Here is a 57671-nt window from a genome sequence, read left to right as displayed (position 1 = left end):
ACTGGATTTCCGGCCACAGCCTCAAGCACGTCTTTGCCGCGCTGGCGGCTTGGCCCATCATCGCCATGCTGTATAAGACAGTGCCTGCGCAACCCGCCCGCCACTGAATTCTGCGACCCCGCCCTTTCACCGCCATGTCCGCGCCACTGCAACCATCCCACCCGTCTGGGTCGCAACAGCCTGATGCCGAGACGCTTCAGACGCAGCAATGCTCCCCGCAGGAAGCCAACCAGTTTCAATTGCTGCGTCAGCGCCGCTTCGCGCCGTTCTTCTGGACCCAGTTTGCCGGCGCCGCCAACGACAACCTGTTCAAGTTCGCCCTCACGGTGATGGTGACCTACCAGTTGCAGGTGAGCTGGCTGCCGGCCGGTCTGGCTGGCCTGGTGATCGGTGCGGTCTTCATCCTGCCCTTTCTGCTGTTCTCCGCCACTGCGGGACAAATGGCCGACAAGTACGAGCACAGCCTGCTGTTCCAGCGCCTGAAGCTGCTGGAGATCGGCATCATGGCGGTGGCCGCCATCGCCTTCTGGCAATCCTGGGTAGCGCTGCTGCTGGCATGCGTCTTCCTGATGGGCGTGCAGTCGACCTTCTTCGGCCCGGCCAAATACGCCTACCTGCCCCAGCAACTGAGGCCAGCCGAGCTGACGGGCGGCAACGGCATGGTGGAGATGGGCACTTTCGTTGCCATCGTGCTGGGCAGCCTGGCCGGTGCCGCGCTGGTCGAGTCCGCCGCCTTCGGCCGCCTGCCGGTGGCGCTGGCCTGCCTGGCGGTCGCGGCGCTCGGCTACGCCAGCAGCATGCGCATTCCCACCTCACCCGCCACCGATGCGGATCTGCGCATCGACTGGAACCCACTGCGCGTGACCTGGGCCAATCTGCGCCTGGCCCATGGCAACACGGTGGTGTTCCGCTCGCTGCTGGGCATCAGCTGGATGTGGTTCATCGGCTCGGTGCTGATGAGTCAGTTCCCGGCCATCGCCAAGGAGGTGCTGCACGGCAGTCCGCCGGTCGCCTCGCTGCTGCTGACGGTGTTCGCGCTGGGCATTGGCATTGGCTCGCTGCTGTGTGAGGTGCTCTCGCGCCGGCAGGTCGAAATCGGCCTGGTGCCGGTGGGTGCATTGGGCATGAGCCTCTTCCTGGCCGACCTGTATTTCGCCACGCGCGGCCTGCCTCGGCCCGATGGCCTGCTGTCAGTCGCGCAGTTCCTCGGCCAGGGCGCCCACTGGCGCGTCATGACCGACCTGCTGCTGCTCTGCCTGTGCACCGGCCTCTACAGCGTGCCGATGTACGCGCTGGTGCAGATGCGTGCGGCACCCACGCACCGTGCGCGCATCATCGCCGCCAACAACATCATGAACGCGCTCTTCATGGTAGCCAGCGCGCTCATCGCCGGTGCGCTGCTGCAGGCCGGGCTGAGCATCCCGCAGCTCTTCCTGGCACTGGCCGTGGCCAACACCATCGTGGCCGGCTACATCTTCCTGCTGGTGCCGGAATACCTGCTGCGCTTCATCGCCTGGGTGCTCACGCACCTGGCATACCGCTTCCGCGTCGATGGGCGCGAGCACATTCCCGCCAGCGGCCCGGCGGTGCTCGCCTGCAACCACGTAAGCTTCGTCGACGCCATCTTGCTGATGGCCGCGAGCCCGCGGCCGATCCGCTTCATCATGGACGCGGGGATCTTCCGCAAGCCAGTGCTCGGCTGGGTGTTCCGCATGGCACGCGCCATCCCGATCGCGCCCCAACGCGACGACCCGGCAGCCTTCGAGGCAGCGTTCGAAAAAGCCGCCCAGGTGCTGCGAAACGGTGACCTGCTGGGCATCTTCCCGGAAGGCTCGATCACCCGCGACGGCCAGCTGCAGCGCTTTCGCAAGGGGCTCAACCGCATCCTGCACACCGCCGCCGAAGAGGGCCTACAGGTGCCCGTGGTGCCAATGGCTCTGAGCAATCTGTGGGGCTCGTTCTTCTCGCGCATCGAGATGCGCGGCGGCCGCAACGTGGCGATGGTGCGGCCGTTTCGCCGCGGCATCTTCAGCCATGTCGGCCTGCACATCGGCGCAGCCGTGCCTGGCAGCGCCGCCACACCCGCATTCTTGCAGCAACGGGTGCAGGCGTTGCTGGAGAAATCATCCGCCACATCAGACTCAAGCGGATCATTGCCGTGATCCAACCTGGAACAGGACGCCTGCACTGGCGTCAGGCCTACCCACAGGGCCGGGAATGTCAAACAAGGCAAACATGTGGTCAATCAGAGACTTCCTGTGCTGCATTGCAGCAATTTGGCAACCTGAACTCTGGACATCACACCTAAAATGCATCGATTTGGCACTTCCACAAAGCCAATCGATACCCATGTTCACCTTCCAATCAGATGGCAAAGGCGTAGCCCGGCATGCGGACTGGGGATACTACCTCGCCATTTCGCGGATGCTGGATGGGCTGATTGCCATTCTGCCCGTGATCCTTTACATGGGCTGGCACGGCCAATTGCTGGACATGCTGGCCAACCATCTGGTGCTGCTGGTATTCATCGGGACGCTGACGGTTCTGGTGTTCCAGGCTTTCATCCTCTACGACGAAGCGTACTTCAGTCACAAGCTGCAGTTCCGGCGGACCCTGCTGGCCTGGTGTGCGGCCTTTGCCGCCTTGCTGCTGCTGCACAATGAACTGGGCCTGTTCGGACAGCTTCCAGGGCAGCAGATGCTGCTGTGGTTTGCCTCGGCGCTGGCCTTCTTCGGAATCAAGCGCCTGGCGTTCCTGGCACTGGCCCAGTGGCGCATGCGGCATGGCGCCTACCTTCAGAAAGCCGTGATTCTTGGCGCCACACCCAGTGGGGAGGCCATTGCCGACTACCTGCGCCACAACGGCGATGTCCGCCTGGGAGTGATCGGATTCATCGACGATCGCGTCAGCCGCACCCCCGCCATGGTGGCAGGCCTGCCCTATCTGGGCGATTCAACACGGCTGATCGACATGATCCGCGATGAACAGGTCCAGGTCGTGCTGGTCGCCTTGCCCTGGCAGGCCGAGGCCCGCATCAATGCGCTGGTGACACGCCTGCGACAACTGCCGGTGCGCGTGCTGTTGACGCCAGACATGCAGGGTCTGTGGCTGGCACAGAGCCGCATCATCCAGTTTGCCGGCGTGCCACTGTTCAACATGTCGCAACCGCCACTGCAAGGCTGGTCCAGCCTTGCCAAGCGCATCGAGGACCTGCTCATCGCGGGCATACTGACACTGTTGCTGGCGCCATTGATGCTGCTGATCGCCATCTGGATCAAACTGGATTCGCGTGGTCCGGTGCTGTTCCGCCAGAAACGCTATGGCTACAACAACCATTTGATCGAAGTGTTCAAGTTCCGTACCATGTTCGTCGATCAGACGGATGCCGATGCCGACCAGCAAACCACCCGCGACGACCCCCGCGTGACCCGTGCCGGTCATTTCCTGCGCAAATCCAGCCTCGACGAGTTGCCGCAACTCTTCAATGTACTGCAGGGGACGATGTCGATGGTCGGGCCACGGCCGCACGCCAAGGCGACCAAGGCGGCAGGGGTGTTGTTCGAGGAAGCTGTACAGGAGTACAGTGCCCGGCACCGCGTCAAGCCGGGCATCACCGGCTGGGCGCAGATCCACGGTTTTCGCGGCGAGACCGACACCATCGAGAAAATCCAGCACCGCGTCACCTATGACCTCGAATACATCGAGACCTGGTCGATCTGGCTGGACCTGTCCATCCTGTGCCGCACCATTCCCGCGGTGCTGTTCCAAAAGGAGGCCTACTAGTGCCGATTCTGATTCCCTGCATCATTGCCGGAGGCTCGGGCACGCGCCTTTGGCCGGTCTCACGCCAGGCCCGCCCCAAGCCCTTCATGACCCTGCCCGATGGCCAAAGCCTGTTGCAGAAGACACTGCTGCGCGCGGCCGCCCTCACCGGCGTCGAACAGGTTCTGGTCGTCACCGGCAAGGACCTGTACTTCAGCACGCAGGACGAGTTCCGCCAACTCCCCGTCGCCGCGCGGCTGCAGTTCGATTACCTGCTCGAACCCCAGGGCCGAAACACTGCGCCGGCCATTGCGGCGGCCGCCCTGCGCGTGCAACAACTGCATGGTGACGAGGCGCTGCTGCTGGTGCTGCCGGCCGACCACCTGATCGACGATCAGCCGGCCTTTGCCGCCGCTGTGCAGCAAGCCTGTGAGGCGGCGCAGCAAGACTGGCTGGTCACCTTCGGCATCCAGCCGCAATACGCCGAGATAGGCTATGGCTACATCGAAACCGGCGATGCGCTCGATGGCGAAGCCGCCGCGCGGCATGTGGTGCGGTTCACGGAAAAACCCGATGAAGCCACCGCACAGCAATACCTGCTGGACGGCCGGCACCTCTGGAACGCGGGCATGTTCTGCTTTCGCGCTGCCGCCGTGCTCGCCGAACTGGCCGAACATGCCCCGGATGTCCTGGAGGCAGCCGGACAAAGCCTCGCGCAGGCACCTTGCATGCAGGGTGCCGGCAGCAGCCATGTCGAACTGGCACCAGCGGCATTTGCCCAGGCCCCCGACATCTCGATCGATTACGCGCTCATGGAACGCTCACAGCGGGTGGTCGTGGTGCCCTGCGACCCGGGCTGGAACGACATTGGCTCATGGACCAGCATGCGCGAGCTCTATCCCCGCGACGCGGATGGCAACCAGAGCGTGGGCGAGACGGTGCTCATCGATGTCGAGGACTGCTTCATCGACGCGCCCGAACGGCTCGTCGGCGCAGTGGGCATCACCGACCTGATCGTCGTCGACACGCCCGATGCGCTGCTGATCGCCGATGCGCGCCGAAGCCAGGATGTCAAGCGCATCACCGAGACGCTCAAGCAACGCCAGCACGACGCCTACCGGCTGCACCGCACCGTCAACCGGCCATGGGGCACCTACAGCGTCATCGAGGAAGGCCCGCGCTTCAAGATCAAGCGCATCGTGGTCAAGCCCGGAGCCTCGCTGTCGCTGCAAATGCACCATCACCGCAGCGAACACTGGATCGTCGTCAGCGGCATGGCACGGGTGGTCAATGGCGAGCGCGAGTTCCTGCTCGACACCAACGAGTCGACCTTCATCAAGGCCGGCCAGCATCACCGCCTCAGCAATCCGGGCGTGATCGACCTGGTGATGATCGAGGTGCAAAGCGGGGAATACCTGGGCGAGGACGACATCGTCCGCTTCGATGACGTCTACGGCCGCGTGGCGCCCGCCACATCATCCGACGCGCCTTCGCCATAATTGCGCAGGACATCGCCACATGCGCACGACCCTGATCATCCCGACCCGCAACGCCGAGCCCTATCTCGACGCGCTGTTGGCCGCGCTTGAGCTGCAGACCCGGCAACCCGATCATGTGCTGGTGGTCGACAGCAGCTCAAGCGATGCCACCGTGCCCAGGCTGCGCGCCTGGGGAGCGGACGTGCGCGTGATCGACGCCAGTCGGTTCAATCATGGCGGCACGAGGCGCTGGGCCAGCGAGCAGACCGATGCCGATGCGCTGATCTACATGACGCAGGATGCCGTACCGGCCGATCCGCACAGCTTTGCCCATCTGCTGGCCGAACTCGATGGCGCACCAGACATTGGTGCTGCCTATGGCAGGCAACTGCCGCATGCCGGTGCCGATCTGCTGGCCGTCCATGCGCGCGCCTTCAACTACCCGGCGCAATCGCAGACCAAGCGGCTCTCCGATGCGCCCCGGCTGGGCATCAAGACCTGCTTCAGCTCCGATGCCTTCTGTGCATACCGGCACGCGGCCATGGACGCCGTCGGCGGTTTTCCCGCGGACGTCATCGGCAGCGAGGATGCCTACCTGGCCGCGCGCCTGCTGATGGCCGGCTATGCCGTACGCTATGCCGCCTCGGCCTGTGTGTACCATTCCCACGACTACACGCTGCTGCAGGAATTCAAGCGCTACTTCGACATCGGCGTCTTCTATGGACGGGAAGGTTGGATCCGCGACGCCTTCGGCGCCGCCGGTGGTGAAGGCCGGCGGTATGTGATATCCGAACTGGAGATGCTCAAAAATTCCCACCAGCTCCACCGCCTTCCCGAAGCGTTGCTGCGCAGCGGGTTGAAACTGGTGGGCTACCGGCTGGGACATATGGAGAAATGGCTGCCAGCTTCGCTCAAGCCGCACATCAGCATGTTTGGCAACTACTGGCGCCGTCCTGCAGTTGCCGGGTCCGATCAACGAACTGGCTGAACCGCATGCCCGCACATTCCAATCATCGCGCCCCGGCACGTTCCCACTGCCAAACGCGGAATCCGTCCTCGACGGAATCACTGCGACGGTTCCTGCTGTCCATGCCTTCGTGCCTGCGCACGCTCAAGCTGACACTGGCAATGGCACTGCCCGGCATGGCTGCACTGATGGCGGGCTGCAGCACGCCAGCGACCATAGCCCTGCCGGATGCGCAGTTGCTGGAGCAACGCCATGCGCAAGTGCACACCCTGGCCGAGCTGACGGCACCCGTCGTGCGCATCCATCCCGGTGACACGCTGCGCATCGTGCGAGATGCCCAGGAGCCCGCCGAGAGTGATGACATGACCCTGTTCGTGGTGCAGCCCGATGGCGCCTTTTCCATGCCCTTCGTCGGCAAGGTACAGGCGGCCGGGAAGACGCCCGAGGCGCTCGCTGGCGACATCACCGAACGCTATGCCCGCATCTACCGCCAGCCACAGGTCACCGTGAACATCGCCATTGCCCCGGGCAACAAGGTCTTCGTCGGCGGAGCGGTCCCCAATCCGGCCTTCTTCGACCTGGCCGGTGCCGGTTCCGTGGAGCAGGCCATCCTGGCCTCGGGTGGCGTGCTGCCCACGGCCGACACACGCAACGTTGCGCTGCTTCGCGAGGGCGATGATGGCAAGTACCAGCTGTACTTCTTCAGCCTGGCCAACCTGCTCACCGAACCCGACCGGCCCGTCATCGCCCTGCAGCGCGGTGATGTGCTCTACGTGCCCAAGTCCGGCATCGGCAACGCCGTCGAAGCCGTCGACATGTACTTCACCCGGCTGATTCCGATCTCCAAGGCCATTGGCCTGGGCTTCAACTACGAGTTGAACCGAAGCTCGTCGAACAGCACCATCAACTGGCCGCAACAATGATCACCATCCGATCCCTGCGCGACCTCGTCCGGCTGTTCTTCATCTACCGGCGCGAATTCCTGTGGGCCTGCGCACTGACCATGCTGATGGCCGTGCTCGCCGCCTTTCTTCTGCCCTCGCGCTACGAGTCGCAGGCGCGCCTGCTGATCAAGCCGGGCCGCGAGAACACCACGCTGCCGATCGAGGCAGCGGACCGCCAGACCATCTTTTCGCCCGTCACCCAGCGCGACCCCATCCTGGATGAGGAGAAGATGTTCACCGGCGGTCCGATCTCGCGGACGGTGGCGCAGTACTACCTGGAACGCATGCAGGATGCGCCGCCCCGGGGATTCTGGCGCACCATCAAACACCACATCGGTGCCGCTTCGGGCTGGTTGCTCGAACGGTTGCGCGATCTGCTGATACTGTTGGGCCTGGTCGAGGACCAGCCCGTGGTCGACCGCCTGGCCAAGCGGCTCCTGAAGAACATGTCGGTCAGCCATGAGCCGGGCTCCGCGGTGATGGAGATCCGCTTCCGCTGGGACGATCCCGTCATCGCCCAGGAAGTCGTCAGGGCCTGGGTCGATGCCTACCTGCAAGACCGGACCGAGGCCCTCAGCCGCAACAGCCTCCACGGTTTCTATGAGCAGGAAGCCGACAAGGCCGCCGAACGCATCGCCACGCTCAAGAGCGAGCGGCTGGAGCGGCTGCGCCAGCTCAAGGCCGTGAGCACTGCCGAGCGGCTCGAGAGCCTGACCGTGCAGATCAACCGCCTCAATGAGGACCTGCTCAGCAAGACCAATGACCGTGCCGGCATCCAGCGCTTGCTGGTCGATGCGCGCGCGGAGTTGCGCAAGCAGCCGCGCGAGGTCATCACCGAGCGCGAGATCAGCCTGAACCCGACACAGCAGGACCTCAAGCTCAAACTCAACGAGTTGGAGCAGAGCCGAGCCCGGCTGCTGCGCACCTACACCGAAGAGGCGCCACCGGTGCAGGACATCGACGCGCAGATCACCGCCATGCGGCAGCTCATCGAGCAGCACAACGAGCGGCTGGAACGCTCGCGCAATGTCGCGCCCAACAGCATCGTTTCCAAACTGGCGCAGGACATCGTCGATGCCGAACTGCAGGACAGCCGGCTGGTCGGCCAGATCGCCGATTACCAGGAACAGATCGAGTCCTTGCGGCAGCAGCGTCTCGACGTGCAAGCCCAGGAGCCGGAAATCCTGCGCCTGTCCATGGAACTGGACAACGCGGAGAAAAGCTACGCGCTCTATGCCGCCAATGTCGAGAAGGCCCGCATCGACCGCGAACTCGACCTCAACCAGATCAGCAATGTCGCCATCATCGAGGCCGCCACCATCAACCGCAGCCGGGTGTTTCCCAAGAGCCTGCTGATCCTGCTGATGGCGCTGCCCGCCGGCATCGCCGTCGGCTGCCTGGCCATTTACCTCTGCTATCTGCTCGACCAACGCATCCACGATGCCGATGGCCTGGAGCAGCGTCTGGGCGTGCCTGTCTGGGCCACGCTGGAAGATCTGGGCGAGTCGCCCTGGCATCCGGACAATGTCTTCATTGCCAGCCTCTCGCGGCTTTACAACCTGCTGCCGCTGCGCAACGTCGCCACGCAAGGCGTCACGGTCGCCTTCACCTCCGCCGCCAGGGGAGAAGGAACGCAGTTCGTCGCGCACTTTCTCAAACGCGCCCTCGAGGCACGCGGGCTGCAGGTCCTGCTCAACGAGCAGCAGGCGCCAGCGGCAGGTCAGGTGCGGCTGTTGACCGTGCCCCACCTGCTCAGCGATGACCAGGCCTTCCCGCGGCTACAACGCGCCGACGTCATCGTGCTGGTTGTGCAAGCCAGCGCAACCACGCTGCCAGTGGTCACGCAAGTGCTATCCCTGCTGCGCACGGCATTCGGCCGGGTGGATGGCATCATCCTCAATCGGCATTCCTTCTCGCTGCCCCGACGGGTGCAGCGCATCCTCGGCCGCTGGAGTGCAGCCTGATGCGCATTGCCCTGCTTGCCCCGCTGCCGCCGGAGAAAAACGGCATTGCCGACTACGCATCGCAACTGGTGGCCGCCCTGCGGGCCGGCGGCACCGAGGTCGCGCTGCCGCTGCAGGGCACGCCGGCCGCCGAGGCGCCGGCGCGGCTGCGCGATTTCGCCTGGCACACGGTCACGCATGTACACGCCGAGATCGGCGGCGGGCGCAACAGTGAATTCGATGCGCTGCGCTGGCTTGCCAGGCAGCAGCCGCAGCTCTCGCTCAGTGCCACGGTGCATGATCCGGAACGGCTGATCTGGCGCCCCGCGCATCTGCCGTTTCCGCTGTCATTGGCGCAGCGCTGGCCGGCCCCGTGGCCACAGGCGGCCACATTGCTGGCCGATCCATGGACGCTGCGGGCCGAACGCCGACTGGCCCGGCAGCTCGATGCCTGCATCACGCTGACGCACATGGGAGGCCATGCCCTGGCCACCCGCATGCGCATCCCGCCCGAACGGGTGCGGGTCATCGCGCACGGCAACGCATCGATCACCCCGCAGGCCCTGCCGGGGTTCGGCCCGGACGAGCCGCTGAAACTGCTTTATTTCGGCTTCATCTACCGCGGCAAGGGCATCGAAGACCTGCTCGACGCCATGGCGTTGGTGCGGCAACGGCAGGATGTCCATGCCGGCAATCTGCGGCTGACGCTGGCGGGCGGCACCGCGCCGGAGACCGCATTCGCACAGCACGGCACCTACCTGGACGAACTGCGTGCACGCATTCTCCGACTGGGCCTGACCGACTGCATCGACTGGCAACTGGATCTGCCGGCCCGCGACATTGCCGCCGCCATCCAGACACACCACGTCATGGCCTTGCCATACCGGGAGTCGAGAAAGCTGGCCCTGCTCGGACGCATGCTGGGCACCAGTGGTGCGCTGTCCTGGGCCAATGCATGCGGGCGTGGCGTGATCAGTTCCGATGCGCGCGCCTTCGCCGAGGAAGTGAGCAGCGGCAACGGCCTGACCTATCCGCAGGGCGACGTCGCCGCACTGGCAGAGCGACTGACGCAGTGGCTGGCGAATCCCTCGCTGGCAGCGGGCTGGGCTGGCCACGCCGCCCGGATTGGCGCGCAGCGCACATGGCCGGTAATTGCCGCGCAGTTCCGGCAGCTGTTCGAAACCCTTCAGGCACGCCACGCCCAAGCGGCACGCCATGACATGCGTCGAGACGATTGAAGGAGTCCGGTGATGAAGTTTCCCTTTCTGCATTCCTGGCCGCGGCGTCTCCATGGTCCGGGGACGATGCCGCGCCGCCATGCCATGGCCTGTCTGAGCCTGGGCTTGCTCGGTCTGGCGCTCGCACTGCTGGCCCCGGCTCCGACGGCGCGCGCCACGCCCGTGACGCTCAAGGCCACGCGTGACCTTGTCTGGAAGGATTTTCTCGGCGTCAACGCGCATTTCCTCTGGTTCGAGCCGCAGCAGTATCTGCAGCAGATGCAGCGCCTGAAGGCACTCGGGCTCGAATGGGTGCGGGTCGACCTGCACTGGGACATCCACGAGCCCAGACAGGGCCAGTTGCGGCTTGGAGAGCTCGACGCACTGACCGACAGCCTCGCCCGCGAACAGCTCAAGTCGGTGTTCTATCTGGTTGGCAGCGCGCCGTTTGCCAGCAGCGCCCCGCTTGGCACGACCAGCCACCTCGACCAGTACCCGCCGAAGGATCCCGGAGAGTTCGCGGCGCGCATGGCGATGCTGGCGCAGCGCTACCCGATGGTGAATGCCTGGCAGGTCTGGAACGAACCCAACATCACACCATTCTGGCGACCGCTGCCAGACCCGGCCGGCTATGGCCAGTTGCTGGCCGCCAGTGTCTCCTCCCTGCGCGCGGCGGCGCCCGGCAAGCCGATCCTGATGGCCGGCATGGCCTATTACAGCCAGATGTCCGGGCGCGAAGGCCTGATGCTGGAAGAACTTTTCAAGCTGGGGGCTGGCCAGCTGGGTGCCATCCCGGCCTACCACCCCTACTCGCAGGAGCCTGAAGGCGACGTGCGCACCGATAACGACTTCATCGTGCGCAGCCAGATCATCAACGAACAATTGCGGGCGCAGGCCGTGCCGGCCATCATGGCCACCGAATGGGGCTGGTCCAGCTATGACGGTCCCAAGGAGGCGCAGTCCATCATCGGACAGGATGGCCAGGCCGACTATGTGCTGCGCCGGCTGGCACTGATGGCCGCGCTCGACTACGACCGCATTTTCCTCTTTGCGCTCTCGGACCTCGATGGCCGTGCCACGGCGCGCGACCAGCACTATGGGCTGCTGGACCTGCAGGGGCAACCCAAGCCGGTGTACGAGGCGCTGCAGCGGCTGCTGCAGCTGACGGGGCCGACGCTGCAGCCCGCGCCCCCTCCCGCACTGGCCCAGGCCCCCGCCGACCTCTACAGTGTGTCATGGCAACGCCCGGATGACGGGCGCAAGGTCTGGATGTTCTGGAGCCGTTCGGGCGGCACGGTTCGCTTGAACGGAGTGAGCAAGGGGACGCTGCACGACCCGCTCACCGGCAGCCAGACCACGCTCGGCACTGACAGCGCCAGCGCACCGCTGGCGGTGCCCGCGGCGGCGCACCTGCAAGTGCTGGTCTGGTAAGGCACGCACCATGCGCATGCTGTGGGTTCTGCCCTACCTGCCCTGGCCCGCCACCAGCGGCGGCAAGACGCGCCAGTGGCAGTTGCTGCGCGCACTCGCCGGGCGCGGCCACCGCATCACCTTGTTGGCCCAGAGCAAGGAGATGCCCAGTGCGGCCGATCGCGCCGCCCTCGCACCGTATCTGGAGGAACTGATCGTGCTGCCGCGCCGGCCGCTGCGCCATCCGCTGACGCTGGCGCTGGCGCTGGCGGGACCCTGGCCGGTGCTGACCGCACTCAATGGTGCGGCGCCGGCACTCACGCGCCGCTTCAAGGAGTTGCTGGCGCAGCCCTGGGATGTCATCCAGATCGAGCACAGCTATACCTTCGAGCCTTGCGAAAGTGCCTTGCGCGGGCATGAATTCATCCTCACCGAACACAACCTCGAATCGGGCCTGGGTGGAGCAACCTATGACCGCTTTCCCGGCTGGGCCTGGCCCTTCGTGCGCTTCGACCAATGGCGGGCACGCCGCTGGGAACGCCGGGTCTTCGCCGCCGCCGCCCAGATCGTCGCCGTCACCGAGGCGGATGCGCAGGCGATGCGCACAATCACCCGGACCCCCGTGAACGTCGTCGTCAATGGCGTGGACTGCGCCGCATTCAGCGCCGCCCGTCCGGCACCGGACAGCCTGCGCATCCTGTTTCTTGGCAATTACGAGTACCCACCCAATGTCGATGCGGTCACTTGGACCATCGAGCACATCATGCCCGGCATCTGGGCCGCCCAGCCCCAGGCGCGCCTGGCGGTGGCCGGTCACGCCATGCCGGCCGACTGGCCGGCGCGCTGGAGGGACCCTCGCATCGAATGGCTCGGATTCGTCGCCGACCTTCCTGCCCTGCAGCGCCGCTCGGCCGTGTTTCTGGCACCGCTGCGCCAGGGCGGTGGCTCCAAGCTGAAGGTGCTCGAAGCCATGGCTGCGGGCCTGCCGCTGGCGAGTACCGCACAGGGCGTCTCGGGGCTTGCCGTCGTGCCGGGCCGGGAATACCTGGGCGGCGACAGCGCGGCCGAACTCGCCCAGGCCGTCATCGCGCTGCTGCAGGCGCCGGCACGCGCCCTTGCCATCGGCGAGGCCGCGCGCACCTATGTGCGAACCCACCATGACTGGTCTATCGCCGCGGACCAGCTCGAAGAGGTCTATGCCCGGCTACCCCACGCCGCGCCTCCTGGTCATGACCGGGCCCCGGCGCCGCTGCCACAACACCAAGGAGCCAAGCATGCGCGTGGGCATTGATTACCGGGCAGCCACGGTGGCGCCCTACTCCGGCATTGGCCGACAGGTCCGGGCGCTCGAACAGGCGCTCACCGAATTGGTCGGTCCTTCGCAGTTGTTGCGCCTGAGCGAATTGCCACTGGACGATCCGCGCCGTGCCGGCATGCTCTGCCCTCCCTGGGCCAGTCCGATGGCCGGGCTGCAGCGGCCACAGGTGCGCTGGCGCTTCGAGCGCCGGTTTCTCCCTGCCGCCCTGGCAGCGCAGCATGTCGGGCTCTATATCGCCACCGTCAACATGGGACTGCCCATTGGCCCCAGGGCGGCCGGGCTGCGCTATGCGCTGGTGCTGCATGACCTGTTCCAGCTGACCGAACGCAACCACCATCGCTCATTACTCAAGGCCCTGGCCTACCGTGCCATCGACCGCGCCAGCATCCAGTGGTCCGTGCACCAAGCCGACCGCATCTGGTGTCCGTCGCGCTTCACCATGGAGGAGGCTGTGCGGCTGTTCCCACAGGCCGAAGGCAAGCTGCGCCTGCTGCCCAATCTGGTCGATCCCATGCAAGCACAGAAGGGCACAGCGGTCGTCATGCCTGCGCTGCCTGCGCGCTACTGGCTGCTGATCGGGACGCAGGAGCCGCGCAAGAACATTCCATTCTTCATCCGTGCCTGGCAAGCGCTGCGCCAACAGGGCCAGGAGCTGCCCGATCTGGTGCTGGTGGGTGCGCCAGGCCCGTTGCCCACAGCGATGCAGCAGGGCGAAGGCCTGCACTGGATGCAGGGCCTCGATGACGCCCAGCTGCACCAGCTTTATGCCCGCGCCGAATGCCTCTGGCAGCCCTCCTACGCGGAAGGTTTTGGCCTGCCGGTGGTCGAGGCACTGGGCATTGGCACGCCGGTGGCCGTGGCACACGGCTCGGCGCTGGACGAGGTGGCCCCTCCCGCTGCCCCCCGTTTCAGCCCATACGACACGGAACAGTTGCGCCAGTGCATGCGGGCGCTCGCCAGGCAGCCATTGAAGCGCGAGGCCGAACTGCAGGACTGGGCGGCGCGCTATGCCTGGCCGGCGTATCGCGCCCGCCTGGCCGCGCTGCTGCAGGAGCTGGAGCCGGCATGATCGGCGGCATGACGATCGCCGTCCTGCTGGGACTGGTGTTCGGCGCCTTGACGGCAGTGCTCGCGCCGGGTCAGCTGGCGGTGCTGCTGGTCGGTGCGGCCGCCGCCATCACGGTGCTGCGCCGGCCTCTGTGGGGCCTGCTGCTGTTCGCCGTCGTGGCGACATTCGCACCCTACACCTCCATCAGCCTGGGCGTGCGCACCACCGTGGCCGAGGCGCTGCTGGCATTGACCTGGGGCGGCGTCTGGTGGCAGGGCCTGATCGGCAACATGAACGGGCGGCTGCGCTGGCAGCCCACCGAACGCTCACTGATCTGGCTGATGGCCTACAGCGCGCTGCCGTTTCTGGTCGGCATGGTGATGATCCACGCCGAGGGCAATGGCCCCGTCAACTGGGTGCGCTGGCTGCTCAATCTCTCGACCTTCTTCCTCATCCCGCTGCTGGTACGCAGCGAGCATGACCGCGACCAGCTGGTGCAAGCCCTGCTGCTGGGCTGCCTGTTGCTGCTGTTGCTGTCGGTGGCAGTGTTCCTCAAGGACCGCAACCCGATGGGCATGATGCCCATCCTGCTGAAGATGAAGTACGCCCATCCGGAGGCCTTGCAGGACATCTTCTCGGGCACCGCGCCGCGCATGGGCTCGCCCTGGGTGCACCCCAATCTCACCGGTGGGGCGCTGGCGCTCTTCATTCCGCTGGCGCTGTTCTATGGCTGGGCCACGCGCGGCTGGCGGCGCCTGCTGGGCCTGTCGGTGGCGGTGCTCGGCTGCGCCGGCCTGCTCTTCAGCATCTCCCGCGGTGCCATCGTCTCGCTCGCGCTGGTGCTGCTGTGGCTGGTCTACAAGCGCGTGCCCTACAGCACCCGCATCCTGGGACTGGGCGTGGCCTTCGCGCTGGCGCTGGTGCTCTTCTATCCACCACTGCAGGAGCGCCTGGTCAGCATGTTTTCGTCGAGCAATGCCAGCACCGAGGTCCGCATGGAGGAGTATGCGATGTTCCCCGATGCGATGCGCCGCTATCCGCTGGGTATTGGCTTCAAGGTCGATCCGCCGGTGCCGGGCAGCGGCCTGGTGGGCATCTCCAACCTGTGGCTCAACTACATCTACAAGATCGGCATTCCAGGCATGCTGCTGTTCATCGTCGTCACGCTGCTCTGGTGGCGCGAGGTGCGCCCGCACGGCCCGATCACGCGTGTCGATGCCGGCAACGCCGTGCAGTTGGGGGCCACCTGCGGTGTCATGGCAGCCTTGCTGACGGGTATCTTCGACCATTACTACAGCTTCACCTTCGTGCTTGTCGGCCTGTTCTGGCTCATGGCTTCCATGAGCCTGCAACTGGCCCGGCAGGCGTCCTCCGGCATGGCACCAGCCACTTTCCGTCCACGCCCATGAAACACCGCATCAAACTGCCTTTTGCCTTCGAGGAGCGGCTGCCAGAATTCGCCGCCACCCTGCAGGTGGAGCCGGCCCAGTTGCACTCGTGTGTGGACTGGATGCTGGCACAGCAGCTTCTCTTCAATGAAGGCGGCCGCTACTGGCTCTGCAGCGTCGAGGCAGGCCATCGCATCAGCGACCCGCTGACCAGCCGCTTCTATGCGCTGCTCAAGCAGCAGCTGCCGACCCACCTGGTGCCCCGCTACGGCCGCAACTGGGCCACCCTGAAGGACCGCTGGCTGCGCGCCTGGGAGCAGGCCTACAACATCCTGATCAACAAGATCCCCAGCCACCACGTGCGCATCGCCTGGCTTCGCCTGGGCGGCGCGCGCATCGGCAAGGGCTCTTCGGTGTGGCGCAACACCGAGGTGCTGGGCATCGAAAACCTGGTGATCGGCGAGGACAGCGTGGTGAGCTGGCACGGCCTGCTTGACGCCCGCGCCGGCCTGGTCATCGGCGACCATGTGGCGATTGCCTCGCACGTGCTTATCATCGCCGGCAGTCACGACGTGATGGAGCCGGAATTCTGGTCGATTTCCGGGCCTATCTACATCGACGACTATGCCTGGATCGCCACCCGCGCGACCATCGGCTTCGGACTGCGCGTCGGTCGCGGCTCGGTAGTGACCGCCTGCACGCTGGTATCCAAGGACATCGCGCCCTATGCCATCGTGGGCGGATCCGGCGCGAAAGTGATGGGTCACCGGCCAGAAGACCTCCGCTACCGGGTCGGCGGCAAGGGTCTGTTCACGCTGTTCCACTGACATGCCCGGCCACCACCTGAGCCAGTCCTTGCCGCACAGAAAGAATCGCCACACATGTTCGGCAGCACCCTGGGCCTGACGATCTCCACCCTGGCGGGGCTGGCCGCGGGCCTGGCGCGCGAATGGCTGCTGGTGGCCGCCTGGGGCGCCGGCGAGCGCAGCGATGCCTTCCTCGTGGCCATGTTCCTGCCGGAGGCGCTGCGCATGATGCTGGCGGCGGGCATCCTGTCCGCCGCTGCGCTGCCGCTCTATGCGCAACGCGATGACCAGCAGCAGCGCCAATGGCTGCATGCACAAAGCTGGGCACTGCTGCTGGTCGGCCTGCTCCTCGGCGCCCTGCTGACGTTGGCGGCGCCATTGCTGGTCCAGCTCATTGGCGGCGGCATGACCGAGGCGGCGCGCCAGAGCGCCACGGCGACCCTGCGGGTGCTCGGATGGACAGTGCCCGGCCTGCTGCTGCACAGCCTCTGGAGCATTGCCTTGCAGGCGCGCCAGCGCTTCGTGCTGGCCGGGTTGGGATCGTTGCTGTTCAATCTGCCGATTGTCGCCACGCTGGCCCTGCACCGCGACGGCGGCATGACAACGACCGGGCTGGCGCAAAGTGCCGTGCTCGGCAGCGTGCTGATGGCCCTGGCGCTGCTGCCGGCGGCGCTGCGCCATGGCTGGCGCCCCTGGCACCCCGATGTGCAGCTGCCGCTGCTGCGCGAACTCTGGCGCCAACTCGCGCCGCTGCTGCTGAGCAGCGGCGCGAGCCACGCACTGTCGCTGCTCGAGCGCCTGATGGCCAGTTTCCTGGGCGAAGGGGCAGTGACGTGGCTGAATCTGGCACGCAAATTCATCAATCTGCCGCTGATCGCGCTGATGGCCCTCAACCAGGTCCTGCTCGGGTTGATGAGTGGCCAACAGGGAGCGAACCGGCTGGTGATCCTGCGCAAGGGCCTGGCGCTGTCAACGCTGCTGTGCCTGCCGGCGGCGCTGGGCCTGATCGTCGCCAGTCCGCTGTTGCCCGCGCTGCTGGCAGCGATACCGCCGGACAGCCCGCTGCCGGCATTGCTCGCCTGGCTGTGCCTGCCGCTGGTGTTCGGCGCCTGGAACGCCTTGCTGGCCCGTTATGCCTACGCCAATGCCGATACCCGCACGCCGTTGCGCTGTGAACTGCTGGGAGGCCTCGTCAATGCGCTGGCCTTGCTGGCTCTGACGCTGCCACTCGGGCTGACCGGCGTGGCCATGGCCGCGCTCTCCGGGGTACTGGCCACCAATGTCCTGCTGGTGCGGCAATTGAAGCTGCAGGCCGTCTGGTCCTGGGGGCATCAATGGCTGCTGCAGGCCGTCTTGCTGGCTGGCTCCTTGACCTGGCTCCAGCCTCTGGACCTGGCACCCTGGCCGCGCCTGCTGCTCGCCACAGCAGTGGCTCTGGCCGTGTTGCTGCTGTGCGGCTGGCGCCTCAAGCCCTGGCGCTGAAGCAGCCGTTCAAGCGGCAGGAACTGCAGCCGGCAAGGCCACCAGCACGCGAAACAGCCCTGGCTCGCCAAGCACCAGGCCCAACTCCTTTTCGGTCAACCATCCCAGGGCCTCGGCCTGCGTGCGGGCATCGGCGAGCTTGGCGCGGGCCAGAGCCTGATCGGCGCTGATCTGGCCGCGCGGCACCGGTGTGGCCCAGGTCAGCGCCAGGTGACGCTGCACCAGCGCCGGCTGGGCCAGTTGGTCCGCCAGCGGTGGGGTGGAGCCGATGCGCTGCTGGTAATCGCCTGCCACGCGCTCGCGCACCTGCAGCACGGCGGGTTGCTGGCGCTCTTCCGGGGTCTGCAGCCAGCCACGCTGCGAGAACCAGCGGCCGATGGCCGGGGAGGCCGTCCAGGCCGACAGCGGCACGGCCAGCAGCAGGCCGACCAGCATGGGCGAGAGCCAGGCCACCAGCGCCCAGGAGTTGAGCCCGGCGATCACCGCCAGTGCCACGCCCAGCAGCATGTGCCAGCGATGGCGGTGGATCAGCTGGCGCCAGGGCAGCGTTCCATCGTCGCGGCGCTGGGTGGTCCACTTGGCATTGCGGCCCAGCAACACCGAGAACACGGCGCCGGTGTGCACGCACATCATGATCGGCGCGATCAGCACCGACAGCAAGGTCTCGAACAGCACGTTCTTGACAAGGCGCAGACCGCCACCGACGCTGCGCCGCAACGGCCCGTTGCACAGGTAGAGCAGCAGGCCCAGCATCTTGGGCACCAGCAGCACCAGCATGGTGACGACGAAGAGGCGCAACGAACGCGGTGCATCCTGGCGCGGCCAGACCGGCAAAAATGAGTCGGCGCTGAAGTACTCGGGCCGGATGTACTGCGCCTGCATGGCCATCAATACACCCACGCTGATCAGCAGCATCCACAGCACCGAACTGCAGTAGGACAGAATGCCGGTGAGCAGGTGCATGCGGCTGACCCAGTGAAAGCCACGCGCGCCGATGACCTTGGCATGCTGCAGATTGCCCTGGCACCAGCGTCGATCGCGGATGGCCAGGTCGACGATGGAGGGCGGCGCCTCTTCGTAGGAGCCACCGATGTCATCGGCCATCAGCACCTGCCAGCCGGCTCGGCGAAGCAGCGCGGCCTCGACGAAGTCGTGGCTGAGAATGGCGCCGCCAAAGGGCGGCTTGCCCGGCAAGTGGGGCAGCCCCGCCGCCTCCATGAAGGCGCTGCGGCGGATGATCGCGTTATGGCCCCAATAGTTGCCTTCGGGGTTGCTCCAGGCCGCCAGACCGCTGGCGACCACCGGGCCGTAGACGGCATTGGCGAACTGCTGCAGGCGCGCAGTCAGGCTCACGCCCTCGATCAGGTGGGGCACGGTCTGCACGAGGCCGGCCTGCGGATTGCGCTCGATGCGCTGCACCAGCGCCACCACGGACTCGGCGGACATCAGGCTGTCGGCGTCGAGCGTCAGCAGGTAATCGTAGCGCGCGCCCCAGGCCTCGCAGAACTGGTGGAGATTGCCGGACTTGCTGTCGGTGTTATGCAAACGGCGGCGGTAGTAAATGCCCGCGCCACGCTCCTGCCAGCGCTCGCGCAGCAAGCTGACGGCCTGCTCTTCCTGCAGCGCGCGCTCGGGAATGCGGGTGTCGCTGAGCAGAAACCAGTCGAACCACTGCAAGGCCTCGGGTCCGAAGCGGCTTTGCAGGTCTTCCATCATGGCGTGCAGCGCGGCGGCGATGCTGGCCGAATCCTCGTTGTAGCAGGGCATCAGCACGGCGGTGCGGCCTTCGGGGCGAAAGCCCGGCTCGACCAGTGGCTGGCTGCGCAGGCGCCGTTGCAGGAGCCACTGTCGCAGCAGGCCCGCCAGGCCGCTGACGGCGGCCAGCGCAATCGGGCTGAACGTGCTGATGAACAGCACCAGCATGCACCATTCGAGCACCGTCATGCCGTCGAGCGCCAGCACGGCATGCATCTCGTAGCCGCCGAGCATGGCCAGCGCAAGCGCCGGCAGCAACACGCCCCAACGGCGCCAGAACACGCCTGGCGAGCGCCTGGGCGCAGGGCCGCTGCTCCGCGCCGGGCGTCGGCGCAGGTCCTGCGCGGGCATGGGGCTGGCCTGCACCGGCGGCATACCCCGCAGTGGCGCCGCACCCTGCGGGCAGGCGGCATCGGAATTGGTCATGGCAGCGGAAGACGGATCGGCAAGGCGGATGCGGTCGGCAGGGTCATGCGCGGCCATTATTCCGGTGTCCAGCGATACACCCAGGTCTCGGCCGCCCGCTTGTCGGGCATCTCCAGGCTCAGGCGCAGCTCGACCAGTTGCTCGTTCTTGGGATCGAGCTCGAACGAAACGCGGTAGCCATCGATCAGCGGGTGGCGCCGCACGTTGACGTTGCTGGTCTCGCCCACCGATGCGCTCAGCTCGGCCTTAGGCAGTTCGTCGGGCAGCGGACTGCCATCGCGCGGCACGGCATAGTCGATCACGAACAGGCGCCGCGGTGTCGGGCTGGCCACCTCGGCACGGCCGACGCGGGTCGCATCGACACGCACTTCGCCGAACTTGGTACGCGGCCCCACGCCCCAGCTCAGCCGGTAGGAAAACTCGTAGGGCTTGCCGGCGGGCAGCGGCTGGCCGGGCCGCCAGAACGCGACGATGTTGTCGTGCACCTCGGACTCGGTGGGAATTTCCACCAGCACCACCTCGCCGTCGCCCCAGTCGCCCTGCGGCTCGACCCAAAGGCTCGGCCGGCGCTCGTAATGGGCTTCCAGGTCCTGGTAATTGGCGAAGTTGCGGTCGCGCTGCATCAGGCCGAAGCCGATCGGCGAACTGTCGACGAAGGCGCTGATCTGCAGCTTGCTCGGATTGGCCAGCGGGCGCCACAGGCGCTCGTTGCGGCCGTTGATCATCAGCAGGCCATCGGAGTCGTGCACCTGCGGGCGGAAATCATCGACACCGAGGCGATCGTTGGCGGCGAAGTAGAACATGCTGGTACCCGGTGCCAGGCCCACATCCTTGAGCTCGGTGCGCGGGAACAGCGTGGCGCGAACGTCCATCACCGTCTCGTCGCCGGGGCGCACGATGAACTGGTAGGCGCCGGTGACGCTGGGGCTGTCGAGCAAGGCGTGCACCGTGATCAGGTTGGTCTGCGAACGCGGCTGCTCCACCCAGAAGGCGCGGAACATCGGGAACTCCTCGCCCTCGGCCGCGCCGGTGCGCAGTGTCAGGCCGCGCGCCGACAGGCCCCAGCCCTGGTTCTTGCCCAGCGAGCGGAAATAGCTGGCGCCCTGGAACACCAGCAGTTCATCCCAGATGTTGGGCTCGTTGAGCTGGGTGTGCAGGCGCAGTCCGGAAAAGCCCACGTCCTGCTCGGGCAGCGTGACCTGGGCCGGCGGCTCGACGGTGAACATCGAAGGCTGGTAGCGCAGGTGCCGGGCCTGGCCGCCCTGCACCACGGCGATCTCCACCGGTTCCTTGTAGTAGAAGCCAGAGAGGAACATCTGCATGCGGTACGGCAGGTCCTGGTTGGCCCAGACGGCGCGGTCGGGCCGGAAGCGGATGGCCCGGTACTCGTCATAGCTGAGTTTGTCCAGGGTCTCGGGCACCTTGGCCGGTGCCTTGTAGGGCTGCTTGGCGAGTTTCTCGGCCAGGCCCCGCACCGTGTGGACATCAAAGGCGCCATCCTTGGTGTAGAGCGCTTCGGCGTGCGCCCGGCCAGGCTGCAGGGCCAGCACCAGGCAAGCGGTGCAGACGGCCAGACCGGCGCGTGCCGACGCCAGCCATCGCGACAGGCCGTTCGCCCCGAACATGGAAGAAGGTGTGAGGTGTTGAATTGTCATGAACCGGATCATCAGGCCCCTGTCCACCGGGCAGCCGACATCATGCGGCCTGCGCTGGACACGCGCCATCGTCAGAAAGAACAGCCCGCAGGCCACGCGAAGAAAGATTTATGCCAGAACTCCCATGGCCGCCTTGCAGGACAACAGCGCATAGCGCGCGAGCGCCGAGTGTCGCACAAGCCAGAGGTCCAATTCGGCTCGGCAGGCCCGTTCTGGAAGCAGTTTTTGACACTTGCTACGTCTGCCAGACAATGAACCCGCCGCAGTGACATTCCCGGCGGCGCCATTCCCGTCGCCAGGCGCTACGGCAGCAGTACCGCCGCGCCCAGGAAGCGCCCGTGCCGCAGGTCCTCCAGCGCCTGGTTGGCCTGTTCCAGCGCATAGCGGCGGATGGTGGTGTGCACGCCGGCACGCGCGGCCACCGGGAAAAAGTCCAGCCCGTCCTGGCGGGTGAGGTTGGCCACCGAGACCAGTTCCCGTTCCTGCCACAGGATGTCATAGGGGAAACTGGGAATGTCGCTCATGTGGATGCCCGCGCAGACCACCCGCCCGCCCTTGCGCACCGCGCGCAGCGCCGCCGGCACCAGTTGGCCGGCCGGCGCGAAGATGATGGCGGCATCGAGCGGCCGGGGTGGCGTCTCGTCCGAGCCGCCGGCCCATGCCGCCCCCAGCGAGCGGGCAAAAGCCGGCGCCGTCTGCTCCCCCGGGCGGCTGAACGCATAGACCTCGCGGCCTTGCCAGCGCGCCACCTGCAGCACGATGTGCGCCGCCGCACCAAAACCGTACAGGCCGATGCGCCGCGCGGTGTCGGCAGCACCCGCCTTGACCAGCGAGCGCCAGCCGATCAGGCCAGCGCACAGCAATGGTGCCAGTGCGGCATCGTCACCATCCTCGCCGAGTGCGAAGCAGAAATGGGCATCGGCCACGACGTATTCGGCATAACCGCCGGGGCGGGTGTAGCCGGTGAATTCCGGCGCATCGCAAAGATTCTCGGCACCATGCAGGCAAGCCCGGCAATGGCCGCAGGCATGGCCCAGCCAGGGCACTCCCACACGCTCGCCAAGCGCCAGCCCCTGCACGCCGGGGCCGATGGCATCCACACGGCCGACGATCTCATGGCCGGGCACCACCGGCACCGGCACATGCGGCAGTTCGCCATCGACCACGTGCAAATCGGTGCGGCAGACCCCACAGGCCGCCACTTTCACGCGGACCTGGCCTGCGCCGGGTTGGGGCAGCGGCAGCTCCCGCAATTGCAGTGGCTGGCCCACCTGTTCAAGAAGCATGGCACGCATGGCAATTTCCTTTCCGGTACCGGCCTCTTCCGACGACGCCGGCATCGCCGATTGTGCGCGCCTCAGGCCAGACACGGCAAGACCGGGCGCGGCTGCTGGCGCGGACTCACCCCGACAGCTCGGCAAACAGCGCCTGGTACAGCGCATAGCGGCTCGCCGCAATGCCATCGTGCGGCACACCATCGGCCTCGTCACCGTCCGGGCCGGCCTCCTCTTCGACCGCGGCGCGCACCACGCAACCGGGCTCGTGGATGTGCGTGCAGTTGTAGAAGCGGCAACCGGTGGCGTGGCGGGCAATGTCGGGCATGCAGCGCACCAGTTCGGTGGGCGCGATGTGGCGCAGGCCGAACTCCTGGAAACCCGGCGAATCCAGCACCGCGCAGCCCTGCTCGCGCGCCAGCCAGTACCAGGTGGTGGTGGTGGTGGTGTGCTTGCCGCTGTTGAGCACCGTGGAGATTGCCGCCGTCTGCACCGCTGCATCCGGGATCAGGCGGTTGATCAGCGTGCTCTTGCCCACCCCGGACGGCCCCAGCACCAGCGTGGCACGGCCTGCCAGCGTCTGGCGCAGTTGCGGGAAATCGGTGCCGCCATCCGGAGCGTCGAGCTGCAGGCGCAAGACCGGATACAGCGGCGCAGCCGCCGCGCCGTCCTGGCCCGGCAGCAGACGCCGATAGGCGGCCAGGCGCTGCCAGGCCTGCGCAAAAGGCACCGTCACATCCTCCTTGTTGAGGCCGATGATGACGGGGATGCCCTGCGCCTCGGCCGCCACCAGCGCCCGCGCCAGCTGGCTTTCGGAGAACACCGGCTCGGCCGCCAGCAGCACCAGCACCTGATCGATGTTGGCGGCAAAGGCCTTGGTGCGGATCTCGTCCTGGCGGTAGAACAGGTTGCGGCGCTCCACGATCTTCTCGATGCTGCCCTCGTCGCCCTGGCCGGGACGGGGCGGCAGCCACAGCACCTCGTCACCCACCACCGCCTGGCTTTTCTTGCCGCGCGGATGACAGATGCGGCGCGTGCCATCGGGCGACTCCACCACATAGTGGCGGCCATGGCTGTTGACGATGCGGCCGGGCTGCAATTCCATCATGCACCTGCCGGCGCAGCTGCGCCGCCCCCACCGGCATGGCCTTGCGCGCCCAGCGCCCCTGGCAGGCGTGCCAGGCGTTCGGCCGCCGGCGGGTGCGAATAGTGGAAGCGTGCGTAGAGCGGATCGGGCGTGAGCGTCGAGGCATTGTCCTCGTAGAGCTTGAGCAGCGCCGCCGCCAGGTCACCTCCGCTGGCATGCGTTGCCGCATAGGCGTCGGCCTCGAATTCGTGCTTGCGCGAGAGCTGCGACCACAGCGGCTGCAGCAGGCCGCCGAACACGCTCACCAGCATCGAGAAGAGAATCAGTGCCAGCGCGCTGTTGGCCGACACCGGTGCCAGCCCACCGGCATCGAGCAGGCTGGGCATCACCCCCAACCCGGCGAAGAACCATGGCTGGTGCAGCAGCCAGCCCAACAGCGCAAAGCCGGCCAGGCTCAGCACGAAGAAAGACAGCAGCCGCTTGGTGACGTGGTGGTTGCGGAAATGCCCCAGCTCGTGCGCCAGCACCGCCTCGATCTCGCCGGCATTGAGCTTGGCCAGCAGCGTATCGAAGAACACCACGCGCTTGGCACTGCCAAGACCGGTGAAATAGGCATTGGCATGGGCGCTGCGCCGGCTGCCGTCCATCACGAACAAGCCCTGCGCCCGGAAGCCACTCTTGTCCATCAGCGCCAGGATGCGGGTCTTGAGCGCTTCGTCCTCGAGCGGCTTGAACTGGTTGAAGAGCGGCGCGATCACCGTCGGGAACAGCCACATCATCAGCAGGTTGAAGCCCATCCACAGCGCCCATGCCCACAGCCACCAGCTGTTGCCGGCCACCTGCATCAACCACAGCACGGCCGCCGCCAGCGGCACGCCCAGCAGCGCGGCGACCAACAGCGCACGCAGCCCGTCGGCCAGCCAGAGCCGCGCCGTCATGCGGTTGAAGCCGTGGCGCTGCTCGATCACGAAGGTCTTGTAAAGACCCCAGGGCAAGCCCAGCAGGCCGCTGATGACGCCAAAAGCCAGCAGCAGCGTCAGCTGCTGCACAAACCCCTGCCCCAGCCAGGCCTGCAGCGCCTGGTTGAGCGCATCGAGCCCGCCCAGCAGCGTCCAGCCCAAGAGCACCACCGCCGAAAATGTGTTCTCCAGCATGCCCAGACGCACCGCATCCACTGTGTAATCGGCCGCGCGCTGGTGTGCCCGCAGCGAGACATGGCCGGCAAAAGCCGGCGGCACCGCGCCGCGATGCTGCACCACATGGCGCAGTTGGCGCGCCGCCAGCCACAGTTCGAGCAGCAAATGCACCGCCAGCGCCGCGGCGAACAGCAGCGTCAGCAACAGGGCAGGATTGGAGAACAGGTCAGCAGGCATGGCATGAGGCAGTCGAAGCGGGCAAGCGCAATCCGGCAGTTTAAGGCAAGGCCGTGCAAGTGCCGCGTGCGGCACTCACCTTGTTTCGAGGACATCGCAACAATGCCAAGGCGATGCGTCGTGACGGGCAGGAATCTTCTGCCGAGGCGGGCACTTCCATGGTTACCTGCACAGGCCTGCGCGGATAACATCAGCGCATGTCAACGCATCTCACCCTGGACCACCTGCGCCGCTATGCCATCGCACGCAGCCTGTTCAAGCCAACGACCTTGCTGCGGGCCATCACCAGACTTGGCTTTGTGCAGCTGGATCCGATCCGCGCGCCGGCACGGGCGCAGGATTTGACGCTGCGCCACCGCGTCAGCAACTACCGCGCGGGCGACCTTGAGGCGCGCTATCCAGGCCTTCCCATCGAGGAAGACTTTTTCGTCAATTACGGGATTCTGCCGCGCGCCACACGAGGCCTGATGCATCCGCGCACGGCGCGCACCACATGGACCGAAGCGCGTGAAGCGCAGGCACAAGCACTGCTGGAATTCGTGCGTGGCAGCGGGGTGGTGCATCCACGCGAGGTCGATGCGGCCTTCTCGCTCGGCACCGGCAAGAATTGGTTCGGCGGCAACAGCCGGGCCAGCACGCAACTGCTGGATGGCATGCACTACCGGGGCATGCTGCGTGTGGCGCGACGCGAAAATGGCGTGCGTCTGTATGCCGCAGATGGCACTCATGCGTGTGACCGGCCTTTGGAGCCGGACGGCAATCTGGACGCATTGATAGACGTGGCGGTGGCGAAGTACGCGCCGCTGCCCGCAGCCACACTCAAACGCCTTGTCATGGATGTCGGCTCTGCGGCAGCGCCGCAGTGGCGCGAACGTCGCCAGGCCGCTCTTGAGCGGGCCAGGCAGCGGCTGTCCCACGCCATGGTGGACGGCTGCGATTGGTACTGGCCGGCGGATGAAAACCCCGGCCGCCGCCGCTTTGCGAATGACGCGGTATGCGGCGAACACTTGCACCTGTTGGCGCCTTTCGATCCGGTAGTCTGGGATCGCGAGCGCTTCGAGCGTTTCTGGGGCTGGGCCTATCGCTTCGAAGCCTACACGCCTGCGCCACAGCGGCTGCGCGGCTACTACGCACTGCCCATGCTGTGGCGCGGTCAGGTCATCGGCTGGGCCAATGTTGCGGTGCTTGGCGGCCGCCTGCAGGTGCAGACCGGCTATGTGCACGGACATGCGCCACGCGATGACGCCTTCGCGCCCGCGCTGCTGGAAGAACAGGCGCGCCTGGAGCATTTTCTGGGGCTGCAATAGGGCTATTCAAAGGCGGCAAGCGATACCGCACACGTGACGCTCTCGTCATGGAGTGGCTGCGCATGCGCGACAATTCAAGCATGAACACCCCCGAACCGACCGAAATCCTGGCCGAGACCCCGGCCACTGCAGCGCCAGCACCTGCGGTGCTGAAGAAATCCGACAACAACCTGATCTGGCTGGACTGCGAGATGAGCGGGCTCGACCCCGAGAAGGAACGCCTGCTGGAGATTGCCATCGTCATCACCGGCCCCGAACTGCAGCCGCGCGTCGAAGGCCCGGTGCTGGTGATCCACCAGAGCGATGAGGTGCTCGACAAGATGGATGCCTGGAACAAGGGCACCCACGGCCGCAGCGGCCTGATCGACAAGGTGCGCGCATCGACCATCGACGAGGAGCAGGCCCAGCATATCCTGCTGGACTTCATCCGCCAGTACGTGCCGCGCAGCAAGTCGCCGATGTGCGGCAACACCATCAGCCAGGACCGGCGCTTCCTCGTCAAGTACATGCCCCGCTTCGAAGCCTACTTCCACTATCGCAACATCGACGTCAGCACCATCAAGGAACTCACGCGCCGCTGGAAGCCCGAGATTGCCAACGGCTTTCGCAAAGCCCAGCAGCACACCGCGCTGGCCGATGTGCAGGAATCGATCGACGAGTTGCAGTACTACCGTGAGCAGGTCATGAAGATCTGATCGGCAAGCGCCCGTCGGCAATGCCTGCGGGGCGCGGGCACCACCACTGCGCAGCAGTCACGATATCGCGGGGACGATGGTGCCCGCGCAGTCGCCAAAGCCGATCGAGACGAAGCCCGCGCGGCTGCAACGTCCCCTGAGCGTGACCTCGTCGCCATCATGCAGGTAGCTGCGTATCTCACCATTGGGTAGCGTGACCTCGCGCGCGCCATTCTCGGTCAGTTCCAGCAGGCTGCCGAGTTCGTCCTGGCGCGGACCGGAAATGGTGCCCGTGCCGATCAGATCGCCGCTGAGCATTTCGCAGCCGGCCGAGGCGTGATGCGTCAGCATCTGCTGCGGCGTCCAGTACAGATAGCGCATGTTGGAGCGGATGATGGCAATCGAGTCCGCGCCGTCGCTGCGCATTTTGCGGGTCCGAAGGTGCACCTCGAGCGCCACATCGAAAGTGCCCTGTTGCTGATCCTGTGCTGACAGAAGATGCGGCAACGGCGCCGGGTCACCGGCCGGACGGGGCTCCATTGCGACCCGAAACGGTGCCAGGGCATACGGCGTCAGCACCCAAGGCGAGACGGTGGTGCCAAAATTCTTCGCCAGGAACGGGCCGAGCGGCTTCATTTCCCAGCGCTGAATGTCGCGCGCCGACCAGTCGTTGAGCAGCCCGTAGCCAGCGATGTGCTCATGCGCCTGCGTGATCGGAATCGGCACACCCCAGTCACTGGGCCTGCCCAGCCATACCGCCATCTCCAGTTCCAGGTCGAGCTCGCGACACGGCCCGAAACCCGGTGCCCCCGTACTGCCTGCCGCCATCAGCTGACCATTCGGCCGGCGCACCTCGACACCAGACGGTTTCACGGTCGAACCACGCCCGTGATAGCCGATCGGCATCCACTTGTAGTTCTCGGGCAAGGGATTTTCGGGCTGCAGCAGCGAGCCGGCACGAACCGCATGATGGATCCCCGCATAGAAGTCGGTGTAGTTGCCGATGCGGGTAGGCAGATGCAGGCGCACTGCAGAAGCAGCATGCAGGATCGAGCCGGCCTGAGCTTGCGCCTGCAGACCTTCCTGCGCATGCAGCAGGCGGAACACGGCATGGCGCAGCGCGAGGCCGGTACCGTGACCGGCGGCGAACAGTGCGTTCAGGCTGTCCTGCTCCAGCAGCTCACGTGGCACAGCGTCGCCAAGCAGCCCGAGGTCATGCGCCGCGGGCAGATCCAGAACCTGGTCGCCAATGGCCACGCCAACACGTGGACCGGTCACAGCCGTGCTGAACACGCCCAACGGCAGATTCTGGATGGGGAAGTCCGTCGTGCCGGTGTTGGCCGATGCCACCCAGCTTCGCTGGGATGGCTCATGGGTATGGTCGATATCGAAGAATGATTGCATAGTTGAAGCTCTGGTTATGCCGCTCCAGCCTGCCGACCGCCGCTACCTGCGGAGCTTTCGGCTGTTGCGACAGAGGAAAAAACGGAGAACTGCCTGACAGAGACAAAGGGGCAGGCCGCCGTCGGAACTGGCGAGGGCGACGCGGAACCAATCTCTCGCGGGCACACCCTCTCTGCTTTGGACACATCTCGGCATTGCAGATGCGTCGCTATAGCTGAGGCCATGGCGGCGGCTAGCGCATTGCACGGCATCCCAAGCCAAAGCAGGCCGCACCGCCGACATTTGTTCGACGCAGCCCTAGAAAAACTTGGGCACAAGCACAAGCGCGACAGATGTCACCACGAACCAGATGCACCACAGAAAGGCCATGTAGCCCCAGACATCCTTGAGTCGCATGCCGACCACTGCCAACGCAGGAATGACGTAGAGCGGCTGCAGCAGATTGGTCGCCTGATCGCCGTAGACGAACGCGTTGATGACCAGGTTCAGATCCGCGCCGAGCAGCAGTGCCGCATCGACCGTGATGTCGCCCTGCACGATCCACTGACCGCCTTGCGACGGAATGAAAAGGTTGACGAAGGAGGTCGCGTAGTAGGTGTAGAGCGGCAACGTGTCGGCGGTGGCCAGCGAAGTGAAGAAGCCCACCACCGCCACCGCCATGCCGGACTGCGCCATCATGCCGGCGATGCCGCCATAGAACGGGAACTGGATCATCACGTCGGTCGCCAACTTGAGGTTGTCGCGATACGCCGTGATGAACTTCAACGGTGTGCTGTAGAGAAAGAAATTCAGCACCAGGAAGACGAAGATCACGAAGTTCAGCGTCAGTGAGGAGAACAGGCCCTTGGTGGCCACGGTGTTGACGATCATCACCACGCCGAGCACACCGATCGCCCACATCAGCAGCCGGCTGCCATTGAGACGGTCGGCGAAGCTGCGCCCGGACTGCTCTGCAGAACCGGCTTCGGCCTCTGGCCTCGCCTCGGTCTCTTCGCGGAACTCCACCACTTCGTGCGCCGGCGGCAGGGCCATGATGGCAATCGCCACCGTGATCACCGCCAGTACCACCCAGATCACGATGTTGGCCGGGTTATAGGTGGTTTCGGTCTGGGCGATGGCACCGATCTTGCCGGCCAGAAAGTGATCGGGCGATGCAAGCAGGGCAAACACCGTGCCGGTCGGGCTCAGGCACTGGCCGAGAATCATGGTCGAGTAGCCGGCCGCGATCAGCATCGGAAAGTGCAGCCCCGGAATGCGCTTGCTGAGCGCCACCGCCAACACCGGCGTGACGATCAGCGCAAAAGCCCAGTTGACGAAGCTCGCCAGATAGCCGAACACCATCAGCATCAGCACCGCCGACACGGGCCGGCGCACCAAACGGGCCAGCTTGTTGAGGCCGGCCGCGATCTGCGGCGAACGCGCTGCCACGGCGCAGCAAACCACCATGAACGACATCTGGAACGCGAAGGCGATCTGCGACCAGATTCCGTCGTACCAGTACTGCGCCATATCGATGGCACTGCTGTCGGTGAGCAGCACGCCGCAGAAGAACAGCACCACAGTGAAGATCAGGCAGAACACCAGCGGGTCCGGGATGACACGCTCGGCGGCGAAGTCGAACTTCTTGCTCAAACGCCAGAAGAACGAACCCTGGGGAGCCTTGGAGGCAATAGCAGTCATGGGCATTTCCTCGCTTGCGCTCATTGGTTCTGCTCGCTGACCGCGAGCTGGCGGATCAGGCGGGTGTGGAAGTCACGCGTGACCGCCTGACGCTGCGCCTGGTCGTAGACGAAGAACCCTTCGCCGCTCTTCAGCCCCAGCTTGTTCTCGGCAATCTTCTGGCGCAACAGCTCGCTGGCCTTTTGCTCGGCGCTGATCAGCGGCAGCAGGTTGTCGCCAACGGTGCACCAGATGTCGATGCCGCCGAAATCGGCGATCTCCAGTTGACCCGTGGTGGCATAGCGGAACGCCGGGCCGTACTTGAGCGCGTTGTCAATGTCCTCGGGCGAGGCGGCCTTCATCTCGATCAGCGAGAAGACTTCGCGAGCAATGGCTTGCTGAATCCGGTTGGCGATCAGGCCGGGAATGTCCTTGAGCACGCGGATGGTCTTCTTGCCGACCTTCCGGAACAGTGCCTCGACCGCTTCCAGCGTCTGCGCGGAGCTGCTGCCGAAGTCGGACAGCTCGACCAGCGGAATCAGGTGCGCCGGGTTGTACCAGTGGCAAGTCAGGCAGTTCGAGACACGCTCGGGGCGCACCGTGCTGATCATGTCGGGCAGGCTCAGGCTGGAGGTGTTGCTGGCCAGGATGGCCTCGGCCGGGCACAGCGCATCGAGCCTGGCAAACAGCTCCTGCTTCAGCGTCACGTCCTCGGGAATCGCCTCTATCACGAAGTCGCTGTTCGCAACCGCTACCGCCAGATCGTCGTGGAAGGCAATGCGCGCGAGGATGGCAGGAATGGCTGCAGCATCGATACGGCCCATTTCAGCCAGCAGTTCCAATTCGTCCTGAATGGCACGGCCGGCCTTTTCTCTCACCGTCGCATGAGGCTCATAGACCTGTACCGCGTAGCCGCCGGTGGCAAACACCTCAGCGATGCCATGCCCCATGGTGCCGGCACCAATGACCGATATGTTGTTGATTTCTTTCATATTGTCTCCTGCTTTGCAAAAAATGACACACAGGCAGAGCCAGCCTGGCTGCGCACAGTCTTGTGCGACCAGGAAGCTGGAAATGGAAGGTGTCGGTGGGAAAGCCGAACGGCGCTGTCGTCGACCGGTGAACGCAGTGCCCCGGCATCATGGCCAGATGCCGCGCCCACTGGTCCGGCACGCCATTCGGTAACGAACGGCGCTAGGCGCCCTTGTCGGGATAGATGTTTGTCAGCGTGGAATAGAGGTGCTCATGCAGCAACTCCACCGCCAGCGCCTCGTTTTCGCCGAGCGCTGCCTCGGCCAGGACATGGTGCATCTGCATGAAGGCATCCGGCTCTTTCAAGCCGCTCATGTTGATGTTGCGATAGCGATAGGCCTGGTTGTAGAAATCATGGGCCAGCACCGTCAGCCGCCGCGAACCCGAGCCGCTGATGAGCACCTTGTGGAACTGGTAGTGCAACGAGTCGAGCTCATCGCCACCCAAGCCAAACTCCGCGCCCTTGCGCTCGACATAGCGTTGCAACCGGTGCAGCGCGGCAACCACTGCTGCTTCCCATTCATCACCACCGTTGCGCATCGACAACTGCAGGGCCTCCCGCTCGATCGTGAATCGAACATGAGTGATGTCGCGCAAGTCCTCGTGACTCAACGCGCGCACATGGAACCCGCGCCGACCAATTGCCTCGACCAGGTCCTGCGCCACCAGACGCGACAAGGCTTCCCTGATCGGACTGCTGCTGATGCCATACCGGTCTGCGAGATCGAGCACGGCAAGCCTGGTGCCCGGCTCCAGCACGCCATGCAGTATCTCGTGTTCCAGCAACTGCGTCGCACGCTCAGTCAGCGTTTCTGCCTCGCCATCGATCTTCTTGGTTACCACATCAGACCTTTCTTCATCTGGCTTTGATGCCATGGACAATTTTGTGCACAGAAATAAATATACGCATCAATCTATTTTTTGTGCATAAAAATACGTTCATTTTCTTAGGTGTTAACCCGCGGACAATCATGCATGCATGCATGGCAGGGCGCCGGGCCGTCCGGCAAACCGGCCCAGGCGCCAGACAATTGATGGAGACGGTTCCCCCCTCCCCCATAACCCTTTGTGACTGAAGGTCAATACATCTGCCGCAACCTATCCTGGCCTCCGCGCGCATAATCCGGCACTTCGCTGCGCCACGGATCTGCTCCGACAGCATGCAGCGCGTACGCATCTTTCTATCTCGCCGGGTTGATAGCGATCGCCAGCAGTAGCTGCTGGCGCATTGGTCAAGGACAACCCCCGCGCCAGGCGCATCGACGCAATCGCCGCCTGGCCACGGTACCGTTGGATGGATGATGTTTTTCCATCCATCTGCAAGGCCCCGGCTTCCCTGCCCGGCGCGGCCTGCCGTTGAATCCTTTGCGACCCACTCACATGCATCAAGCTACCCTGGCAGAATCTGCCGACACCTCCGCGCCTGACATCCAAGCCCAGTCCGCGCCAACATCCGAATCCGCTTCACCCGAAGCCACCACCATCGACACGTCGGCCGCGGCCCTGGCCGCATCGCCGTTCACCCAGCTCGGTCTGGCGCCTGCTCTCGTGCAGGCCGTCGTCGAGCTCGGCTACACCCAGCCTACCGAAGTCCAGCTGCGCGCCATCCCCTTGGCCCTGCAAGGCGCGGTGGAAGGCGCCGACAGCAAGGATCACAGCCACTACGTGGACCTGATGGTCTCCAGCCGGACCGGCAGCGGCAAGACCGCCGCCTTCCTGCTGCCCGTGCTCGACACCCTGATCGGCCACCATGAAGCCGCCAAGGCCGCCGAACACGCCGCCTTCGAGCGCAAGGTGGCCGAAGCCCTCGAGCAAGGTCTGCCCGCCCCCAAGAAGCCGCGCCGCAAGAGCCCGATGCACCGCCGCTTCGAGCCCGCCGTGCCCGGCGCCCTGGTGCTGTGCCCCACACGCGAACTGGCCCTGCAGGTCTCGCGCGACGCCATCGATCTGCTCACCCACTGCCGCGGCGTGCGCGTAGGCAGCATCATCGGCGGCATGCCCTACCCCAAGCAGATCGCCCAACTGCAAAACGCCAATCTGGTGGTGGCCACGCCCGGCCGTCTGCTGGACCTGCAGCGCAGCGGCCAGATCAAGCTCGATGAGGTGCAGTTCCTCGTCATCGACGAAGCCGATCGCATGCTCGATCTGGGCTTTGCCGAAGACCTCGAAGCCGTGCACCAGCTCACCGCCCAGCGCCGCCAGACCATGATGTTCAGCGCCACCTTCGCATCGCGCATCCAGCAGCTGGGCATGCGCATCATGCATGACGGCGGCCAGCACGTGCAGCGCATCGAAGTGGCCAGCGCGCAGGAAAAGCACGAGAACATCACGCAGAAACTGTTCTGGGCCGACAGCCCCGACCACAAGCGCCGCCTGCTCGATACCTGGCTGCGCAACCCCGAAATCGACCAGGCCATCGTGTTCGCCAGCACCCAGATCGAATGCGATGCGCTGGCCGAAGACCTGCAGCAAGTTGGCTTCTCCGCCGTGGCGCTGCATGGCGCGCTCGGCCAGGGCCTGCGCAGCCGGCGCCTGGCGGCGCTGCGCGACGGCCGCATCCAGATCCTGGTGGCCACCGACGTGGCCGCCCGCGGTATCGACGTGCCCACCATCACCCACGTCTTCAACTATGGCCTGCCGATGAAGGCCGAGGATTACACCCACCGCATCGGCCGCACTGGTCGCGCCGGCCGCAATGGCCTGGCCATCACCTTTGCCGAATTCCGCGATCGCCGCCGCATCTCCGACATCGAAGCGTTCACGCGCCAGAAATTCAGCGTCGCCGTGCTGCCTGGGCTGGAGCCGCAGCAGCGCATCCCCGAATGGCGCAGCGACCGTGGCGGCAAGGGTCGTCCCGGTGGCCCGGGCAGCCGTGACGGTGGCCGCGGCAACCGCCACGACGGTCGCCGCAGCGAGGGCTTTGGCGGCGCACGCCGCGACACACCGTACCGCGACAATCGCAACGGCGCCGACCGGCCCGCGACCGGTTTCGAACGCCGTGAAGGCTTCGATCGACGCGACGAACGCGGTGGCCGCGACCAGCGCTTCGACAGCCGCCCTGCCGCGCCGCGCTTCGAGCAGCGTCCGGACCAGCGTTTCGGCAACCGTGACGGCTATGCCGCACGCCCGCAGCGCGAAGGACGTGATGGCCGCGATGGCCGTGACGCACGCGGTGAATCCCGTGGCGAATGGCGCGGCAATGCCAACGCCGGCAACACCAGCGGCTTTGGTGAGCGCGGCCGCCGCGATGCCGGTGCCGGCGAGCGCTCTGCCGCTCCGCGCAGGCACGATGGCGAGCGTGCCCGCCCGCGCCACAACGACGGCAATGCCCCGGTGCGCGCGCGCAAGAGCGCGCCCTACAAGGGCTGATGTCAGCCGGCCCACGGCCGGTTGGAATACAAAAAGGCAGGCGCTTTGGGCGACCTGCCTTTTTTCATGCGCACGTTCTCCCGCATATCCATATGAGAAAAGCCCATTTTTCGGGCCAGGACCAGGCGCCTAGAATCAGCCAGGCCCCGTCGGGCGCAGGACATCTCATGACGACGCTGACGATCTACCTGGAACAGCACCCGCAGACACCCTTGCTGCACACCTCCGACCCGGAGGTCATTGCCACCCTTGCGGAACGCCTGGGCGTGCGCTTCGAACGCTGGGAGGCCACGCAGCCACTGCCACCCGGCGCGCCGCCCGAGGCCGTGCTGCAGGCCTACGCACCGCAGGTCGAGCGGCTGCAGCGCGAGCGCGGTTACCGGAGTGCAGACGTCATCAGCGTTGATGCTGCCAGCGGCACGCAAATGCCCGGGCAATTGCAGGCGCTGCGGGACAAGTTTCTCTGTGAGCACACCCATGAGGAGGATGAAGTGCGTTTTTTCGTCGCCGGCAGCGGCTTGTTTCTGCTGCATGCGCAGGGACGGGTCCATGCGCTGCAGTGCGAGCAGAACGATCTGCTGTCCGTGCCCGCCGGTCTGCGCCATTGGTTCGACATGGGGCCGCAACCCGCGTTCACCTGCATCCGGTTGTTCACCGACCCGGCCGGCTGGGCCGCCCGATACACGGGCGACCCGATTGCCCGGCGCTTTCCGGCGCTGGCCTGAAATGCTCGGCCATACGCCTCTTTCCGCCCCCCAATGCAGCGCCTTGGCTGCGGTGCATTTGATGCGACAATTCAAGGCTCTCCTCGCATAGCCACAGCAGGGCGCGACCGGCGCCGCAGCCGGCCTGCCGCATCGCAGCGCCATCCCATTCGTGCGGCCACGGATGGAGCTCGCGCCACTGCTCAGCCACTTCCTTCACGACCCTGAACGCTGTTCAAAGGAACCGGCATGATGCATTGCACACCTCTTTCCCATTTCACGCGACTGGCCCTGTGCCTGGCCGCCGCAGGCGCGCTGGCGGCCTGCGGAACCACCCCGACACCGCCATCCGGCACCGCCGCCGCGCCAACGACGGATGTGGCGGCCACCACCGCCCAAGTGCGACGCGCAGAGATTGCGCCAGCCCTTTACGAACTGGCGTTCTCGCCCCGCCAGAATGCGGTGTTCGTGGCATCGGCCGGCGGCTTTGGCGATGATGCGCCGGCCAGCAAGGTGCTGCGGCTCAACCCGGACACGCTGGCCATCGAGGCGGAGATCACGCTCCCCTTGCGCGGCTTCGGCGTGGTGCTCGACGATGCCCAGGATCGGCTGTATGTCAGCCATGGCCTTGATGGTGCCATCAGCGTCATCGACACCGCCAGCGGCCGCATCATCGGACGCATCGCGCTGGCCGCAAAGGTTCGCGGTGCCGACGGCAAGGAGAAATTCGAGCACCATTTCCGCGAACTGGTGCTCGATGCGGCCCACCACCGGCTCTATGCGCCGGGGCTGAGCAGCGAAGGCAGCGCGCTTTATGTGATCAACACGCGTACGCTGCAGCTCGAAAAGGTGATGGACGGCTTCGGCCCGGTGGCCACCGGCATTGCGCTCGATGCGGCCGGCCAGCGCCTCTTCGTCTCGAACCTGCGCGGCAACCTCTACGAGGTGGACACGCAAAACCTCACCGTCGCGCAGTCCCATTCGGTGGGGGCCGACCAGCTCATCAACCTCGCCTATGACACCCGGGGCCAGCGTCTGCTGGCCACCGACCAGGGCCTCGACGCCATCAATGCGCGGCGCCAGGCCAGCGAACCCGGCTTCGTGCCCACCCCGGGCAACCGTGTGGTGGTGTTCGATCCGGCCACCGCCGCCATCACCGCCAGCATTCCGACCGGTGCCGGCCCGATCGCGCTGCTGCTCGACGAGGCCCGCCAGCGCCTGTTCGTCACCAATCGCGGTGCGGGCACCGTCACGGTGTTCGACGCCCGCAGCCATGCGCTGCTGCAGACCTTCGAACTGCCGAAGCATCCCAACAGCCTGGCCTTCGATGCCCGGCGCAATGTCCTCTACGTCAGCGTCAAGAACGGGCGTGAGGCCGAGCGCGGCGGTGCCGAAAGTGTGGTGCGCATCGCATTCTGACGCCTTCGAATGGCCGGGCCGTCCGGCCATGGGTCCGGACCGTATGGGCCGCTGTCATGGGAAAGCCGGGCAAGAAGCCCGGCTTTTCTTCTTCCTGCGCCTGGCCGATGACAACCGGCGGTGCGCAGCGCATGCCCTTCAGTTCAGGCGCCGACCAGCATGGTCATCGGCACCCGGCAGGCTCTTGACCAGGTCAATCCACTCGGTGGGTACCGGATGCGCGCTGCTGCGCACGCCGAACAGCGAGGTGACCAACTGACCATCGGCATCGTAGTAGTCGACCGAGTAGATGCCGCCGCGCTCGATCTGCCAGCCATGAGCCACCCTGGCGATGCGCACGCGCAGCAGCGAGGTGGGATCCTCCACCTCCAGCCAGTCACCCACGCGGCGCACATCGTGAACCGGGTCGCCATGGATTTGCGTGACCGCGCCATTGCTGACGAAAACCATGATCGGCAGACCACGCGCCGCTGCCCCGTCGAACAAGGCCTGCAGTGACTCGGGCGCCAACTCGCGCGTCTTGCCCGGCGGCGCCAGGCGCAATGCCTGTTCGCGGCCCAGCTTGAAGTCGCGCAGGATGCGATTGAATTGGTGCACGTCGGTGATCTGGTTCCAGGCCGCGTGATAGGCGGCAAGATCGATGGCCGCATCGGGCGTCGGCGCGGCCGCGGGTGTCGCGGCACCGGCCGCCGTGCCCGCCGGCTGCAGTGGTGGTGCGCTCTGGTCGTCGCTGCGGAACTGCATCACCAGTTGGTCGAAGGCCGCCTCATGGGCGGTGTTGGCCAGCGTCAGGCGCAGGATTTCACGCCCTTCGGCATTGAAGAAGAGCAGGCTGCGGCGCACGCGACCATGGGAGTCCGGCGCCACCACCGCAAACGCATGTGCCCATTCAGTGAAGCGCAAGCGCAGATCGATCGGCCCTTCGAAATAGCCGTTGGCATTGGCACGGTTGCGCTCGCGTTGCTGGCGGTCCTTCTCGGCATCGCCGCTCGGCTCGGTCCAGCGTCCGGACATCCGGTTGGGGATGCCCACGCGGGTGATCTGGGCGTTCTCATTGGAGGAGCTGACCCGGATCTGGCCCAGGTCCAGCACCGCCGTCATGATGTCGGGCGCAGCTTCCATGCCATTCGCACGCAGGCGTGTGGCGGTCTGGCCCAGCTGCGCCACCACGGCGTCCCAGCTGCCGGCCGTGACGGTCGTCGCCACCGTCGCCGGTGCCTGCGTGGCGTTGCGGTGCTGAGGAGGCAACGAGCTGCAGGCGGACAAAACCAGGACTGCGGCCAGCAACCCCGAACCAACGTGCCGGTGAGCGGAGATTTTCTTGAGAGGCATGTTCATGATTCCAATGTATTCCATCGGTGTCACCGCCACCGGGTGCCCCGATGACGGACGGCACCATCAGAACCGCACCTCCAGCGAGGTACCGAAGCTGCGGCCCGGACGGGCCTGGCGCTCGATGTCGCCGGTGGCGCTGGCCGCCAGGTCGCGCACCGAGGCATAGTCCCAGTACTTGCGGTCGGCAAGGTTGTAGATACCCGCGCGCCAGGTCACGTTGCGGCTGATGTTCCAGTAGGCGGTCAGGTCCAGCACGGTGGCGCCGGGCACGTCGAAGTATTCGCCCGTCGAATCCCTCAGCACATCGGCTCCCGGCGCCTGCTTGCCGCGCGTCCATGTCGTGTGCAGCGCGCCGCCAAAGCGTTTGCCCGGATCGTCATAGCCGAGTCCGAGCACCAGCTTGGCCGGCAGCACCGAAGGCAGATCGGCCTTCTCGCCCGTCTCGCTGTTGCGCGCCGTGCCTTTGGACCAGCCGGCCGCCAGCGACAGGCTCAGGCCCTGCACCGATGGCGCCCACTCGCCCAGTTCAAAGCGGCTGGCCAGTTCGGTGCCCCAGATGGTGGCTTTGCCGATGTTGTCGGTGCGATAGACAAACAGGCCGAACTGCGGCAGGCTCGGATCGACCCCAATGTTGGTGTATTCGATGTAGTTCCTGTAGCGGCTGTAGAAGGCCGAGGCACTCAGCGTCACGCCACGGCTGGGCTCGCCACGCACGCCCAGCTCGAAGTTGTCGCTGGTCTCCTTCTTCAGGTCCGGATTGCCCAGTACGGCGTAGCCGGTGCCCGGATTCTCGAACGATCCCGTCAACTCGCTGACTGTCGGCTGGCGCACGCCGCGGCTGTATTGCGCGAAGGCATCGAAGCCCGGCTGCAGTTGCACCGTCAGGTTCAGGCTGGGCAGCCAGTCGGTGCCCGAACGCGTGCGCAATTCGCCTGCCGAGGCACTGGAGCCTTCGGCATAGCGATCCACATCGGTCGGCTTGAGGCGGTGGTGCTGCACGGTCAGCCCGGGCGTCAAGGTGGCGCGCCGCCCGGCCAGCGTGAAGCCGATCTCGTCGCGCAGATAGAGACTCAGGCGCGTGTCCCTGGCGGAAGCGGCACGGTCCCTGACGGGGGCAGCAACGGGCGCCACCTCGCCATTGTCCAGATAGCTTCGGCTCTCCTCCCAGGGCCGTTCATTGTTGGTCCGCGTCAGCGCCGCGCCATAGAACACGTGGTGCTGACCGAGCCGCTTGCTGGCATCGGCAGTCACGCCCAGCGTCTTGTACTCGCTGTTGGTCAGGATGTGGCGCTCATAGCCGCGCGGCACGCGGGGCTGCGCCGTGGGCACCTGTGCAGTGGTATGGTTCTTGGCTTCGCTGCGCTGGTAGTAAATGCGGCTGTCCAGCACGTCGAAGGCCGCCAGTTCTCCCTGCGGCACCCAGGTGTGCTCGAGGCTGATGCGGCTGCGCCGATCGGTGCCGTCCTGGCGCGGGGCGTAGGGACTGGCCGCCGTGATCTTGTTATTGTTGGTCAGTTCGGTATCGCGCGCCACATGCTCGATGCCCAGCCCCAGGCGGCTGTTCGTGCCCGCGCCCCAGACGAACTTGGTGAGCAGGGCATTGCTGTTCCAGTCCTTGGGATTGGGCGCCACGTCGCCTTCGGACTTCTCCTCTTCGCCATCACGGCGCACGTAAATGCCCAGCGCCTGCACGCCGCCCACCTGCGCCGCGCCGGTCAGCGCGTGCATGCGGCTCTTGTCGCTGGAGAGGTAGCCGAACTTGTAGCCCAGGTACCGGCTCTGGCCGCCTTGCAGGAAGTCCTCCGGGGACTTGGTGATGAAACGCACGCGTCCGCCCAGGCCGTTGCTGCCGGGCCGCCCCGAAGCGGTAGCGCCCGATTCGATCTCGACCAGCTGATAAAGCTCCGGCTCCAGCGTGTCGCGTCCGCCGGCAAAACTGTTGTTCTGCATGCTGTCGGGCTTGCTCTCGGCCGGCGGCAATGCAATGCCATCGACATCAATGGCGACGCGGTTGCCATCGACGCCGCGGATGTTGTAGCCGGTGGTGCCGGAGCCATCCCAGACATTGTTGCCGGAACCGCTGGCAATGCCCGGCGCGCTCACCAGCGGCTGGTAGCGCACCACGTCGGCCATGTTGTTGGTGTCCTGCCCGGCCAGCGTCTCGGCATCGAGGCGCTGGAGACTGCCGCGCGTTTCTTCCTCGCGCTGGCCCAGCACCTGCACTTCAGCGAGGCTCTTGCTGTCGGCCGGCAAGGCCGCATTGGCCGCGGCCTGCGCCATGACCGTCATCGGCAGGGCCAGCGAGGCCAGCCCGGCGGCCAGCAGCCAATGGCGTGTCAAATTGAACGAATGGGCGCCTGTCGGGGCACACCAGGAGACGGGTGGCCGAGTTGCAGCCGGCGGAGAGCATGAAGCCATGGGATGGATTTCCGGAAAGGATCAAACATCTGGCTGGCTGTCCCCGCCGGCAGAGGCCGGGATCAAGGGTGGCTGGCTGAAAGCGCTCATTTTAATGAGAACGATGCCTATTCATCAAACTGTCATCGATGGCGATCGATCATATGGTGTGCGGATGCGACATATGCCCGCTGGCGCACATGCGCCGCCCCCGATTCACGACACTAGCGTGCGGGCAGCGCGTGCCGGTGCAAAGCCAGCGCCACGGCATCGGCAAGGCGAGCGAGCGCGCCACGATGATGCTGCGCGAAGGCTTCCGCCCGCGTGCTGCACAGCCGCAGCTGCGCCGGATCCCGCACCTGTTGCAGCGCCAGCGCCACGGCCTGCGTCATGTCCCCGGCACGCCAGGCCACGCCTTGCGCCAGTGCGTCCTCCGCGGATTGGGCAAAATTGAAGGTGTGCGGCCCCATCACCACCGGGCAGCCGCAGGCGCAGGCCTCGATCAGGTTCTGCCCGCCCAGCGGCTCGAACGATGCCCCCAGCAAGGCCAGGTCCGCCAGGCCGTAGTACAGCGCCATCTCGCCCATGCTGTCGCCGAGCCAGAGATCCGCCGCCGGCGGCGCCTCGCCATCCGCCGGCCACTGGCTGCGCCGGGACACCACCAAGCCACGCTCCCGGGCCAGTGCCGCGACCTCGTCGAAACGCTGCGGGTGGCGCGGCACCACCAGCCATTGCAGATCCTGCGCGCCGGCGGTGGTGCGGATCGCGTTCAGCCACTGCGCCTCCTCGCCCGCGCGGGAGCTGGCCAGCATCACGATCGGCCGGCCGGTGCGCTGGCGGAACCGGGTGCGCCAGTCGCGCCCCTGCGCCAGCAGCCGCGCATCGGGCCGGGCATCGAACTTGAGGTTGCCCGTCACGGCCGTGACGCTGGCACCGGCGGCGCGCAGGCGCCCGGCGTCCTGCTCGGTCTGTGCGTATACGGCCGCCAACCCGGCGTAGGCCGGGCGCATCAGGGCCGGCAGACGCTGGGCGCCGGCGAGCGACTTGGCATTGAGGCGCGCATTGACCAGCCACAGCGGCACGCCTGCGTGTGCAGCCTGGTCGATGAGGTTGGGCCAGACTTCGGTTTCGATCAGCAGGCCCATGGCCGGCCGGAAATGCGCGAAGAAACGCCGCACCGCGCCGGGCGTGTCCCACGGCAGCCAGCACTGGAGATCACCGCCCTGCAGCAGCTGGCGGCCTTCGGCCCGGCCGGTTGCCGTGCCGTGGGTCAGCAGGATGCGCACATCGGGAATGCGCTCGCGCAGGGCGGCGATCAGCAGTCCAGCGGTGCGCGTCTCGCCCAGTGAAACGGCATGGATCCACAGCAGCTCGGCCTGCGTCTGGGCCGGTGTGGTGTAGCGTCCGAACCGCTCGGGCACGGCCTCGGCGTAGCCAGCCTCGGCCTGGGCACGGCGGCGCAGCTTGCGGCGCAGCAAGGGCTGCGCCAGCCATGCGGCCAGCCCGTAGGCACGCAAGGCGGCGCGGCTGGCAAGGCCTTCGCGCGCGGGCTGGCGTGGCGGCATGGCAGCGAGGCTCGTGCTTGGCCGCGCTCAGTGCGCCGCCGTGGCGATCTGTGCGCCGGGCTTGACGCTTTGCACCAGCGCCAGGAACTGCTTCTGGATGCGCGCGAGCGCCTCGGGGGTCTGCCCCTCGAAGCGCAGCACCAGTACTGGCGTGGTGTTGGAAGCACGCACGAGGCCAAAGCCGTCGGGCCAGTCCACGCGCAGGCCGTCGATGGTGCTGACCTTGGCTGGTGCCTCGAACTGCGCCTTGCCCACCAGCTCGGCCACCAGCTGGTGCGGCTCGCCTTCGGCACAGACGATGTTCATCTCCGGCGTCGAGTGGCTCTGCGGCAGGGCATTGAGCACTGCCGACGGATCGGCGCTGCGGCTGAGGATCTCCAGCAAGCGACAGCCGGCGTAGGTGCCGTCGTCAAAGCCGTACCAGCGCTCCTTGAAGAAGATGTGGCCGCTCATCTCGCCGCCCAGCGGGGCGCCGGTCTCGCGCATGCGCGCCTTGATAAGCGAGTGGCCGGTGCTGTACATCACCGGCTTGCCACCGGCCTGCTCGATGAAGGGGGCGAGCTGCTGCGTGCACTTGACGTCGAAGATGATTTCGCCACCGGGCACGCGCGAGAGCACATCCTGCGCGAACAGCATGATCTGGCGGTCCGGGAAGATGTTCTGCCCATCCTTGGTGATGATGCCCAGGCGGTCGCCATCGCCATCGAAGGCCAGGCCCAGCTCGGCGTCGCTGAACTGCAGCGCGGCAATCAGGTCGCGCAGGTTCTCGGGCTTGCTCGGATCCGGGTGGTGGTTGGGGAAGTTGCCATCGACCTCGGTGAACAGCTCGACCACCTCGCAACCAATGGCGCGCAGCACCTGCGGCGCGCTGGCGCCGGCCACGCCATTGCCGGCATCAACCACCACCTTGATGGGGCGCGCGAGGTGGATGTCGGAGGCGATGCGCTGGATGTATTCGGGCAGGATCTCGAGCTGGCGCACCTGGCCGGCGGGCACATCGTCCCAGGCATCGGCCTCCATCAGCTGGCGCAGCTGCTGGATATCCTTGCCGTAGATGGCCTTGCCGGCCAGCACCATCTTGAAGCCGTTGTAGTCCTTGGGATTGTGGCTGCCGGTGACCTGGATACCGCTCCTGGCATGCGTGCTGGCGGCAAAGTACAGCATCGGCGTTGTCACCATGCCGGCGTCCAGCACATCCACGCCGGCAGCGGTCAGGCCTTCGATCAGAGCGGCCGACAGCTCCGGGCCGCTGAGGCGCCCGTCACGGCCGACGGCCACCTCGCGCTCGCCAGCGCGCCGGGCCACCGTCCCGAAGGCGCGTCCGAGCGCCCGGGCGATGTCCGCATCGAGCGTGCTCGGCACGATGCCGCGAATGTCGTAGGCCTTGAAAATGGATGCTGAGATGGTCACGAGGAAAGCCCTCCGGTGTACTGGTAAAAGCCGATTGTAGGGGCCTGGCAGCAGGCCGCGGGCTTCCCCTGGCCCCGGCCCGGCATGCAAGTGTGTCCGTCTGCGTCTGCTGCTACGCCAACCCCAAGCCAACCAGGCGCCGCAGCCTGGAACCACGCCCGAACCGGAATGTCACTACAATGAATGCGCCAAGAATGATAATGATTTCATGTCATTCATCCTTTCAACCATCACGCCCGGACGCACCGAGACATCGAGACATGAGCACGCACAACGCCAACACCCGCACCGAAAAAGACACCTTTGGTCCCATCGAGGTCCCGGCCGACAGGCTCTGGGGCGCACAGACCCAGCGCTCGCTGCAGAACTTCGACATCTCCGGCGAGAAGCAGCCCAGGGAAATCATCAAGGCGCTGGCCCAGGTCAAGCGCGCCTCGGCCGCCGTCAATCATGCGCTGGGCCTGCTCGATGAAAAAAAGACCAAGGCGATCATCGATGCCGCCCAGGAAATCATCGACGGCAAGCACCCCGATGAATTCCCGCTGGTGGTCTGGCAGACCGGCTCGGGCACGCAAACCAACATGAACCTCAACGAGGTCATTGCCAACCGCGCCAGCGAGCTGCTGGGTGGCGAGCGCGGCGAGGCCCGCCTGGTGCACCCCAATGACGACGTGAACAAGAGCCAGTCGTCCAACGACGTGTTCCCCACCGCTTCGCACGTGGCCGCCGTCGATGCGCTGACCAACAAGCTGCTGCCCGCGATCGACGTGCTCAAGAACACGCTGGCGCAAAAGGCCAAGGCGTTCGATGACATCGTCAAGATCGGCCGCACCCACCTGCAGGACGCCACGCCGCTGACGCTGGGCCAGGAAATCTCCGGCTGGGTCGCCCAACTGGAACACGGCAAGAAGCACGTGCAGGACACCCTGCCCCACCTCTACGAACTGGCGCTGGGCGGCACCGCAGTCGGCACCGGCCTGAACGCGCCCAAGGGCTATGCCGAAGGCGTGGCCAAGGAGCTCGCCAGCATCACCGGCCTGCCCTTCATCACCTCGCCCAACAAGTTCGAATCGCTGGCGTCGCAGGATGCGCTGGTGTTCGCCCATGGCGCGCTGAAGACCCTGGCAGCCAGCCTGACGAAGATCGCCAACGACGTGCGCTGGCTGGCCAGCGGCCCGCGCAGCGGCATCGGCGAGATCAGCATTCCCGAGAACGAGCCCGGCTCATCGATCATGCCCGGCAAGGTCAACCCGACGCAGAGCGAAGCCGTCACCATGCTGGCTGCGCAAGTGTTCGGCAATGACGTGGCGATCAACATCAGCGGCGCCTCCGGCAACTTCGAGCTGAACGTGTTCCGCCCCGTCGTGGCGCACAACTTCCTGCAGAGCGTGCGGCTGCTGGCCGACGGCATGCTGAGCTTCAACCACAACTGCGCCGTCGGCATCGAGCCCAACCGTGCGCGCATCAGCGAACTGGTCGGCAACTCGCTGATGCTGGTCACCGCGCTGAACCCGCACATCGGCTACGACAAGGCTGCCTTCATCGCCAAGAAGGCGCACAAGGAAGGCACGACGCTGCGCGAAGCGGCCGTGGCCTCAGGGCACCTGACTGGCGAGCAGTTCGACCAGTGGGTCGTGCCTGAGCACATGATCGGCCGCTGAACGGCCACGGCCACCGGCACTGGCGCCCTTCAGGCGCGGGCCGGTGGCACACACGCAGAGCCTGTGCCCGGTCTTTTCGCGGGCCACCTGGCCCAGGCAGGCGATGCGGTGCCAAGCACAAACCGCCGCGAGGATTTACCACGCCGCAGCCGCGGCTTTTCAGGCGTCACCCGAAGGGCATGGCGCAGCCATGCCGCTGCTTGGCGAGACCATAAGCCCGCGAAAAGCGCGTGAACAGGCTCTCAGAGCGCGGCGGTGACGATCACCTCCACCAGCAGTTCGGGGCGGGCCAGCCTGGCCTCGCAGGTGGCTCGCGTTGGCATGGCGCTGCGGTCGGCCCATTCGCCCCAGGCCTTGTTCATGCCGGCGAAGTCGCGTTCGATGTCCTTGAGCCAGATCTGCACCGTGAGCAAGCGGGATTTGCTGGTGCCGGCCTGGGCGAGATAGCCGTCGATCTTGCCCAGCACGTCACGGGTCTGGCCCTCGATATCGGCGTGAATGTCGCTGGCCGTCACGCCGGCCACGTACACGGTGCCGTTGTGGATGACGATGCGGCTGAGGCGCTCGTTGCTGTCGATGCGCTGGATGTCATTGCTGTCGTTGCTCATGGAAAACTCCTGATGGTGAGAAAAAGATAGAAAAAACAAGGATTCAGCCGGCGCCGAAGCGGTCCACCGCAAAAGGCGCGATGGGCCACTCGGTGGATCCGTGCTCGACGAGATCGGCCACGATACTGCCGATGATGGGGCTGAGCTCGAAACCGTGCGCGGAAAAACCGAAGGCATGGACTACGCCAGGACTCGCGCGCCCGAACCCGATAACCGGAATCTGGTCTGGCAGAAAGCCTTCCACCCCGGCCCAGGCCCGCACGATCTGCATGTCCCGCAGATGCGGGAACAGATCGACGACGGTCTGCGCGCTGCGCGTCATGCTGGCGAGATCGACCGGCGCCACGCGCGCGGCGGCATCGGCCTCGCAGCGCAGGCCGCCCCCAATGACCACCGTACCGTTGTCGAACTGCTTGAACGACAGTGGCCGGCCCACCGCGCCCAGCACCGGCCGCACGAAGGGTGCCACGCGCTGGGTGACCATCAACATCAGTCCGCCCGGCTGCAGCGGCACGGCATCGCCGAGCCGGCCGGCCAGTTCGGCGCCCCATGCTCCGGCCGTGTTGATCAATTGCGCCGCCGCGTAGCGCGCGCTGCCAGCCTCGACCTGCCAGACGCCGTCACGCCGCCGGACGGTGGTTGCTGCGGCGCCCTCATGGATCTGCACGCCCGCCCGCAGCGCCGCCAGCCGGAAGGCCGTGACAACGCGGTAGGGCTGTGCATAGCCATCATCCGCCGCCCAGATGCCGCCCACCACGTGTGGCGAGATGCTGGGCACCAGTTCGTGCACCTCCTGCTGATCGATCCACTGCTCGTGCGTGAAACCGCGTGCCTGCAATTGGGCAATGCGCTCCTGCGCCGCCTGTTGATCGGCCGCGTTCTCCGCCACCTGCAGTTGCCCGCTGGCGACGAAGCCGCCATCATCGCCAAGCAGTTCCCGCAGCCGGTGCCACATCCGGCGCGCTCCGAGCGCCAGCGGAATCTCGGCCACATGCCGCCCCAGCGTGCGCACGCCACCGGCGTTGACGCCCGAGGCGTGGCGTCCGCAGTACTCCGCCTCCAGCAGACGCACCCGCAGGCCGCGCCGCGCCAGCTGCAATGCGCTGGAGAGGCCCTGCAGGCCACCACCGATGACCAGCACATCGCTGCCCGTGGACGTGGCACCGGTCCTGCCACTCATGCGTCACCTTGTGCCAGCTGGCCCAGCGTTAACGCCTTGATCGGCGGGCGGATGCGGTAGTAGCCCACCTCCTGTGGCGGCAGGCCGCTGGCCTGCGCAATGATCTCGGTGACCGTCAGCCCGCACTGGCGTCCCTGGCACGGGCCCATGCCGCAGCGGCTGAAGGACTTGGTCTGGTTCGGACCGATGCAGCCGATGGTCACCTGCTCGCGGATGGCCCCGGCCGTGACTTCCTCGCAGCGGCAGACCATCACTTCATCGGCCGGAATGCGGTAGGAGTCGCGCGGGCGGTACTGGCGGTTGAGGAACGGGCGGATCGCCAGGTGGTGATGAATCTGCGCGCGCAACTCGGCCGCGCGCCGCCCGATGACCGCCGCATCGCCGGCGCCCAAGCCACGCATGGCACCCAACGCCGCCAGTTCGCCCTGCAACGCCGCTACCAGTGCGCCGCCGATGGCCGCGCCGTCACCGGCCACATGGATACCCGGCACGCTGAGCTGGCCCCATTCGTCGCACTCGGGCAGCCAGCACAGCTGGGTGTCATCCCAGCGATGGCGGGCGCGCAGCGACCAGCTGATCTGCGTGTTGGGCACCACGCCCTGATGCAGCAGCGCCAGTTGGCAGTCGAGCACCTGTACCTTGCCACCGGCGGTGAAGGACACGCGCTCGAGCCGGTCATGGCCCTCCAGGCGCAGTTGCTGCACGTCGTGGAAGAAGGGCACGCCAGCGGCCTTGATCTCGCGCAGCAGGCGCAGGCCCTTGCCCACGTACTGCCAGCCGGCCAGCAGGTCGCGGGCATGGCGCAGGACCAGTCGCAGGTCGGTTCCCGCCGTTGTGTCGAGGATGGCGCGCAGCGGCACGCCGGCGCGCAGATACTGGGCCGCCAGCAGGTACAGCAGCGGCCCGCAGCCGGCCAGCACCACGGGTGTGCTGGGCACCAGCGAAGCGCTCTTGAGCAGGATCTGTCCCGCGCCGGCGGTCATCACGCCCGGCAAGGTCCAGCCCGGCACCGGGAAGGGCCGCTCCATCGCGCCGGTGGCCACGATGATGGCCCGCCCGCGCACGGCCTGCGTACGGCTTTCACGCAGCACGTGGAGGGTCTTGTCGGGCGCGACCTGCCACACGGCCGTGCCGCTCCAATGGGTGAGCCGGCCCGCGGCGTTCGCTTCCAGCACCTCGCGCGCCAGTGCCGCGCCATGGCTGTAGTCCGGCCCCAGGATGCGCTCGCGCTGCGCATCGGTGTCGGTGATGCTGCGGTAGATCTGCCCGCCGACGGCCGGCTGCTCATCGATCAGCAGCGTCGAGAGACCCCCGCGGCTGGCCGCCAGTGCGGCAGCCATGCCGGCGGGGCCGGCGCCGATAACCACCAAGTCAAAATCTGCCGTGGCCTCTTCATGGGCATGCATGGCATCAGTCATGGCGCCCTCCGCAGACGGCGCTCTCGGCATCGGGCTGCGATGCCGGCACCGGGAAGGCCAGACCCGGGAGTGCATCCATGGTCCGCACGCGCATGCCTTCGCGCGGCTGCACCAGGCAGGCCTGCTGGCTGGGCACGCCGTCGATCTCCAGCAGGCATTCGAAGCACACTCCCATCATGCAGTAGGGTGCGCGCGCATCGCCGCCGACCGGCGCGGAGCGAAAGCGCCGCACGCCCGCGGCGAGCAGGCCGGCGGCCAGCGTGATGCCGGCGGGCAACGCCAGCGGCACGCCATTGAAATCGATGGAGACCATCGCGCGCGGCGGCGTGCCGGCGACCGGTGGCAGGGGGGTGAACAGGGCTTCAGTGACCATAGCGGGCGATCGGGGTATCGGGGGTGAATCGGTTGGCGGAAAAGGCGGCGATGGCCGGCTGTTCGCTGCCGCCGGCGATCCATGGCGCCAGCGTCAGCGCATGCTGCGCGGCCAGCGTCACGCCGCTGTGGCAGGTCACGGCAAACGCACCGGGACAGGCCGCGGACTGCTGATAGATGGGAAAGCCATCGGGCGTCATGATGCGCAGCGCCGCCCAGGTGCGCACCAGTCGCGCATTGCGCAGCGCCGGAAAACAGCGCAGCGCGCGCGCGGCAATCTCGGCGCTCACCGGCACGCGCACCAGATCGTCCAAACCGGCTTCCTCCATCGAGTCGCCGATCTGCACCGTGCCTTCGTCGGTCTGGCGCACGTAGTTGGTGGGCATGCGCAGCAGGGGCTGCAGCCGCTCGGTGATGAGCACCTGCCCCTTGTTGGGGCGCACCGGAATGAACATGCCGACCTGCTCGGCCAGGGCCTGGCAGCCCAGCCCCGCGGCAATGACCAGCCGCGGCGCCTGCCAGCGCCTGGGCTGGTCGCTTCCGCCGGTCACCGTGAAGATGCCATTGGCATGCGCGATGCGCTGCACGCCGGCGCGGGTGTGCAGGCGCACGCCGCGGCGCTGGTTGGCGGTATGCAGCGCGCGCAGCAGCTTCAGCGGGTTGCAGTGCCCATCCATGGGCGAATAGCTCACGGTCCGCACCTCGGGGCCGAGGCCGGGCAGGTCCTCGTGCACCGACTGCGGATCGAGGAACTCGTAGCGGTAGTCGGCCGCACCCACCTGCTGCTGCAGCCAGTGCAGGCGCTCGCGCCGCGTGGCCACTTCCGCCTCCGAGAGGCAAATGTGAAAGCCGCCGCGCTGCTGCAGCTGCACGTCGATGCCGCTCTCCTCCAGCAGCGTGGCCTGCAGTTGCGGCCACAGCCGCGTCGAGCCCAGGCTCCAGCGCGCATAGTCGGCCTTGCCGTAGCCCTTGCCCTGCACCCAGACCAGGCCGAAGTTGCCGCGCGAGGCGCGCAGCGCCACGTCGCCTTCGTCGAGCACGGCGACCTGCAGCCGCTGGCCGGCCAGCCCATGGGCGACCGCGCTGCCGACCAGCCCGCCGCCAATGACGATGGCATCGCAGGTGTGAATGGAATGATGGTTGTCTTGCGTCATGAATCGTCTCGGTCCGCTTGCGGCTTGGGCCTCAGCCTCTGCCGATCAGCACTTTTTCGAGGCCCACCACGCGATCGAGCAGCAGCATCAGCACCAGCGTGCCGGCAATCAGCACCGTCGATACCGAGGCCACCAGCGGATCGATGGTGTGGGCGATGTGGTTGTACATGGCCACCGGCAGCGTCATGGTGCCGGGCGTGGCCACGAAGATGGTCATGGTCAGCTCGTCGAAGCTCTGGATGAACGAGAGCATCCAGCCGCCAGCGATGCCGGCCATCAGCATCGGCAGCGTGATGCGGCGAAACACCGTCCAGCGCGAGGCACCCAGCGACAGGCCCGCGTTGTCGATCTCGCGGTTCATGCCCGTGGCAGCCGAGAGCACCAGCCGCATCGCATAGGGCACGATGACCACCACGTGGGTGAGCATCAGCCAGAAGAACGAGCCGCTGAGCCCGGCAATGTTGAAGAAGCGCAGGAACGCCGCGCCCAGCACCACCTGCGGGATCATCAGCGGCGACATGAAGAATGCCATCAGCGCCTCGCGTCCCGGAAAGCGGTAGCGCGCCAGTGCCAGCGCCGCGGGCACGGCCAGCACCACCGCGCAGCAGGCCGCCACCAGCCCCAGGCGCACCGAGAACCAGAATGCGCTGGTGATCTCGCCGGCATCAAGGATGGCGCGGAACCAGCGCAGCGACAGGCCGTCGGTGGGCATGGAGATGAAGCCCTTGTCGGTGAAGGAGACGGCCACCACCACCGCCAGCGGCGCGAGGATGAAGAGGATGAAAAGCGTGTGGAAGGCCAGGGCCAGGGGTCCGTTTTTCTGCATGGCGTTATCCTTCGAAGACCGGCTTGAAGCGCTTTTCGACCCAGCGGTTGCAGCCGACGATGATGATCACATTGGCCACCAGCAGCACCAGCGCGATGGCGGCGCCCAACGGCCAGTTGAGCGTGCTGAGGAACTCGTCATAGGCGGCGGTGGCCACCACCTTCAGGCGCCGCCCGCCCAGCATGGCCGGAGTGGCGAAGGCCGAGGCCGACAGGGCGAAGACGATGATGCTGCCCGAGAGAATGCCCGGCAGCAGCTGTGGCAGGATCACGCGGCGCAGCACGGTGGCGCCGGAGGCGCCCAGCGACAGGCCGGCACTTTCGACCTGCGGGTCGAGCTTCTGGATCGAGGCCCAGACCGACAGCACCATGAAGGGCACCATCACGTGCACCATGGCAATGACCACGCCGGTCATGGTGAACACCAGCCGCACCGGCCGGTCCGCCAGGCCCAGCGCCTGCAGGGCGCCGTTGATCAGGCCGTTGCTGCCCATCAGGATCGACCAGCCCAGCGTGCGCACCACCACCGAGATCAGCAGCGGCGCCAGGATCACCAGCAGGAAGATGCCCCGCCAGCGCCCCTGCATGCGCGAGAGGATGATGGTCTCCGGCACGCCCAGCAGAATGCACAGCAGCGTGACGCTGCCGGCCATGATGGCGGTGCGCGCGAAGATCTCCAGGTAATAGCCGTCGGAGAAGATTTCCCAGTAGTTGGCCAGCGTGTAGACGTCCTTGATGCCTTCCATGCCGTCGAAGACGTGAAAGGACAGCATGCCGGTGAGGATCAGCGGCGTCAGCAGCATGGTCACGAAGACCAGCAAGCCCGGTGCCGACAGCGCCCAGGGCGCCCAGGGCAGCCACGCCAGGCGGCGCGCGGGACGGAAGGTGTCAGACATGGGCGGCCTCCGTGCGCGGGAGCACGCGCAGATCCTCGGCGCGCCAGTCGAGGGCCACTGCGCCGCCCTCCTCCACCGCCAGCGCCTGGCTGTTGGGCACACTCACCCGCAACGGGCCCAGCGCGGTCTCGACCTCCAGCATCCAGTGGCTGCCAAGGAACAGCTTGGTCTTCACCGTCCCGGGCCAGCGCCCCTGGCCGGGCGCCAGCACGCGGATTTTCTCCGGGCGGATATAGGCGTGCACCGCGCCATGCAGCGCATGCGGCGCGCTGGGCAATTCGACGGTCTCGACCTGCACCGCGGTGCTGCCGACGGCCTGCGCCTCCAGCCGGTTGGTCTTGCCCAGAAAGGTCGAGGCGAAGTTCGATTTCGGGTGCTCGTAGGCACCGTAGGGCGTATCGAGCTGGACGATGCGTCCGCCATGCATCACGGCGATGCGGTCGCTCATCGTCATTGCCTCCACCTGGTCGTGCGTCACCAGAATGGTGGTGATGCCCAGGTGCCGCTGAATGGCGCGCATCTCGATGTGCATTTCCTCGCGCAGCTTGGCGTCAAGGTTGGACATGGGCTCGTCGAGCAGCAGCACCTCGGGCCGGATGGCCAGCGCGCGGGCGATGGCCACGCGCTGGCGCTGCCCGCCCGAGAGTTCACGCGGATAGCGCGCCTGCAACCCCTGCAGCCGCACCAGCGCCAGCGTCTCGTCGATGCGCTGGCGCTGCTCGGCAGCCGTCAGGCCCCGCATCTGCAGGCCGAATGCGATGTTCTGCTCCACGGTCATGTGCGGAAACAGGGCATAACTCTGGAACACGATGCCCATGCCGCGCTTTTCTGGACGCAGCCGCGTGATGTCGCGCCCCGCCACAGACACCGTGCCGCGGCTGGGCTCGATGAATCCGGCCACCATCTGCAGCGTGGTGGTCTTGCCGCAGCCCGATGGCCCCAGCAGCGAAACGAACTCGCCGCGCTCGACCTCCAGGTCCAGCTGGTCGACGGCGACAAAATCCCCAAACCTCTTGCCGAGGCCTTTGATCGTCAGGAAACTCATGGAATACCTCTTGCCCCCGCCGCGCGGCGGGCGGGGACGTCTGCGTCATGGATGGTGATGGGCGGCAGTGGCGCGTGGCGCGCCAGGCTGCCGGACCCGGTCAGCGCTCGACCGTGCGGTTCCAGCGGTTGGTCCACTCGGCGCGCTTGGCGTTGACGATGCCGTAATCGACCGATTTCAGCTGGCCGATCTGCTCGGGGCCATAGGGCACCTTGTCTGCCACTTCCGGCGCCAGCGTCACCTTGCTGTTGACCGGCCCCCACGCCTGCCCTTCGGCCAGCGCGGTCTGCGACTCGGGCGAGAACAGGAACTGGATGAACTGCTGCGAACCCGCCTTGGGCTGCTTCTTGGCGACCGGGCAGATGGCGGTGAACAGCGCATACGCGCCCTCCTTCGGGTAGACGAACTTCACCGGGAAGCCTGTGTCCTGCAGCGCCTTGACGCGGCCGCTGCCCCATACGCCGATCACCGCATCGCCGTTCTGGAACAGCTCGGTCATCTTGCCCGGCGACGGCTCCCAGGCCAGCACATTGGGGCCGACCTCGTCGATCAGCGCCTTGAAGCCCGGATCGATGTTGCTGGCGCCGCCGCCGCGCAGATCGGCGAACATCAGCAGCGTCTGCAGGCCATAGCCGTTGGAGATGGGCGGAATGACCATGCGGTCGGCATACTTCGCGTCCGTCAGGGCCTCCCAGGAGTCGGGAGCCGCCCAGCCGGCCTTGGCAAAGGCCTCGGTGTTGTAGAACAGGCCGGTGGCAACCACGCCGAGCGCCAGGGCTTGGTCGTTTGCGATGCGCGCCAGCGGGTACAGGTCGTCATAGATCGGCGCCGGCTCGATGCTGCCGCAGAAGCCATACTGCACGGCCTGCTCCATGGGGCCGTCATCGATCAGCACGACATCGAACTGCGGGTTGTTGCGCTCGGCCTGCAGCTTGGCCAGCGTGTCGGTCGAGTTGCCCGCCACGTAGATGATCTTGTGGCCGGTGGCTTTCTCGAAGGCCGGAATGATGCGTTGTTTGAACACATTCTCCGTCGAGCCGCCATAGCTGCCGACATAGATGTCCTCGGCCGTGGCCAGGGCGGGAAGCACGGAGATGCAGGAGGCGGTGGCAAGTGCCAGAGTGAAGGTTTTCATCGTCGAGACCTGTCAAAAGAAAAGGAAGCCAGGGGCACCGGCGCCGCGCACAGGGCGACATGCCGGCAGACTTTGATGCTATCGAACCAGCGGAATGGCCGCATCGGCATTTCCACCAGTCAATGTTATTGTGCAATAGGCATGCCAACCGTAAAAATATCATTGATTTAAAACGATATTTTTATAAATAATTTCATTACAATACGATCATTAAATAAATTCATGTCCAAATACTATGGATAAGCGAATCACCCTGCGCCATCTGGAGGCGTTCCGCGCCATCATGGTGCGCAAGACCGTTACCGGCGCGGCCGAGATGCTGGGCGTGACGCAACCCGTGGTCACCCGGCTGATCTCGGACCTGGAGGAGCGCATCGCCATCGAGCTGTTCCGGCGCAACAAGGGGCGGCTGGTCGCAACGCCCGAAGCATCGCTGCTGTTCGAGGACGTGCACCAATGCCTGATCGGCGTCGAGCGCATCGCCAACGCCGCATCCAACATCAAGGCGCTCAAGATGGGGCACCTGGAAATCGCCGCGGCTCCGGCCATGGCGCTGTCCTTCCTGCCGCACGCCATCGCCAACTTCACCAAGGAGCATCCCGACACACTGGTGTCCATGCACATGCACGGCACACCCACCGTGCTGGACATGGTGCAGAGCCGGCGCTGCGACATCGGCTTTGCCATGCTGCCCATGCGCACCACGCGCCACGGCAACAGCGAGGTACTGCTCTCGGCCAGAATGGTCGGCGCGGTTCCGGTGCACCACCATCTGGCACGGCGCAAGGTGCTGCACCCGGAAGACTTCGAGGGCGAGAACTTCATCTCCATGCCGCCGCTGATGGAAACACGCACCAAGATCGACTCGCTGTTCCTCTCTTACGGCATCCACCGCCGCATCAACATCGAGACGCAGATATCGTTCGCTCTCATCAAGCTCGTGGAAGCCGGCGCGGGCCTGTCCATCGTCGATCCGCTGACAGCCAGCGGCTACGCGGATTCGCTGGTCAAGTTCATCCCGTTCGAGCCGGAAATCATCAATGACTACTCGATCGTGCTCTCCGCGCGCAACGACTCGACACTGATCCTCAAACCCTTCATCGACCACGCCCGCAAGGAAATCCGCAAGATGGTGCCGCATCAATGGATCGTCCAGGCTTACTGATCCTCGCCCATCGGGCATCGCCCATAGCCGCCCGGCACCGGCCTGGCCGGATGGCGGGCGGCTCCCGTCCGGGCGGTACGCGCCCCACATGGCCAGGCCGGGCACCGGGGTATGATCGGCCCGCTGCTCAATTCCACGTGTTCGCCAGAGTTCGACCTTCGCCCCGCGTGGTCGATCGGCCATCCCTGGCATCCGCACAACATGGCCTTGGCCCGCACGCGCCGGCGGCAGGCGGATGCCGCCCGAACCATGACGGGCCCGGCGAATTGTTCCAACAGAGAGGGGAAACATCCATCATGTCGATTCAACTGATCAAGAACCGTGTGTACCGCCTGACCGGCACTGGCGTGGTTGCGGCGGCCGTCGGGCTGGCGCTCGGCGCCTGCACCCAGGAACCCGAGCCGCCCGCCGATCTGGGCCTGGATGCCGGCGAAATCGCCCGCCAGGCGGCAGCCGAGATGCAAAGCGACCAGCGACTGGCGAGCGAACTGCTGACGCAGTTGCAGAAGACCGACCCGCGCATCTTCGATGCCTATATCGAACTCGATGCACAGGGCCGCAAGGTCGCGGTGATCAGCCGCAGGAACGATGACGACTCCATCGAAAGCTGGACCACGCCGCCGATCGAACAGATCCTCCAGAACAGCCAGAGCGGCCAGGGCCAGCAGGAAGCGCAAGCCGGCGGGCCGTCGATGGGCCAGATGCTCGCGGGCGCGGCCATGGGCGCGCTGGCCGGCTATGCATTGGCGAACATGTTCAGCTCGGGCGCCCAGCGCTTCGGCAATGCCGGCCAGTACCAGCAGGCCAAGACCGCATCGCAAAGCAGCTACCAGCGTTCGGTGGCGCAGAACCACCAGCAAAGGGCCGCCACGCGCGCCAGCGCGCTGCGCCAGCAGGGCGCCTTCAGCGGCAACAACGCAGCGCCACGCCGCTCCACCATGGGCTCGGGATCCTGAGAACCGGACCAGCAGCCGCGCCAGCGCGGCGGACGCTCCGCATCCGCCGCTCCCCCTTTCCCATCGCACATGCGCTGAGCCTTCATGAGACCCTCGTCGATACATCCCAGTTCGCTGGCGGCGGCCATCACCTCCATCACCTGCCCGGTCACGCTGGACCTGCGCCGGCTGATCGAGGAGGAGCTGCCATTCACCTACCACTGCTACGCCAGCAAGGAGGCGCTTGGCGCCACCCTGCAGGAGCTGTTCGCCCACCACCTGGCGCACAGCAGCCGCATGCCGTTCTACTCCATCAGCACGGCCGCTGCCGTGGGTATGGGCGAGACGCTGCGCCAGTACTACCTGATGCTGTGCGCCGCGCTGGACCATCTGTTCTTCGCCCCGATGGCCTCCGAGCAGGAACGCCAGGCGCTCATCGCCCGCTACTTCGACTGCCCGATGATGCGCAGCCATGGCCGCATGTTCACCGAATACGCCATGGCCACGCGCCGCGCGGCGAGCGCCGCCGGGCTGTGGCAGGGCGGCCTGCAGGGCAGCACCATCTATGGCCGCTTCGATGCCGCGGCCGATCCGGTCACCGGCCGCATCACCGGGGTGTATGAATTCAACGGCAACACCCCGGTGATGCTGTTCGAGTCGGTCAACCTGCAGTCCTACCTGGCCGGGCAGATCGATGGCGACCTGCAGTTCAACGACTGGTGGGGCCAGACCGTCGAGCAACTGCAAAACATGAATCTGGCGGGCCAGAAGATCGCCGCGGTCTGCACCACCGACGCCATCGAGGACATCATCACCAGCGAGACCATCCTGCAGGTCTTTGATGCGGCCGGGCTCGATTGCTACCTGGTCGACATCGCCGACCTGGACTATGACCAGAGCAACCCGGCCAACCCGTTCATCGTCAACGAGGTCGAGGAGCATCCGGACATCCTGTTCTTCCTGACGCCGTGGGAGGAACTGGTGGAGAACTTCAGCCTGGCCTTCGAGCAGTACCGCTACTGGTTCGATCGCACGCGCTTTCTGGAGCCGCCCTGGCGCTGGTTCATCAGCCACAAGGGCATTCTGGCCTGGGTGAGCGATCTGCTGGCACAGGGGGAACTGCAGGCCTACAGCGCCCTGCCCCATCTGCCCACCGCGCTCAGCCTCGAAGCGCTGCAGGCGCGCCAGCAGGCATTGGGTCTGCCCACCGGCAGCTATGTCGCCAAGCCGGTAATCGGGCGCCTGTCGGCCAACGTCACGGTCGTCAGCAACGGCCAGGTGCTGGAGCAATCGGCGGGTGCCTATGGCGATGTGCCGATGGTCTACCAGCACTATTGCGCGCCGGGCCGCACGGAGACCGGCAACTTCATCGTCTGTGGCTGGATGAGCTGCGAGGATTACTGCGAGACCCTGGCGATCCGCGAGTTCGACCACCACATCACGGATTTCGACCGCGAGCGTTTCGTGCCGCACATCCTGCGCGGGCAAACATAGGCCGAGCCGAGGTCACCCGGCTTCAAGCGGCTTCAGGCAGCAAAAAAGTGCCCCGGGGCATATGCCGGGGCACTTTTTTGTCGGCCGCCGGCTCGTCGTTCAGCGGTTCGACAGCACGAGCTGCGTGATGATCCCGGAGGCCACCGCGATCAGCACGAAATCGGAGCCGACCTGC

Annotated in this window: 46 protein-coding genes (2 of these 46 only partly in view); 23 read left to right on the top strand and 23 right to left on the bottom strand. The window is 66.3% G+C overall.

Annotated features, from left to right (window positions below; genetic code table 11):
- The 14 genes from EV687_RS17275 to EV687_RS17210 all read left to right on the top strand — a co-directional run.
- On the top strand, positions 1–107 hold the final stretch of the coding sequence (locus EV687_RS17275; protein ID WP_165392839.1) for a hypothetical protein. Its footprint begins 718 nt before the window's first position; the window shows 107 of its 825 coding nt (coding positions 719–825); its start codon lies off the left edge, out of view; it ends in the stop codon at positions 105–107.
- Between the two features lie 27 nt (positions 108–134).
- Positions 135–2162, top strand: coding sequence for an MFS transporter (locus EV687_RS17270; protein ID WP_122231504.1), 2028 nt, complete (start codon positions 135–137; stop codon positions 2160–2162).
- A gap of 187 nt (positions 2163–2349) precedes the next feature.
- On the top strand, positions 2350–3783 hold the full coding sequence (locus tag EV687_RS17265) for an undecaprenyl-phosphate glucose phosphotransferase (protein ID WP_122231502.1): 1434 nt from the start codon (positions 2350–2352) through the stop codon (positions 3781–3783).
- Positions 3784–3788: 5 nt separating this feature from the next.
- On the top strand, positions 3789–5261 hold the full coding sequence (locus tag EV687_RS17260) for a mannose-1-phosphate guanylyltransferase/mannose-6-phosphate isomerase (RefSeq protein ID WP_207226511.1): 1473 nt from the start codon (positions 3789–3791) through the stop codon (positions 5259–5261).
- Between the two features lie 19 nt (positions 5262–5280).
- Positions 5281–6228 (top strand): glycosyltransferase family 2 protein, encoded by a 948-nt coding sequence (locus EV687_RS17255; protein ID WP_122231499.1) that lies wholly within the window; start codon positions 5281–5283, stop codon positions 6226–6228.
- Between the two features lie 101 nt (positions 6229–6329).
- Positions 6330–7130 carry a polysaccharide biosynthesis/export family protein gene (locus EV687_RS17250; RefSeq protein WP_122231497.1) on the top strand — a complete coding sequence of 267 codons (801 nt, stop codon included), beginning with the start codon at positions 6330–6332 and terminating at the stop codon, positions 7128–7130.
- On the top strand, positions 7127–9115 hold the full coding sequence (locus EV687_RS17245) for a GumC family protein (protein ID WP_122231495.1): 1989 nt from the start codon (positions 7127–7129) through the stop codon (positions 9113–9115). The genes EV687_RS17250 and EV687_RS17245 overlap by 4 nt, the downstream gene beginning before the upstream one ends.
- Positions 9115–10332, top strand: a complete 1218-nt coding sequence (locus EV687_RS17240) for a glycosyltransferase (protein WP_122231493.1) — start codon at positions 9115–9117, stop codon at positions 10330–10332. The genes EV687_RS17245 and EV687_RS17240 overlap by 1 nt, the downstream gene beginning before the upstream one ends.
- 12 nt (positions 10333–10344) lie before the next feature.
- The gene (locus EV687_RS17235; protein WP_207226497.1) at positions 10345–11742 is read left to right on the top strand and encodes a beta-galactosidase; all 1398 of its coding nucleotides are present in this window, start codon (positions 10345–10347) and stop codon (positions 11740–11742) included.
- A 10-nt stretch (positions 11743–11752) separates the two neighbouring features.
- A complete protein-coding gene (locus EV687_RS17230; RefSeq protein WP_122231491.1) occupies positions 11753–13012 on the top strand; it encodes a glycosyltransferase family 4 protein in 1260 nt (419 codons plus the stop codon).
- Entirely contained in the window at positions 12996–14108 is a 1113-nt protein-coding gene (locus EV687_RS17225; protein ID WP_122231694.1) for a glycosyltransferase family 4 protein, read from the top strand. Before EV687_RS17230 ends, EV687_RS17225 begins: the two co-directional genes overlap by 17 nt.
- A gap of 8 nt (positions 14109–14116) precedes the next feature.
- Entirely contained in the window at positions 14117–15496 is a 1380-nt protein-coding gene (locus tag EV687_RS17220; protein ID WP_207226496.1) for an O-antigen ligase family protein, read from the top strand.
- Positions 15493–16302, top strand: coding sequence for an acyltransferase (locus EV687_RS17215; protein WP_122231487.1), 810 nt, complete (start codon positions 15493–15495; stop codon positions 16300–16302). Before EV687_RS17220 ends, EV687_RS17215 begins: the two co-directional genes overlap by 4 nt.
- Positions 16303–16356: 54 nt before the next feature.
- Complete coding sequence (locus EV687_RS17210; protein ID WP_122231485.1) at positions 16357–17763, top strand: lipid II flippase MurJ; 1407 nt, start codon at positions 16357–16359, stop codon at positions 17761–17763.
- A 9-nt stretch (positions 17764–17772) separates the two neighbouring features.
- Here EV687_RS17210 and mdoH read toward each other — a convergent pair whose 3' ends face one another.
- The 5 genes from mdoH to EV687_RS17185 all read right to left on the bottom strand — a co-directional run bounded on the left by mdoH (position 17773) and on the right by EV687_RS17185 (position 25333).
- Positions 17773–19944: a glucans biosynthesis glucosyltransferase MdoH gene (mdoH, locus tag EV687_RS17205; protein ID WP_122231692.1), complete on the bottom strand. Its 2172-nt coding sequence runs from the start codon at positions 19942–19944 to the stop codon at positions 17773–17775.
- Positions 19945–20000: 56 nt separating this feature from the next.
- Positions 20001–21599, bottom strand: coding sequence for an OpgD/OpgG family glucan biosynthesis protein (locus EV687_RS17200; RefSeq protein ID WP_207226495.1), 1599 nt, complete (start codon positions 21597–21599; stop codon positions 20001–20003).
- 302 nt (positions 21600–21901) lie between these two features.
- On the bottom strand, positions 21902–22894 hold the full coding sequence (locus EV687_RS17195) for a zinc-dependent alcohol dehydrogenase family protein (RefSeq protein WP_122231688.1): 993 nt from the start codon (positions 22892–22894) through the stop codon (positions 21902–21904).
- 106 nt (positions 22895–23000) lie between these two features.
- Positions 23001–23978 carry a ribosome small subunit-dependent GTPase A gene (gene rsgA, locus EV687_RS17190; RefSeq protein WP_423201108.1) on the bottom strand — a complete coding sequence of 326 codons (978 nt, stop codon included), beginning with the start codon at positions 23976–23978 and terminating at the stop codon, positions 23001–23003.
- Entirely contained in the window at positions 23978–25333 is a 1356-nt protein-coding gene (locus EV687_RS17185) for a M48 family metallopeptidase (RefSeq protein WP_122231481.1), read from the bottom strand. The genes rsgA and EV687_RS17185 overlap by 1 nt, the downstream gene beginning before the upstream one ends.
- A 197-nt stretch (positions 25334–25530) precedes the next feature.
- Between EV687_RS17185 and EV687_RS17180 the strand changes: the two genes are divergently transcribed.
- Positions 25531–26640 (top strand): DNA glycosylase AlkZ-like family protein, encoded by a 1110-nt coding sequence (locus tag EV687_RS17180; RefSeq protein ID WP_122231479.1) that lies wholly within the window; start codon positions 25531–25533, stop codon positions 26638–26640.
- An 80-nt stretch (positions 26641–26720) separates the two neighbouring features.
- Entirely contained in the window at positions 26721–27335 is a 615-nt protein-coding gene (gene orn / locus EV687_RS17175; protein ID WP_122231686.1) for an oligoribonuclease, read from the top strand.
- 57 nt (positions 27336–27392) lie between these two features.
- Here the strand turns inward: orn and fahA are convergent, their stop codons facing one another.
- The 4 genes from fahA to EV687_RS17155 all read right to left on the bottom strand — a co-directional run bounded on the left by fahA (position 27393) and on the right by EV687_RS17155 (position 32285).
- Positions 27393–28664, bottom strand: a complete 1272-nt coding sequence (fahA, locus tag EV687_RS17170; RefSeq protein ID WP_341273273.1) for a fumarylacetoacetase — start codon at positions 28662–28664, stop codon at positions 27393–27395.
- 351 nt (positions 28665–29015) lie between these two features.
- A complete protein-coding gene (locus EV687_RS17165) occupies positions 29016–30398 on the bottom strand; it encodes a short-chain fatty acid transporter (protein ID WP_122231684.1) in 1383 nt (460 codons plus the stop codon).
- A gap of 20 nt (positions 30399–30418) precedes the next feature.
- Positions 30419–31369, bottom strand: a complete 951-nt coding sequence (locus EV687_RS17160; RefSeq protein ID WP_122231475.1) for a 3-hydroxyacyl-CoA dehydrogenase family protein — start codon at positions 31367–31369, stop codon at positions 30419–30421.
- 202 nt (positions 31370–31571) lie between these two features.
- Positions 31572–32285, bottom strand: a complete 714-nt coding sequence (locus tag EV687_RS17155) for a GntR family transcriptional regulator (protein WP_122231473.1) — start codon at positions 32283–32285, stop codon at positions 31572–31574.
- Positions 32286–32789: 504 nt separating this feature from the next.
- Here EV687_RS17155 and EV687_RS17150 point away from each other — a divergent pair.
- From EV687_RS17150 to EV687_RS17140, 3 genes are all read left to right on the top strand, one after another.
- Positions 32790–34778 carry a DEAD/DEAH box helicase gene (locus tag EV687_RS17150; protein WP_122231471.1) on the top strand — a complete coding sequence of 663 codons (1989 nt, stop codon included), beginning with the start codon at positions 32790–32792 and terminating at the stop codon, positions 34776–34778.
- Between the two features lie 167 nt (positions 34779–34945).
- Complete coding sequence (locus EV687_RS17145; protein WP_122231469.1) at positions 34946–35503, top strand: 1,2-dihydroxy-3-keto-5-methylthiopentene dioxygenase; 558 nt, start codon at positions 34946–34948, stop codon at positions 35501–35503.
- A 228-nt stretch (positions 35504–35731) separates the two neighbouring features.
- Complete coding sequence (locus EV687_RS17140) at positions 35732–36901, top strand: YncE family protein (protein WP_207226494.1); 1170 nt, start codon at positions 35732–35734, stop codon at positions 36899–36901.
- A gap of 138 nt (positions 36902–37039) precedes the next feature.
- On the opposite strand, the gene EV687_RS17135 is transcribed toward EV687_RS17140, so the two are convergent.
- The 4 genes from EV687_RS17135 to EV687_RS17120 all read right to left on the bottom strand — a co-directional run bounded on the left by EV687_RS17135 (position 37040) and on the right by EV687_RS17120 (position 43608).
- The gene (locus EV687_RS17135; RefSeq protein WP_162846669.1) at positions 37040–38233 is read right to left on the bottom strand and encodes a ChuX/HutX family heme-like substrate-binding protein; all 1194 of its coding nucleotides are present in this window, start codon (positions 38231–38233) and stop codon (positions 37040–37042) included.
- A gap of 66 nt (positions 38234–38299) precedes the next feature.
- Positions 38300–40576 (bottom strand): TonB-dependent hemoglobin/transferrin/lactoferrin family receptor, encoded by a 2277-nt coding sequence (locus tag EV687_RS17130; protein WP_162846668.1) that lies wholly within the window; start codon positions 40574–40576, stop codon positions 38300–38302.
- 281 nt (positions 40577–40857) lie between these two features.
- On the bottom strand, positions 40858–42198 hold the full coding sequence (locus EV687_RS17125; RefSeq protein WP_122231463.1) for a 3-deoxy-D-manno-octulosonic acid transferase: 1341 nt from the start codon (positions 42196–42198) through the stop codon (positions 40858–40860).
- Between the two features lie 27 nt (positions 42199–42225).
- Positions 42226–43608 (bottom strand): phosphomannomutase/phosphoglucomutase, encoded by a 1383-nt coding sequence (locus EV687_RS17120; protein WP_122231461.1) that lies wholly within the window; start codon positions 43606–43608, stop codon positions 42226–42228.
- Between the two features lie 260 nt (positions 43609–43868).
- Here EV687_RS17120 and fumC point away from each other — a divergent pair, with 260 nt between their 5' ends.
- Positions 43869–45269, top strand: a complete 1401-nt coding sequence (gene fumC, locus EV687_RS17115; RefSeq protein WP_122231459.1) for a class II fumarate hydratase — start codon at positions 43869–43871, stop codon at positions 45267–45269.
- A 242-nt stretch (positions 45270–45511) separates the two neighbouring features.
- On the opposite strand, the gene EV687_RS17110 is transcribed toward fumC, so the two are convergent.
- From EV687_RS17110 to EV687_RS17070, 9 genes are all read right to left on the bottom strand, one after another.
- Entirely contained in the window at positions 45512–45877 is a 366-nt protein-coding gene (locus EV687_RS17110; protein ID WP_122231457.1) for a RidA family protein, read from the bottom strand.
- 43 nt (positions 45878–45920) lie between these two features.
- Complete coding sequence (locus tag EV687_RS17105; RefSeq protein ID WP_122231455.1) at positions 45921–47057, bottom strand: NAD(P)/FAD-dependent oxidoreductase; 1137 nt, start codon at positions 47055–47057, stop codon at positions 45921–45923.
- Entirely contained in the window at positions 47054–48475 is a 1422-nt protein-coding gene (locus EV687_RS17100; RefSeq protein WP_242612705.1) for an FAD/NAD(P)-dependent oxidoreductase, read from the bottom strand. The genes EV687_RS17105 and EV687_RS17100 overlap by 4 nt, the downstream gene beginning before the upstream one ends.
- On the bottom strand, positions 48468–48848 hold the full coding sequence (locus tag EV687_RS17095; RefSeq protein WP_122231454.1) for a (2Fe-2S)-binding protein: 381 nt from the start codon (positions 48846–48848) through the stop codon (positions 48468–48470). Before EV687_RS17095 ends, EV687_RS17100 begins: the two co-directional genes overlap by 8 nt.
- Positions 48838–50001 (bottom strand): NAD(P)/FAD-dependent oxidoreductase, encoded by a 1164-nt coding sequence (locus EV687_RS17090; RefSeq protein ID WP_122231453.1) that lies wholly within the window; start codon positions 49999–50001, stop codon positions 48838–48840. The genes EV687_RS17095 and EV687_RS17090 overlap by 11 nt, the downstream gene beginning before the upstream one ends.
- Before the next feature lie 31 nt (positions 50002–50032).
- A complete protein-coding gene (locus tag EV687_RS17085) occupies positions 50033–50827 on the bottom strand; it encodes an ABC transporter permease (RefSeq protein ID WP_122231451.1) in 795 nt (264 codons plus the stop codon).
- Between the two features lie 4 nt (positions 50828–50831).
- Positions 50832–51722, bottom strand: coding sequence for an ABC transporter permease (locus tag EV687_RS17080; RefSeq protein WP_122231449.1), 891 nt, complete (start codon positions 51720–51722; stop codon positions 50832–50834).
- On the bottom strand, positions 51715–52767 hold the full coding sequence (locus EV687_RS17075) for an ABC transporter ATP-binding protein (RefSeq protein ID WP_122231447.1): 1053 nt from the start codon (positions 52765–52767) through the stop codon (positions 51715–51717). Before EV687_RS17075 ends, EV687_RS17080 begins: the two co-directional genes overlap by 8 nt.
- A gap of 100 nt (positions 52768–52867) precedes the next feature.
- Positions 52868–53902, bottom strand: coding sequence for an ABC transporter substrate-binding protein (locus EV687_RS17070; protein WP_122231445.1), 1035 nt, complete (start codon positions 53900–53902; stop codon positions 52868–52870).
- Positions 53903–54137: 235 nt separating this feature from the next.
- On the opposite strand from EV687_RS17070, the gene EV687_RS17065 reads away from it, so the two are divergent.
- The 3 genes from EV687_RS17065 (at position 54138) to EV687_RS17055 (ending at position 57496) form a co-directional block, all read left to right on the top strand.
- Positions 54138–55067 (top strand): LysR substrate-binding domain-containing protein, encoded by a 930-nt coding sequence (locus EV687_RS17065; RefSeq protein ID WP_122231443.1) that lies wholly within the window; start codon positions 54138–54140, stop codon positions 55065–55067.
- A gap of 296 nt (positions 55068–55363) precedes the next feature.
- The gene (locus EV687_RS17060) at positions 55364–56023 is read left to right on the top strand and encodes a hypothetical protein (RefSeq protein ID WP_122231441.1); all 660 of its coding nucleotides are present in this window, start codon (positions 55364–55366) and stop codon (positions 56021–56023) included.
- An 84-nt stretch (positions 56024–56107) separates the two neighbouring features.
- Positions 56108–57496, top strand: a complete 1389-nt coding sequence (locus tag EV687_RS17055; RefSeq protein ID WP_122231439.1) for a glutathionylspermidine synthase family protein — start codon at positions 56108–56110, stop codon at positions 57494–57496.
- Between the two features lie 99 nt (positions 57497–57595).
- Here the strand turns inward: EV687_RS17055 and EV687_RS19050 are convergent, their stop codons facing one another.
- Positions 57596–57671, bottom strand: the final stretch of a protein-coding gene (locus EV687_RS19050) for an RcnB family protein (RefSeq protein ID WP_242612704.1). 374 nt of this gene lie beyond the right edge of the window; only the last 76 of its 450 coding nucleotides appear in the window; its start codon lies off the right edge, out of view — the gene reads right to left on this strand; the stop codon is at positions 57596–57598.

Origin of the sequence: Corticibacter populi (assembly GCF_004217315.1) — a bacterium.
Taxonomy (GTDB): Bacteria; Pseudomonadota; Gammaproteobacteria; order Burkholderiales; family Burkholderiaceae_C; genus Lampropedia; species Lampropedia populi.
Note: the sequence above shows the minus strand (reverse complement) of the source record. Positions and strands in the feature narration are given on the sequence as shown.

Bases quoted from the DNA above. Each gene is read 5' to 3' on its own strand.
- EV687_RS17270 (WP_122231504.1), top strand. From the start codon at position 135: ATGTCCGCGCCACTGCAACCATCCCACCCGTCTGGGTCGCAACAGCCT.
- EV687_RS17265 (WP_122231502.1), top strand. From the start codon at position 2,350: ATGTTCACCTTCCAATCAGATGGCAAAGGCGTAGCCCGGCATGCGGAC.
- EV687_RS17255 (WP_122231499.1), top strand. From the start codon at position 5,281: ATGCGCACGACCCTGATCATCCCGACCCGCAACGCCGAGCCCTATCTC.
- EV687_RS17250 (WP_122231497.1), top strand. From the start codon at position 6,330: ATGCCTTCGTGCCTGCGCACGCTCAAGCTGACACTGGCAATGGCACTG.
- EV687_RS17245 (WP_122231495.1), top strand. From the start codon at position 7,127: ATGATCACCATCCGATCCCTGCGCGACCTCGTCCGGCTGTTCTTCATC.
- EV687_RS17240 (WP_122231493.1), top strand. From the start codon at position 9,115: ATGCGCATTGCCCTGCTTGCCCCGCTGCCGCCGGAGAAAAACGGCATT.
- EV687_RS17235 (WP_207226497.1), top strand. From the start codon at position 10,345: ATGAAGTTTCCCTTTCTGCATTCCTGGCCGCGGCGTCTCCATGGTCCG.
- EV687_RS17230 (WP_122231491.1), top strand. From the start codon at position 11,753: ATGCGCATGCTGTGGGTTCTGCCCTACCTGCCCTGGCCCGCCACCAGC.
- EV687_RS17225 (WP_122231694.1), top strand. From the start codon at position 12,996: ATGCGCGTGGGCATTGATTACCGGGCAGCCACGGTGGCGCCCTACTCC.
- EV687_RS17220 (WP_207226496.1), top strand. From the start codon at position 14,117: ATGACGATCGCCGTCCTGCTGGGACTGGTGTTCGGCGCCTTGACGGCA.
- EV687_RS17215 (WP_122231487.1), top strand. From the start codon at position 15,493: ATGAAACACCGCATCAAACTGCCTTTTGCCTTCGAGGAGCGGCTGCCA.
- EV687_RS17210 (WP_122231485.1), top strand. From the start codon at position 16,357: ATGTTCGGCAGCACCCTGGGCCTGACGATCTCCACCCTGGCGGGGCTG.
- mdoH (WP_122231692.1), bottom strand. From the start codon at position 19,944: ATGACCAATTCCGATGCCGCCTGCCCGCAGGGTGCGGCGCCACTGCGG.
- EV687_RS17200 (WP_207226495.1), bottom strand. From the start codon at position 21,599: ATGACAATTCAACACCTCACACCTTCTTCCATGTTCGGGGCGAACGGC.
- EV687_RS17195 (WP_122231688.1), bottom strand. From the start codon at position 22,894: ATGCGTGCCATGCTTCTTGAACAGGTGGGCCAGCCACTGCAATTGCGG.
- rsgA (WP_423201108.1), bottom strand. From the start codon at position 23,978: ATGGAATTGCAGCCCGGCCGCATCGTCAACAGCCATGGCCGCCACTAT.
- EV687_RS17185 (WP_122231481.1), bottom strand. From the start codon at position 25,333: ATGCCTGCTGACCTGTTCTCCAATCCTGCCCTGTTGCTGACGCTGCTG.
- EV687_RS17180 (WP_122231479.1), top strand. From the start codon at position 25,531: ATGTCAACGCATCTCACCCTGGACCACCTGCGCCGCTATGCCATCGCA.
- orn (WP_122231686.1), top strand. From the start codon at position 26,721: ATGAACACCCCCGAACCGACCGAAATCCTGGCCGAGACCCCGGCCACT.
- EV687_RS17165 (WP_122231684.1), bottom strand. From the start codon at position 30,398: ATGACTGCTATTGCCTCCAAGGCTCCCCAGGGTTCGTTCTTCTGGCGT.
- EV687_RS17160 (WP_122231475.1), bottom strand. From the start codon at position 31,369: ATGAAAGAAATCAACAACATATCGGTCATTGGTGCCGGCACCATGGGG.
- EV687_RS17155 (WP_122231473.1), bottom strand. From the start codon at position 32,285: ATGGCATCAAAGCCAGATGAAGAAAGGTCTGATGTGGTAACCAAGAAG.
- EV687_RS17150 (WP_122231471.1), top strand. From the start codon at position 32,790: ATGCATCAAGCTACCCTGGCAGAATCTGCCGACACCTCCGCGCCTGAC.
- EV687_RS17145 (WP_122231469.1), top strand. From the start codon at position 34,946: ATGACGACGCTGACGATCTACCTGGAACAGCACCCGCAGACACCCTTG.
- EV687_RS17140 (WP_207226494.1), top strand. From the start codon at position 35,732: ATGATGCATTGCACACCTCTTTCCCATTTCACGCGACTGGCCCTGTGC.
- EV687_RS17135 (WP_162846669.1), bottom strand. From the start codon at position 38,233: ATGCCTCTCAAGAAAATCTCCGCTCACCGGCACGTTGGTTCGGGGTTG.
- EV687_RS17125 (WP_122231463.1), bottom strand. From the start codon at position 42,198: ATGCCGCCACGCCAGCCCGCGCGCGAAGGCCTTGCCAGCCGCGCCGCC.
- fumC (WP_122231459.1), top strand. From the start codon at position 43,869: ATGAGCACGCACAACGCCAACACCCGCACCGAAAAAGACACCTTTGGT.
- EV687_RS17110 (WP_122231457.1), bottom strand. From the start codon at position 45,877: ATGAGCAACGACAGCAATGACATCCAGCGCATCGACAGCAACGAGCGC.
- EV687_RS17105 (WP_122231455.1), bottom strand. From the start codon at position 47,057: ATGAGTGGCAGGACCGGTGCCACGTCCACGGGCAGCGATGTGCTGGTC.
- EV687_RS17100 (WP_242612705.1), bottom strand. From the start codon at position 48,475: ATGACTGATGCCATGCATGCCCATGAAGAGGCCACGGCAGATTTTGAC.
- EV687_RS17095 (WP_122231454.1), bottom strand. From the start codon at position 48,848: ATGGTCACTGAAGCCCTGTTCACCCCCCTGCCACCGGTCGCCGGCACG.
- EV687_RS17090 (WP_122231453.1), bottom strand. From the start codon at position 50,001: ATGACGCAAGACAACCATCATTCCATTCACACCTGCGATGCCATCGTC.
- EV687_RS17085 (WP_122231451.1), bottom strand. From the start codon at position 50,827: ATGCAGAAAAACGGACCCCTGGCCCTGGCCTTCCACACGCTTTTCATC.
- EV687_RS17080 (WP_122231449.1), bottom strand. From the start codon at position 51,722: ATGTCTGACACCTTCCGTCCCGCGCGCCGCCTGGCGTGGCTGCCCTGG.
- EV687_RS17075 (WP_122231447.1), bottom strand. From the start codon at position 52,767: ATGAGTTTCCTGACGATCAAAGGCCTCGGCAAGAGGTTTGGGGATTTT.
- EV687_RS17070 (WP_122231445.1), bottom strand. From the start codon at position 53,902: ATGAAAACCTTCACTCTGGCACTTGCCACCGCCTCCTGCATCTCCGTG.
- EV687_RS17065 (WP_122231443.1), top strand. From the start codon at position 54,138: ATGGATAAGCGAATCACCCTGCGCCATCTGGAGGCGTTCCGCGCCATC.
- EV687_RS17060 (WP_122231441.1), top strand. From the start codon at position 55,364: ATGTCGATTCAACTGATCAAGAACCGTGTGTACCGCCTGACCGGCACT.
- EV687_RS17055 (WP_122231439.1), top strand. From the start codon at position 56,108: ATGAGACCCTCGTCGATACATCCCAGTTCGCTGGCGGCGGCCATCACC.